The 55,327-nt window shown below is 70.6% G+C and carries 54 protein-coding genes (2 of these 54 running past the window's edge); 17 read left to right on the top strand and 37 right to left on the bottom strand.

Annotated features, from left to right (window positions below; all coding sequences use genetic code 11):
• The 9 genes from ABFX81_RS27860 to ABFX81_RS27820 form a co-directional block, all read right to left on the bottom strand.
• Positions 1-812, bottom strand: the 5' portion of a protein-coding gene (locus tag ABFX81_RS27860; RefSeq protein ID WP_346138832.1) for a carbohydrate ABC transporter permease. It extends 208 nt beyond the left edge of the window; the window shows 812 of its 1,020 coding nt (coding positions 1-812); the start codon lies at positions 810-812; the stop codon falls past the left edge of the window.
• Position 813: 1 nt separating this feature from the next.
• Positions 814-2,106 carry an ABC transporter substrate-binding protein gene (locus ABFX81_RS27855; RefSeq protein ID WP_346138831.1) on the bottom strand — a complete coding sequence of 431 codons (1,293 nt, stop codon included), beginning with the start codon at positions 2,104-2,106 and terminating at the stop codon, positions 814-816.
• Positions 2,107-2,346: 240 nt separating this feature from the next.
• Entirely contained in the window at positions 2,347-3,384 is a 1,038-nt protein-coding gene (locus tag ABFX81_RS27850) for a LacI family DNA-binding transcriptional regulator (protein WP_346138830.1), read from the bottom strand.
• Between the two features lie 57 nt (positions 3,385-3,441).
• Complete coding sequence (locus tag ABFX81_RS27845) at positions 3,442-3,846, bottom strand: VOC family protein (RefSeq protein ID WP_086855319.1); 405 nt, start codon at positions 3,844-3,846, stop codon at positions 3,442-3,444.
• Between the two features lie 85 nt (positions 3,847-3,931).
• Positions 3,932-4,978 carry a 1-aminocyclopropane-1-carboxylate deaminase gene (locus ABFX81_RS27840; protein WP_086855318.1) on the bottom strand — a complete coding sequence of 349 codons (1,047 nt, stop codon included), beginning with the start codon at positions 4,976-4,978 and terminating at the stop codon, positions 3,932-3,934.
• Positions 4,979-5,013: 35 nt separating this feature from the next.
• Positions 5,014-5,655 carry an FCD domain-containing protein gene (locus tag ABFX81_RS27835; RefSeq protein WP_086855317.1) on the bottom strand — a complete coding sequence of 214 codons (642 nt, stop codon included), beginning with the start codon at positions 5,653-5,655 and terminating at the stop codon, positions 5,014-5,016.
• A 90-nt stretch (positions 5,656-5,745) separates the two neighbouring features.
• Positions 5,746-7,329: a TROVE domain-containing protein gene (locus ABFX81_RS27830; RefSeq protein ID WP_086855316.1), complete on the bottom strand. Its 1,584-nt coding sequence runs from the start codon at positions 7,327-7,329 to the stop codon at positions 5,746-5,748.
• Between the two features lie 347 nt (positions 7,330-7,676).
• Entirely contained in the window at positions 7,677-9,119 is a 1,443-nt protein-coding gene (locus ABFX81_RS27825) for an alkaline phosphatase PhoX (RefSeq protein ID WP_086855315.1), read from the bottom strand.
• Positions 9,120-9,278: 159 nt separating this feature from the next.
• The gene (locus tag ABFX81_RS27820; protein WP_086855314.1) at positions 9,279-10,697 is read right to left on the bottom strand and encodes a hypothetical protein; all 1,419 of its coding nucleotides are present in this window, start codon (positions 10,695-10,697) and stop codon (positions 9,279-9,281) included.
• Between the two features lie 305 nt (positions 10,698-11,002).
• On the opposite strand from ABFX81_RS27820, the gene ABFX81_RS27815 reads away from it, so the two are divergent.
• Complete coding sequence (locus ABFX81_RS27815; protein ID WP_086855313.1) at positions 11,003-12,832, top strand: endonuclease/exonuclease/phosphatase family protein; 1,830 nt, start codon at positions 11,003-11,005, stop codon at positions 12,830-12,832.
• 57 nt (positions 12,833-12,889) lie between these two features.
• Here the strand turns inward: ABFX81_RS27815 and ABFX81_RS27810 are convergent, their stop codons facing one another.
• The 5 genes from ABFX81_RS27810 to ABFX81_RS27790 form a co-directional block, all read right to left on the bottom strand.
• A complete protein-coding gene (locus ABFX81_RS27810) occupies positions 12,890-13,576 on the bottom strand; it encodes an antibiotic biosynthesis monooxygenase (RefSeq protein WP_086855312.1) in 687 nt (228 codons plus the stop codon).
• Between the two features lie 362 nt (positions 13,577-13,938).
• On the bottom strand, positions 13,939-14,334 hold the full coding sequence (locus ABFX81_RS27805) for a DUF3618 domain-containing protein (protein ID WP_086855311.1): 396 nt from the start codon (positions 14,332-14,334) through the stop codon (positions 13,939-13,941).
• A complete protein-coding gene (locus ABFX81_RS27800; protein ID WP_346138829.1) occupies positions 14,331-14,750 on the bottom strand; it encodes a phage holin family protein in 420 nt (139 codons plus the stop codon). The genes ABFX81_RS27805 and ABFX81_RS27800 overlap by 4 nt, the downstream gene beginning before the upstream one ends.
• An 86-nt stretch (positions 14,751-14,836) precedes the next feature.
• Complete coding sequence (locus ABFX81_RS27795; protein ID WP_346138828.1) at positions 14,837-15,541, bottom strand: hypothetical protein; 705 nt, start codon at positions 15,539-15,541, stop codon at positions 14,837-14,839.
• Entirely contained in the window at positions 15,538-15,687 is a 150-nt protein-coding gene (locus tag ABFX81_RS27790; protein WP_346138827.1) for a hypothetical protein, read from the bottom strand. The genes ABFX81_RS27795 and ABFX81_RS27790 overlap by 4 nt, the downstream gene beginning before the upstream one ends.
• 159 nt (positions 15,688-15,846) lie before the next feature.
• On the opposite strand from ABFX81_RS27790, the gene dapA reads away from it, so the two are divergent.
• Positions 15,847-16,731 (top strand): 4-hydroxy-tetrahydrodipicolinate synthase, encoded by an 885-nt coding sequence (gene dapA / locus ABFX81_RS27785; RefSeq protein ID WP_346138826.1) that lies wholly within the window; start codon positions 15,847-15,849, stop codon positions 16,729-16,731.
• Between the two features lie 78 nt (positions 16,732-16,809).
• On the opposite strand, the gene ABFX81_RS27780 is transcribed toward dapA, so the two are convergent.
• The 4 genes from ABFX81_RS27780 to ABFX81_RS27765 form a co-directional block, all read right to left on the bottom strand.
• Complete coding sequence (locus ABFX81_RS27780; protein WP_086854361.1) at positions 16,810-17,040, bottom strand: hypothetical protein; 231 nt, start codon at positions 17,038-17,040, stop codon at positions 16,810-16,812.
• A 214-nt stretch (positions 17,041-17,254) separates the two neighbouring features.
• Complete coding sequence (gene dapD, locus ABFX81_RS27775) at positions 17,255-18,244, bottom strand: 2,3,4,5-tetrahydropyridine-2,6-dicarboxylate N-succinyltransferase (protein WP_150480176.1); 990 nt, start codon at positions 18,242-18,244, stop codon at positions 17,255-17,257.
• A gap of 209 nt (positions 18,245-18,453) precedes the next feature.
• Positions 18,454-19,002 (bottom strand): TetR/AcrR family transcriptional regulator, encoded by a 549-nt coding sequence (locus ABFX81_RS27770; protein ID WP_346138825.1) that lies wholly within the window; start codon positions 19,000-19,002, stop codon positions 18,454-18,456.
• Complete coding sequence (locus ABFX81_RS27765) at positions 19,002-19,322, bottom strand: SMR family transporter (protein WP_086854515.1); 321 nt, start codon at positions 19,320-19,322, stop codon at positions 19,002-19,004. The genes ABFX81_RS27770 and ABFX81_RS27765 overlap by 1 nt, the downstream gene beginning before the upstream one ends.
• A 172-nt stretch (positions 19,323-19,494) precedes the next feature.
• On the opposite strand from ABFX81_RS27765, the gene ABFX81_RS27760 reads away from it, so the two are divergent.
• Positions 19,495-20,334, top strand: coding sequence for an AbfB domain-containing protein (locus tag ABFX81_RS27760; RefSeq protein ID WP_346138824.1), 840 nt, complete (start codon positions 19,495-19,497; stop codon positions 20,332-20,334).
• Between the two features lie 56 nt (positions 20,335-20,390).
• Here ABFX81_RS27760 and ABFX81_RS27755 read toward each other — a convergent pair whose 3' ends face one another.
• The 8 genes from ABFX81_RS27755 to ABFX81_RS27720 are packed head-to-tail and all read right to left on the bottom strand — an operon-like array spanning position 20,391 to position 26,984.
• A complete protein-coding gene (locus ABFX81_RS27755; RefSeq protein WP_031143572.1) occupies positions 20,391-20,723 on the bottom strand; it encodes a metal-sulfur cluster assembly factor in 333 nt (110 codons plus the stop codon).
• Positions 20,720-21,190, bottom strand: a complete 471-nt coding sequence (sufU, locus tag ABFX81_RS27750; protein ID WP_059419772.1) for a Fe-S cluster assembly sulfur transfer protein SufU — start codon at positions 21,188-21,190, stop codon at positions 20,720-20,722. Before sufU ends, ABFX81_RS27755 begins: the two co-directional genes overlap by 4 nt.
• A gap of 15 nt (positions 21,191-21,205) precedes the next feature.
• On the bottom strand, positions 21,206-22,462 hold the full coding sequence (locus ABFX81_RS27745; RefSeq protein WP_086846033.1) for a SufS family cysteine desulfurase: 1,257 nt from the start codon (positions 22,460-22,462) through the stop codon (positions 21,206-21,208).
• Positions 22,459-23,223, bottom strand: coding sequence for a Fe-S cluster assembly ATPase SufC (gene sufC, locus ABFX81_RS27740; RefSeq protein WP_020273987.1), 765 nt, complete (start codon positions 23,221-23,223; stop codon positions 22,459-22,461). The genes ABFX81_RS27745 and sufC overlap by 4 nt, the downstream gene beginning before the upstream one ends.
• 7 nt (positions 23,224-23,230) lie before the next feature.
• Positions 23,231-23,548, bottom strand: coding sequence for a non-heme iron oxygenase ferredoxin subunit (locus tag ABFX81_RS27735; RefSeq protein ID WP_086846035.1), 318 nt, complete (start codon positions 23,546-23,548; stop codon positions 23,231-23,233).
• Positions 23,545-24,765, bottom strand: a complete 1,221-nt coding sequence (gene sufD, locus ABFX81_RS27730; RefSeq protein WP_086846037.1) for a Fe-S cluster assembly protein SufD — start codon at positions 24,763-24,765, stop codon at positions 23,545-23,547. The genes ABFX81_RS27735 and sufD overlap by 4 nt, the downstream gene beginning before the upstream one ends.
• A gap of 57 nt (positions 24,766-24,822) precedes the next feature.
• Positions 24,823-26,244 carry a Fe-S cluster assembly protein SufB gene (gene sufB / locus ABFX81_RS27725; RefSeq protein WP_020273984.1) on the bottom strand — a complete coding sequence of 474 codons (1,422 nt, stop codon included), beginning with the start codon at positions 26,242-26,244 and terminating at the stop codon, positions 24,823-24,825.
• A complete protein-coding gene (locus ABFX81_RS27720; protein WP_086846040.1) occupies positions 26,241-26,984 on the bottom strand; it encodes an ArsR family transcriptional regulator in 744 nt (247 codons plus the stop codon). The genes sufB and ABFX81_RS27720 overlap by 4 nt, the downstream gene beginning before the upstream one ends.
• Positions 26,985-27,145: 161 nt before the next feature.
• On the opposite strand from ABFX81_RS27720, the gene ABFX81_RS27715 reads away from it, so the two are divergent.
• The 4 genes from ABFX81_RS27715 to ABFX81_RS27700 are packed head-to-tail and all read left to right on the top strand — an operon-like array spanning position 27,146 to position 30,734.
• Entirely contained in the window at positions 27,146-27,958 is an 813-nt protein-coding gene (locus ABFX81_RS27715) for an AAC(3) family N-acetyltransferase (protein WP_086846042.1), read from the top strand.
• Positions 27,959-27,989: 31 nt separating this feature from the next.
• Complete coding sequence (locus ABFX81_RS27710) at positions 27,990-28,913, top strand: ATP-binding cassette domain-containing protein (RefSeq protein WP_086846043.1); 924 nt, start codon at positions 27,990-27,992, stop codon at positions 28,911-28,913.
• A 50-nt stretch (positions 28,914-28,963) separates the two neighbouring features.
• Positions 28,964-29,680, top strand: a complete 717-nt coding sequence (locus tag ABFX81_RS27705; protein ID WP_086846077.1) for an ABC transporter permease — start codon at positions 28,964-28,966, stop codon at positions 29,678-29,680.
• Positions 29,681-29,684: 4 nt separating this feature from the next.
• Positions 29,685-30,734 (top strand): COX15/CtaA family protein, encoded by a 1,050-nt coding sequence (locus ABFX81_RS27700; RefSeq protein ID WP_381033222.1) that lies wholly within the window; start codon positions 29,685-29,687, stop codon positions 30,732-30,734.
• A gap of 17 nt (positions 30,735-30,751) precedes the next feature.
• Here ABFX81_RS27700 and ABFX81_RS27695 read toward each other — a convergent pair whose 3' ends face one another.
• The 3 genes from ABFX81_RS27695 to ABFX81_RS27685 form a co-directional block, all read right to left on the bottom strand.
• Positions 30,752-31,858, bottom strand: a complete 1,107-nt coding sequence (locus ABFX81_RS27695) for an amidohydrolase family protein (protein ID WP_086846047.1) — start codon at positions 31,856-31,858, stop codon at positions 30,752-30,754.
• 151 nt (positions 31,859-32,009) lie between these two features.
• Complete coding sequence (locus ABFX81_RS27690; RefSeq protein ID WP_086846050.1) at positions 32,010-32,342, bottom strand: hypothetical protein; 333 nt, start codon at positions 32,340-32,342, stop codon at positions 32,010-32,012.
• Positions 32,343-32,411: 69 nt separating this feature from the next.
• Positions 32,412-33,329, bottom strand: coding sequence for a heme o synthase (locus ABFX81_RS27685; protein WP_346138862.1), 918 nt, complete (start codon positions 33,327-33,329; stop codon positions 32,412-32,414).
• 383 nt (positions 33,330-33,712) lie between these two features.
• Here ABFX81_RS27685 and tkt point away from each other — a divergent pair, with 383 nt between their 5' ends.
• Genes tkt through pgl form a run of 5 tightly spaced genes read left to right on the top strand, consistent with a single transcriptional unit; the run spans position 33,713 to position 40,375 of the window.
• Complete coding sequence (tkt, locus tag ABFX81_RS27680; RefSeq protein ID WP_086846054.1) at positions 33,713-35,800, top strand: transketolase; 2,088 nt, start codon at positions 33,713-33,715, stop codon at positions 35,798-35,800.
• A gap of 34 nt (positions 35,801-35,834) precedes the next feature.
• A complete protein-coding gene (gene tal / locus ABFX81_RS27675) occupies positions 35,835-36,953 on the top strand; it encodes a transaldolase (RefSeq protein WP_086846056.1) in 1,119 nt (372 codons plus the stop codon).
• 4 nt (positions 36,954-36,957) lie between these two features.
• Entirely contained in the window at positions 36,958-38,481 is a 1,524-nt protein-coding gene (gene zwf / locus ABFX81_RS27670) for a glucose-6-phosphate dehydrogenase (protein WP_086846058.1), read from the top strand.
• Positions 38,478-39,593: a glucose-6-phosphate dehydrogenase assembly protein OpcA gene (opcA, locus tag ABFX81_RS27665; protein ID WP_086846060.1), complete on the top strand. Its 1,116-nt coding sequence runs from the start codon at positions 38,478-38,480 to the stop codon at positions 39,591-39,593. Before zwf ends, opcA begins: the two co-directional genes overlap by 4 nt.
• Complete coding sequence (gene pgl, locus ABFX81_RS27660) at positions 39,590-40,375, top strand: 6-phosphogluconolactonase (protein ID WP_086846062.1); 786 nt, start codon at positions 39,590-39,592, stop codon at positions 40,373-40,375. Before opcA ends, pgl begins: the two co-directional genes overlap by 4 nt.
• 63 nt (positions 40,376-40,438) lie before the next feature.
• On the opposite strand, the gene ABFX81_RS27655 is transcribed toward pgl, so the two are convergent.
• Positions 40,439-40,870, bottom strand: coding sequence for a DUF3320 domain-containing protein (locus ABFX81_RS27655; RefSeq protein ID WP_346138823.1), 432 nt, complete (start codon positions 40,868-40,870; stop codon positions 40,439-40,441).
• Between the two features lie 558 nt (positions 40,871-41,428).
• Between ABFX81_RS27655 and ABFX81_RS27650 the strand changes: the two genes are divergently transcribed.
• The gene (locus ABFX81_RS27650; protein ID WP_346138861.1) at positions 41,429-42,886 is read left to right on the top strand and encodes a non-reducing end alpha-L-arabinofuranosidase family hydrolase; all 1,458 of its coding nucleotides are present in this window, start codon (positions 41,429-41,431) and stop codon (positions 42,884-42,886) included.
• A 245-nt stretch (positions 42,887-43,131) separates the two neighbouring features.
• On the opposite strand, the gene ABFX81_RS27645 is transcribed toward ABFX81_RS27650, so the two are convergent.
• Positions 43,132-43,464 (bottom strand): type II toxin-antitoxin system PemK/MazF family toxin, encoded by a 333-nt coding sequence (locus ABFX81_RS27645; RefSeq protein ID WP_086846068.1) that lies wholly within the window; start codon positions 43,462-43,464, stop codon positions 43,132-43,134.
• Positions 43,465-43,620: 156 nt separating this feature from the next.
• Here ABFX81_RS27645 and ABFX81_RS27640 point away from each other — a divergent pair, with 156 nt between their 5' ends.
• Positions 43,621-43,965 carry a hypothetical protein gene (locus ABFX81_RS27640; protein WP_346138822.1) on the top strand — a complete coding sequence of 115 codons (345 nt, stop codon included), beginning with the start codon at positions 43,621-43,623 and terminating at the stop codon, positions 43,963-43,965.
• Here the strand turns inward: ABFX81_RS27640 and ABFX81_RS27635 are convergent, their stop codons facing one another.
• The 5 genes from ABFX81_RS27635 to ABFX81_RS27615 all read right to left on the bottom strand — a co-directional run bounded on the left by ABFX81_RS27635 (position 43,966) and on the right by ABFX81_RS27615 (position 50,621).
• Entirely contained in the window at positions 43,966-44,805 is an 840-nt protein-coding gene (locus ABFX81_RS27635) for an ABC transporter permease subunit (RefSeq protein WP_086846071.1), read from the bottom strand.
• Complete coding sequence (locus tag ABFX81_RS27630) at positions 44,802-46,169, bottom strand: ABC transporter permease subunit (RefSeq protein WP_086846073.1); 1,368 nt, start codon at positions 46,167-46,169, stop codon at positions 44,802-44,804. The genes ABFX81_RS27635 and ABFX81_RS27630 overlap by 4 nt, the downstream gene beginning before the upstream one ends.
• Positions 46,170-46,175: 6 nt before the next feature.
• Positions 46,176-47,501 carry an ABC transporter substrate-binding protein gene (locus tag ABFX81_RS27625; RefSeq protein WP_346138821.1) on the bottom strand — a complete coding sequence of 442 codons (1,326 nt, stop codon included), beginning with the start codon at positions 47,499-47,501 and terminating at the stop codon, positions 46,176-46,178.
• Between the two features lie 49 nt (positions 47,502-47,550).
• A complete protein-coding gene (locus tag ABFX81_RS27620) occupies positions 47,551-49,209 on the bottom strand; it encodes a glycoside hydrolase family 13 protein (RefSeq protein ID WP_346138820.1) in 1,659 nt (552 codons plus the stop codon).
• Positions 49,210-49,349: 140 nt separating this feature from the next.
• Entirely contained in the window at positions 49,350-50,621 is a 1,272-nt protein-coding gene (locus tag ABFX81_RS27615; RefSeq protein ID WP_086850268.1) for an extracellular solute-binding protein, read from the bottom strand.
• A 121-nt stretch (positions 50,622-50,742) separates the two neighbouring features.
• On the opposite strand from ABFX81_RS27615, the gene ABFX81_RS27610 reads away from it, so the two are divergent.
• Genes ABFX81_RS27610 through ABFX81_RS27600 form a run of 3 tightly spaced genes read left to right on the top strand, consistent with a single transcriptional unit; the run spans position 50,743 to position 54,653 of the window.
• Positions 50,743-51,258, top strand: coding sequence for a PadR family transcriptional regulator (locus tag ABFX81_RS27610; protein WP_086561728.1), 516 nt, complete (start codon positions 50,743-50,745; stop codon positions 51,256-51,258).
• Positions 51,255-52,010: an ABC transporter ATP-binding protein gene (locus tag ABFX81_RS27605; RefSeq protein ID WP_099054619.1), complete on the top strand. Its 756-nt coding sequence runs from the start codon at positions 51,255-51,257 to the stop codon at positions 52,008-52,010. Before ABFX81_RS27610 ends, ABFX81_RS27605 begins: the two co-directional genes overlap by 4 nt.
• A gap of 51 nt (positions 52,011-52,061) precedes the next feature.
• Positions 52,062-54,653 carry an FtsX-like permease family protein gene (locus ABFX81_RS27600; protein ID WP_086850270.1) on the top strand — a complete coding sequence of 864 codons (2,592 nt, stop codon included), beginning with the start codon at positions 52,062-52,064 and terminating at the stop codon, positions 54,651-54,653.
• Between the two features lie 20 nt (positions 54,654-54,673).
• Here ABFX81_RS27600 and ABFX81_RS27595 read toward each other — a convergent pair whose 3' ends face one another.
• On the bottom strand, positions 54,674-55,327 hold the 3' portion of the coding sequence (locus ABFX81_RS27595) for a hypothetical protein (protein WP_086850271.1). Its footprint extends 267 nt past the window's final position; 654 of the gene's 921 nt are visible here — the last part of the coding sequence; the start codon falls outside the window, past its right edge — the gene reads right to left on this strand; the stop codon is at positions 54,674-54,676.

Genomic DNA, 55,327 nt, shown 5'->3' with positions numbered 1-55,327 from the left:
TGGCCCGGTCCGCCCGTGGTTCCGACGTCGGTCGACTGGAAGAGCACCTGGGACTCGGTGAAGATCTGCAGCCCGTTGATGGTGGAGGTGACGGCGGCGAAGAGCACCACCGGCCGCAGTTGCGGCAGGACGACCCGGAAGAGGGTCTGCCTGCTGTTCGCGCCGTCGACGCGGGCGGCCTCGAAGTGCTCGGTGGGGATGGCCTGGAGGCCCGCGAGGAAGATCAGCGCGTTGTAGCCGACCCACCGCCAGATGATCATGATGGAGACGGACGACTTGATGCCCCACTCCGAGGACAACCAGCCGACCCCGTCCAGCCCGATCGCCCGCAGCGCCGAGTTGGCGAGGCCCGCCTGGGCGAAGACCGACCCGAACACGACGGTCATGGCGACCATCGAGGTGACGTTGGGGACGAAGTACGCCACCCGGTAGGCGCCGGCGAAGCGGACCTGCGAGTGCAGCAGGAACGCCAGCACCAGTGCCAGGAACAGCATCGGCACGGTGGACAGGAACCAGATCTCGAAGGTGTTGAGCACCGAGTGCCAGAACACCGAGTCCTGGAGCAGCCAGCCGTACTGCTTGAGCCCGACGTAGCGCATGTCGCCGATGCCGTCCCAGTCCTGGAAGGACAGGTAGACGGAGAACACGATCGGGAAGGCGCCGAAGACGGCGAAGAGCACGTAGAACGGGGAGATGGCGAGCAGCGGCGGGAAGTGACGCCTGCGGCCGCCCGGGGTGGTGGGTTGTGTACGGCCGGCCGGCCGCTTCTCGTTCGCCGCCGGCGCGCCGGCCGGGTCGAGAACCGTCGCCATGTCAGCTCACCCCCACCCGGGACAGCGTGGTCTCGGCGGTGTTCACGGCGTCCCGCCAGGCCCGGTCGGGGTTCTTGCCGAGCGCTTCCACATTGGTCAGCTCCTGGAAGAACGGGGTGTTGGCGGACTCCTCGTAGGGGCTGAAGTAGACGACGGGGGCCTTCTCCGCGGCCGGGCCGAAGACGTCGATGGGCTGCTGACCTCCGAAGAAGGGGTCGGGCTCGTGCATCGCCGGGTCGGCGTAGGCGGCCGGGGTGGTGGGGAACAGGGCCATCTCCTGGTAGCTCTCGAGCTGGTTCGCCGGGCTGAGCAGCCACTTCAGGAAGGCGAAGCCCGCCTCGGGGTCCCGGCAGTAGCGGGTCAGGCTCATGTACGAGCCGCCGTAGTTGGCCGGGCCGTCCGGCATGGTGGTCAGCCGCCAGGAACCGGAGGTCTTCGGGGCGGTGTCCTTCAGGCCGTTGATGGCCCACACCGCCGTGGTCATCGTGGCGATCCGGCCTCCGCTCATGGCCGCGTTGAAGTCGGGTGTGCCGTCCGTGATCCTGGCGCTGAGCCCTTGGCGGAGGATCTCCACGGACAGGTCCCAGGCCCGCCGGACGTGCTCCTGGTCGCCGATGAAGCGGTTGCCGGCGTCCACGAACTGCCGGGAGCTCTGGAGCAGGACCTGCTGGAAGACGTTGCCGATGTTGCTCACCAGGTACGGCTCGCCGGGCCCCTTCGCCCGCAGGGTCCGCCCGGCGGCGATGAACTTCTCCCAGGTGGGGATCTCCTCGGCGACGTCCTCCGGTTCGTGGGCCAGTCCGGCCTCCCGGAAGAGGTCCCGGCGGTAGTAGAGCGCGGTGGGGCCGGCGTCCAGGGGGAAGCCGATCATCCTGCCCGTCGGGGTGAAGCAGGCCTTCCACTTCCACTCGAGGTACTGGTCGCGGACGGACTCCGCGCCGAGCTCCCGCAGGTCGAGGAACTCGTTCTCGTCGGGGAAGAACGTGGCGAGGTTGTCGTTGTTCACGACCGTCACGTCCGGCACGTAGGCCCGCGCCGCGAGGCTGGTGCGCACCTTGGAGTCGATGTCGCCGTCGGGTATCTGCGAACCCCGCACCCGCAGTCCGGGCACCCCCGGCACGCCCCGCCCGGCGGTGGCGAGCAGCTTGTCGCTGAGCGAGCCCTTCCAGTACCAGAGGCCGAGGTGGTCGGTGCCGGCGGAGGCCGATCCCCCTGCGGACCCGCAGCCGGTCAGTCCGAGCAGGCCCGCCCCCGCACCCCCGAGACAGGCCCCCAGCAGGCGTCTGCGGGACATCGTTCGCTGATCCATGGGCGCGCACTCGCATCTCGCGGGGATGGGGGGAGGCTTTCCCTGATGAGGGAAGTGAAGACAACGATGTCGGCGGGCCGCGTGGTGGTCGGGCCGACGGTCTCGCGGTGGGGGCTCCTGGGTTCGTGAACGTTCACGTGAGCGTTGCCGTCGAGTATCGACACGCTCGAAAACCGGTGTCAAGGGAGCTGCACGGAACGATCTGCCGGGCCCTGCCCTGGCGGGTCAGGCGGAGGAGCGGACCACCAGTTCGGGCACCACCCACGCGTCCGCGCCCCGCAGCGGCTCCTCACCCGCGCGCAGCCGGGCCACCTGCTCCACGGCCAGCCGTCCGAGCTGCCGCTTGTCGATGTGCAGGGTGGTCAGGGCGGGGTCCACCAGTTCGCCCAGGGAGAGACCGTCGAAGCCCAGCACCGCCAGATCGTCCGGAACGCTCCGGCCGTGGCGGCGGGCGGTGCGCATCGCCCCGACCGCGATCAGATCGTTGAAGCCGAAGACCGCGGTGATCCCGGGCCGTGCCGCCAGGAGCTGCTCCATACCGTCCTCGCCGCCGGCCACGCTGTGCTCCGGGCACACCACGACCCAGTCCTCGTCGACCGGCAGTCCGAGGCGCCGCACCTGCTCCAGGAACGCCAGCCTGCGGGGCCCGGGGCCGTGCACGCCGTCCAGCATGCCGATCCTGCGGTGCCCCGCGCGGACCAGGTGGTTCAGGCCCTGCTCGACTCCGGTGGCGGCGTCGATGCCCACGGCCGCGAACTGGGTCTGCTGCGGGCCGCGTTCCAGAAGCACCAGCGGCACGCCGCCGAGGTGCCGGGTGAGGACGTCGTCCGGGTCCTTGAAGTAGCCCACGACCGCGTCCGCCTGGTGGGAGAGCACGTCGAGCGCCTGCCGCTCCCTGGCCTCGTCGATCCGGGAGTCCCACACGACCACCTGCCAGCCGCGCTGCTCGGCCGCCTCCAGCACCCCGGCGGCGACTTCGGGGAAGAACGGGTTGCGCAGGTCGGGGATGACCAGGCCCGCCGTCACCGCGCCCTTCTGGACGAGTCCGCGCGCGAACCGGCTGGGCCGGTAGTCCAGGAGCCTGGCCGCCTCCAGGACCCGCTCCTTGGTGGCCGGGTCGATCTCACCCTTGTCGTTGACCGCCCGGGAGACCGTCTGCCGTGACACCCCGGCCAGTCGTGCGACGTCGTGGATCGTGGCCCGGCGCCGGGCACCGTCGGGCCGCTCGGCACCCGGCTCCGCGCGCTGATTGTCGGTCCACACGCTGAGCACTTTATCCGGCTCCGGGCCCGGCCCGGCAGGGGCGGCCGCGCGGGCCCCTCAGCCGTCGAGCTCGGTGAAGAGCGTCAGCTGGAGGTCGCCAGGGGCCTCGAGCCGGGAGTTCAGGGAGTTCCAGGGGGTGCGCGTGGGCTCGGCGACCACCTCGGCTCCGGCGGCGGCCAGCCTGGCCGTGGTGGCGACGGAGTCGTCCACCTGGAAGGCGACCCGGACGTGCCCGGCCACCCGCCGCCCCACCTCGACCTCGTCGATGAAGGCGGCGTGGTTCGGGTCGGTCAGCTCCAGGGTGGCCCGCCCGGCCTCCAGGATCGTGACCCGCCCGTCCTCCGACGCGAACGCGCCCTGCTCGGTCAGGCCGAGCACGTCCCGGTAGAAGTGCAGCGCGGCGTCGTAGTCGTCCGCGGTCACAACGAGGCGGAGTTCTCGTACGGCTGGTTCGTCGGGCACAGGGACTCCTTCGAGGTTCGGTTAACCCCCGACAACCCACGCGCCGGCCGGTTGATTCCTGGGGCCGGACAACGGCCGGGCGTCGTCAGAACAGCGCGCTGTACGCGTTCAGCGCCGGCTGTCCGCCCAGGTGGGCATAGAGGACCGTGGAGTCGCGGCCGATCTCGCCCCGCGAGACCAGGTCGATCATCCCGGCCATGGACTTCCCCTCGTAGACGGGGTCGGTGATCATCCCCTCCGTCCGGGCCGCGAGCCGCATCGCCGCCAGGGTGGACTCGTCGGGGATGCCGTACGTGCCCGCGTGGTACCGCTCGTCGAGTTCGACGTCGGACTCGGTCAACTCGCGCTTGAGCTCGATGAGCTGCCCGGTGTCGTGCGCGATCCGGGCGATCTGGCCACGGGTCGCGGCGGGTTTCGCCGAGGCGTCGACGCCGAGCACGCGCCGGGGCCGCCCGCCCGCCTCCTCCAGCGCGGCGAACCCGGCGACCATGCCGGCCTGGGTGGAGCCGGTCACCGAGCACACGACCACGGTGTCGAAGAAGACGCCCAGCTCACGCTCCTGCTCGGCGACCTCGTACGCCCACCCCGCGAAGCCCAGGCCGCCGAGCGGATGGTCGGAGGCGCCGGCCGGGATGGCGTACGGCTTGCCGCCCGCCTCCTCGACCTCCCTGAGCGCCTGCTCCCAGCTCTCCTTGAACCCGATCCCGAACCCGGCCCTCACCAGCCGTACGTCGGCCCCGGCGAGGCGGCTGAGCAGGATGTTGCCGACCTTGTCGTACACGGCGTCCGGCCACTCGACCCAACTCTCCTGCACCAGAACGCACTTGAGCCCGGCCCGGGCGGCCACCGCCGCGACCTGCCGGGTGTGGTTGGACTGCACCCCGCCGATCGACACGAGCGTGTCGCAGCCCTTCGCGAGCGCGTCGGCGACCAGGTACTCCAGCTTGCGGGTCTTGTTGCCGCCGTAGGCGACACCGGAGTTGCAGTCCTCGCGCTTGGCCCAGAGGGCGGCGCCACCGAGGTGCGCGGTCAGCCGCTCCAGGGGGTGCACGGGTGACGGCCCGAAGAGGAGGGGGTAGCGCGCGTACGAGGCAAGGGGCGAGGAAGGGGAAGGAGACGGGGAAAGGGACATGGTTCCTCCCGGGGTCGGGATGGGATCGGTCGGTCTCAGTCGGCGAGCTCTTCGAGCCCTCGCCAGATCTCAGCCGTGACGCGGACCGCCTCGGCCACGTCACCGGCCGCGCAGGCCTCGATCAGCCGCTCGTGCAGTCCGGCCGAGCGGCAGCTGCCGCCCTCGCCGAAGCGCTGTCGCTCCAGGCGGCGGATGAGCGGGGTGTAGCGGGCGACGGTCGCGGCGGCCGCGCGGTTGCCGCTCACCCGGACGAGGACCTCGTGCAGCGCGTCGTCGGCGCGCAGGGCCCCGTCCACGTCTCCGGTGCCGACGGCGGCGGCGAACCGCTGGTTGGCGGTGCGCATCGCCTCGATGTCCGCGGCACCCAGCCGGGGCACGGCGACCCGCGTCACGAGCTCGTGCATGGCGCCGACCACGGCGGCGGCGTCCCTGACGTCGGAGGCCACGAGCGGGGTCACCCGGGTGTAGCTCTGCGGCTTGCTCTCCAGCAGCCCCTCGTCCACGAGCCGGGAGAACGCCTCGCGTACGGGCGCCCGGGACAGCCCCAGCCGCTCCGCGAGCTCGGCGTCCCGCACCACCGCGCCGGGTTCGATCTCCCCGGCCACGATGGCGTCCCGGATCGCCTCGTACGCACGGTCCCTGAGCAGGGTCCGGGGCACGGGCCGGATGGCCTCCATGACTGAAATGTTAGATGTCAGCCTCGCCCCGGACAAGGGCCCGGACAAGATCGTGGCCCGCACTCCCCTCGCGGTGCGGGCCACGGTCCCTCAGGCCGCCCAGGGCCAGTCGGCGTCCCGGGAGGCCTCGATCAGCGGAACCATCCGGAAAGCCGTGTCGGTGAGGCCTCCGAAGGTGTGCCGGTTCGCGGTGCCCGACGGGCCGTGGCCCGCCCGGTATCCGGCGAGGTTCCAGGTGTAGACCGGCACGCCGGCCGGGACCTGCTCGGTCGGGTCACCCCGGTGGTGGTGCGTGTACTGCTCGTCGGTGACGATCAGCACCCGGTCGTGCTTCCGGTAGTGCCGGCGCACCGCCTCGGTGGTGTCGGTGCCGCCCAGGTCGCCGAAGCGGTCGAGGATCTTCAGCACCGACTCGCCCTTGCGGAACTTCACTCGGGCGCTCGTCGAGCCGAACTCGACCAGGTCCGCGCGCTCCGCACGCAGCGCGAGCGCCGTGCCGAAGATCGCGGCGGCGTCGGCGCGGTTGAGCTCCGAGCGGTCGGACAGCCGCGACCAGAACATCGAGCCCGAGCGGTCCACGAGCACCAGCGTCCGGCCGGGCAGCGCGGGCACGTTGGCCAGCGAGTGGCCGAGCGCCCGCTCCAGGGCGTACGACCAGCGCAGCGACGGCGCGTGCTGGTAGGCGGCGAGGTACCGGAAGGGGAACTGCCGCGAGCGCGCGACCTCCGCCGGGTCGCTGATCCGTGCGGCGACCCGCTCGGCGACCTCGTCGGACACCCCGGCCTCGTCGAAGTTCCGCAGGTTGCGCACGAGCGCCATGGTGCCCATGGACGGGATCACGGCCTCCCAGGCCGCCTTGTCCATCGGCCCCTGGAGCCAGCCCGCCAGCGTCTCCCACGTCATCCCGGCCGCGGCCAGCCGCTCGGCACCGCCCTCGGCGGTCACGACCGCGCGCCGCTCGGCCACCGGCAGCGCCATCAGCTCGCGGTGGGCGGTGAGGACGCGGTCCGACGCGGGCGGCACCGCGGTGTCGGGGTGGTGCCGCCGGTCGAGGGCGTACCGGAACAGCTCGCCCTGCCAGGGCTTGTCCGGGTCCGGGGCGGCGTGCACGAGGTTGAGGATGTCGCCGAAGCGGTAGCCCTTGGAGGCGGTGTCGTACTTCAGCAGCGCCTTGCCGTGGTAGAGCCGGCGTACGGCGTCGGCGATGCCGCGCTTGACCGGCTTGGGCACGTTGCGGCCGTACATCGCCGTCCAGTAGGCGAGCAGTTCGCCGGGCTCGTCGGGCCGCTGGAGCACGGAGGCGACGACCTGCCGGTTGGCCGGGCCGCCGGTCGCGCCGGCGTCCAGGCGGGCCTTGACGTACTCGGCGGCGCCGACGACGGAGGCCGTACGCAGGTTGCCCTCGCCGCGCAGCCAGCCGAGCAGGCCGGCCGTCCACGCCGGGTCGGTGACGGCGAGTTCGCGCACGAGCTTCGCGAAGCGGTCGTCGCGGTCGGCGCCGGTCTCGTAGAAGGTCTGCTGTGAAACGAAGTTGGACACGGCCAGCAGGAAGAGCTCGGAGCGTGCGTCACGCTCGCGGCCCCGGCCGCCCTCGTACGTGCGCAGCACACGCCCGGTGGACGTCACACGGGAGACGGGACGTGCGCGGGCTGCCTTGGAATTGAATCGCGCCATGGTGAATTCCCCCGAATTCGTTCGTGTTTCGGGAGAGACGCTGCATGGAGGAAAAGAGGTGGGTGCCCGAGGACAGAAGTCGGCGACGGACTAATTCAGATGCTCTACTCACTTGAGCTACAGCGACCCGAAGTCGCTGACGGGACTCGAACCCGCAACCCTCTGATCCCAGGAAGTAACCGTTGCCTTCGCACCGGGCACCCACCACATGCTGCGCCTCCCGAGATCAAGTCGGCGGCGGCGTCGGATTCTTTGGAAGAGAAGTAGCCGCTGCCATCGCACCGGGAGGTGCGTGACGTTGTGATCTCACTGTAGGAGGCGCAGTACGGGACCTGCGAGCGAATTAATTACCGCTTCTGCCGCTGCCAGGGGCCGGTGATGGCGAGCAGGATGCCCGGGTCCTGGATGTTGGCGTAAAGGGTCTTGCCGTCGGGCGAGAAGGTGACACCGGCGAACTCGCTGTACTCCGGCTCCTCTTCGGTGCCGACGTTCAGGTCGTTGCGGGCGATCGGGTAGGTGCGGCCGCTCTCGGTGGCGCCGAAGAGGTGCGAGACGCCCTCGCCGTCCTCGGCCAGGACGATGCCGCCGTACGGGGAGACGGTGATGTTGTCGGGACCGTCGAACGCGCCGTCCTCGGACGGGTCGGGGTTCACACCGAGCAGCACCTTCAGTGTCAGTGTCCGGCGCTTGGGGTCGTAGAACCAGACCTGGCCGTCGTGCTGGACGGGGCTCTCCTCACGGGCGTACGAGGAGACGATGTAGGCGCCCCCGTCGCCCCACCACATGCCCTCCAGCTTGCGGGCGCGGGTGACCTCGTCGGCGGCGAACTGCTTGCGCACGGGGGTCGTACGGGCGTCGCGGTCGGGCACGTCCACCCAGTCGACGCCGTAGACGGTGCCGATCTTCGTGGCGCGGGACAGGTCGTCGACGAACTTCCCACCGGAGTCGAAGCACTTGGGCGCCTGGAGGACACCGGCGTCGTCGGCGAGCTCGCGGAACTTTCCGGGGCCGTACGCGAAGCCCTTGGGCGGGGTCCAGCGGTAGAAGAGGCCGTTGGGCTCGTCGTCGTCCTCGGTGAGGTAGGCGTGGCCGCGCTTGGGGTCGATGACGACGGCCTCGTGGTCGTAGCGGCCGAAGAACTTCAGCGGCTTGGGGCCGCGGTTGGCGCGCCGGTCGCTCGGGTCGACCTCGAACACGTAGCCGTGGTCCTTGGTCATGCCGTTGACGCCGGCCCTGTCGGAGTTCTCCTCGCAGGTGAGCCAGGTGCCCCACGGCGTACTGCCACCGGCGCAGTTGGTGGAGGTGCCCGCGATGCCGACCCACTCCGCGACCCGTCCGTCGGGGCGTATCTCGACGACCGTGCAGCCACCGGCGGCGGCCGGGTCGTAGACGAGGCCCTCGGTGAGAGGCACCGGGTACTTCCAGTTGGCGCGCGGGCCCTTCAGCTCGTGGTTGTTGACGAGCAGGGTGGTGCCGCGGGGGCCGTCGAAGGTGGCGGTGCCGTCGTGGTTGGACGGCGTGAACTCGCCGGACTCCAGCTTCGTCCTGCCGCTGTAGGTGATGATCCGGTACGTGAAGCCGGCGGGCAGGGCGAGGATGCCCTTGGGGTCGGGGACGAGCGGCCCGTAGCCGACCGAGTGCCGGGCGTCCGCCGCGCCCTCCGCACCGTCGGTGTCGTAGGACGCGAGGGCGTTGGGCGCGGTGGCGAGTGCGCCGACGCTGCCCGCCAGCGCGACACCGGCACCGGTGATCGCGGAGGTTCTGGCGAAGTCCCTGCGGGTGAGCGACATGGGTGTCTCCTGTGACGGGGGGTTGCCGTGGAGGGTGGCGGACCTCATTCGGCAACACCGTCCCGCTCATCCATGAACGCCGGTTGAACAACACCCCAGGGGCGCGGGGAACTGCGCGACAAGCCACAACGCACCCGCACCCGCACCCGCAATACGAACTCAGCCCCCCTGCTGCGACCGCGCCTTGAACGCAGCCTTCCGCGCCTCCTTCGCCACCTTCTTGTCCGGATGCAACCGCCCCATCGCCTCCAGCACATCAGCCGTAGCGGGATGCTCGACCCGCCAGACAGCCTCGAAGAACCCGCCGTGCTGCCGCGCGAGCCCCTCGACCAACGCCCGCAGCTCCTCGGAGTTCCCCTCGGCAGCCAGCTGCGCGGCCACCGTGTCGATGGTCAGCCAATACACCATCGCCTCCGACGGCGCAGGCACATCCGCCGCACCATGCTCGGTGAGCCAGACACGGGCGAGACCGCCCAACTCGGCATCGTCGAGCACCTCCCGCAAGGCGGGCTCGGCCGAAGCTCCGACCAGCGACAAGGCCTGCTGACACCGCAACCGCCGCAACGGCGCCCCGGCATCCGCGCCCCGCGCCGCCGCCAGCAGCTCGCGTGCCGCGGCGAGCGCTTCCCGGCGCTGAAGCCACTGCTCGGTCTCGGCCTGCGCAGCACCCGGCGGGAACGCCGCCGTGCCGTCGAGCAGCGCGTCGGCCCCCTTGTCCGCGAGGTCCCCGACGGCCGGTGCCTCGAACCCGGCCTCCAGCAGCCGGGCACGCAGGCCGTAGAGCCCGAGCGGGGTGAGCCGGACCATGCCGTACCGGGAGACGTCTGTGTCGTCGACGGGCGCCGCGGGCTCCTCGTCGGCCTCGGCCATGAGCGCCTCGTCCACGGGCCGGTACGCCACGAGCCCCACCGGCTCCAGCATCCGGAACTGGTCGTCCAGCCGCATCATCGCCTCGGAGACCTGCTCCAGGACGTCGTTGGTCGGCTCGCCCATGTCGCTGGGCACGATCACCGACGCGGCCAGCGCCGGCAGCGGCACCGGAGCGTCGGCGGGTGTGTCCTCGCCGGCGGTCAGCAGGTAGAGGTTGCCGAGCACGCCGTCGAGGAACTCGGCCTCGGCCTCCGGGTCCCAGTCGAGGGCGGAGAGGTCGACCTCGCCGTCCTCGGCCACGAGACCGTCCAGGTCGGGCACGCTCGCGTCGGCGAGCACCGTCTCCAGGGCCGCGAGCCACACCGCCAGCACGTCCTGCGGCGAACCGCCGGTGAGCAGCGCCAGGTCCTCGCCCGCCGTGACGGTGCCCTCCTCCTCGTCGAGGATCTCGACGAGACCGGTGTCCACCGCCACCCGCCACGCCTCACTGGCGTCGGCGGCGGCGTCGTCCCCGCTCAGTCCGAGCGCCTCGGCGGCCGCGGGCACCTGTTCGTCGACGAGCCCGCCCCCGGCGTCGACCCGGGTCTCCGGCCCGGCCCAGCGGGCCAGCCGGGCGGCCCGGGACAGCAACGGCGTGGACAGCGCGTCGCGCGCCAGCTCCGCTTCGGGGTGCAGCCGCACCGGCGGCAGGGGGGAGCTGTCTGACATCGGCTGTTTCTCCTAGCGGCGCCTCATACGACTCAGCCGCTCAGCCTAGACGGATTTACACCCATGCCGCCTGCTTCATGTCCCCGTCAGGGGCTGTACATGGCCGAAACCTTGACAAGTGACCTGAGCAGGCTGGAGATTGACGCGCGTAGAAGTCGGCGGACACTTGTTCACCGGGTCGCCCCACCGGACCCGCCCGTCCACCGTCCGCTACGCGCGTCAACCGCCCGCCCCACAGGTAGCGGCAGACAGTCCACGCACCACCCTCGTCCCGGCGCCCTGTCACGTCCCCGGAGGGAACCCCGTTGCCGAGCAAGTCGTCCGCGCGCCTCGCCGCGCTCACCGTTGCCGCCGTGTGCTCCGCGGCATCCACGATCGTCCTCACCACTCCCGCACACGCGGACTCGGTCCGCATCCATGACGTCCAGGGCAACACCCGGATATCGCCGTTCGCCGGCCAGCAGGTCACGGACGTGACCGGAATCGTCACCGGCATCCGGACCTACGGCTCGTCCCGCGGCTTCTGGATCCAGGACCCGGACCCGGACGCCGACCCGGCGACCAGTGAAGGCGTCTTCGTCTTCACCAGCTCGACGCCGAAGGGGGTCGCCGTCGGCGACTCCGTCACGGTCAGCGGCACCGTCTCGGAGTACGTCCCCGGCGGCACCGCCTCCGGCAACCAGTCCCTGACGGAGATCACCAAGCCGACGACCACGGTCGTCTCCAGCGGCAACCGGCTCCCCGCCGCCACGACGGTCGACGCGAGGTCGGTCCCCGCCGCCTACGCGCCGGCCGGTGACGCCGCGGCGAACGGCTCGATCAACGCCCTCCCCCTCAAGCCCGCGAAGTACGCCCTGGACCACTACGAGGCGCTGGAGGGCATGACCGTCCGCGTCACCGACACCCGCGTCGTGGGCGCCACCGACCCGTACACCGCACTCTGGGTGACGGTGAAGCCGCACGAGAACCGCACCCGCAACGGCGGCACGGTCTACGGCTCCTACGACGCCCAGAACACCGGCCGCCTCCAGATCCAGTCCCTCGGCGCGACGGCGGACTTCCCGAAGGCGAACGTCGGTGACACGCTCACCGGCACGACGGCGGGCCCGCTGGACTACAACCAGTTCGGCGGCTACACCCTGGTCGCGAGCGAACTCGGCACGCTCAAGTCCGCGGGCCTGAAGCGCGAGACGACGAGCAAGCAGCGCTCCTCGGAACTCGCGGTCGCCACCTACAACGTCGAGAACCTCGACCCGACCGACAACACCTTCGCCGAGCACGCGTCCGCGATCGTGAACAACCTCAAGTCGCCGGACATCGTGTCCCTGGAGGAGATCCAGGACAACAACGGCGCGACGAACGACGGTACGGTCGCCGCCGACCAGACCATGACCAAGCTGATCGACGCGATCGTCGCGGCCGGCGGCCCCACGTACGACTGGCGCTCGATCGACCCGGCCGACAAGGCCGACGGCGGTGAGCCCGGCGGCAACATCCGCCAGGCGTTCCTGTTCAACCCGGAGCGGGTCTCCTTCACGGACCGCGCGGGCGGCGACGCCACGACGGCGACCGGAGTGACGAAGATCCGCGGCAAGGCGCACCTGACGCTCAGCCCCGGCCGGATCGCCCCCGCCGACGAGGCCTGGAAGAACAGCCGCAAGCCGCTGGCCGGCGAGTTCGTCTTCCGCGGCCGCACGGTCTTCGTGATCGCCAACCACTTCAACTCCAAGGGCGGCGACCAGGGCCTGACCTCCCAGTACCAGCCGCCGGCCCGCAGCTCCGAGACCCAGCGGCACCAGCAGGCCACGCTGGTGAACGCCTTCGTCAAGGACATCCTGGACACCCAGAAGAACGCGGACGTCATCGCCCTGGGCGACATCAACGACTTCGAGTTCTCCGGCACCACCAGGCTCCTGGAGGGCCGGGGCGAACTCTGGTCGGCGATCAAGTCGCTGCCCAGGAGCGAGCGTTACTCGTACGTCTACCAGGGCAACAGCCAGGTCCTCGACCAGATCCTGATCAGCCCGTCGATCCGCCGCGACTGCGACTTCGAGTACGACAGCGTGCACGTCAACGCGGAGTTCAACGACCAGATCAGCGACCACGACCCGCAGGTCCTGCGCTTCCGGCCGTAACCCGTCGGCCGTGGGGCCGGCCGGCCAGAGCGGCCGGCCGGCCCCACGGCACCGCACTCACCCGGGCACGAGCCCCAGGGCATGCCGGTACCGGCTCCCGCTCGACCCCTTCACCCCCGGGTAGGTCCGCACCCGCTCCCACGTGTCGGTCCCGGGGGCCGCCAAGGCCTCGTCATAGGCCTGGTCGCTCTCCCACTCGGCGTAGTTCAGTACGTGCCCGCCATCGGCGCTCAGATGGAAATGAGCGGAGATCAGCCCGGCGTGCCCTTCGGGATCGTCACCCAGGGCCTTGAGCACGAGATCGACCCACTCCTCCCGCCGCTCCCCGGCCCCTTCCTCGAAGTCGACCCGTACGGTGACGATCAGCCCCGGCTCCCGTACGTCACCGACGGCCCGCTCGCGGCCGCCGTACCGCCGGTACCGCGCGATCCCCACCCTCTCGATCCCCGGCACGGCGGTGTCGATCTCGTCGACCCGCTCCTGCCGATGAACTTTGACGAAGGCCTCGTACGCCTGCTCGCTGCTCCACTGCGAGTGGTGCATCAGCGTGGACCCGTCGTGCCCCACGTAGACGTGGTACCCCAGCAGATCACCGGTGGGCCACGGCCGCCGCTCCCACGTGCGCCCGATCGCCTCCACGGTCTGCCGTTGCCGCTCGGGTGTGCCGACCCGCCAGGTACTGAAGAAGGGGGCACCGATCCGGGGATCGGTGAGGTCGGGGTGCTGCTCGGTTCGACGGCTCATTGAACACTCCAGTCGTATGCGCCGGTTGCCCTGCTGCACCCCACCTTTCAACCTCGACCAAGCTTGAGGTCAAGGGAGAGGTGTCGCAGGGCCCGGCGCTTCCAGGTGCTCAACGTCTGCGCTGGGGCGGGTTGGTGCGCAGCCCGGCGGAGCGGGGTGCCGCTGCGCCCACCCGTGCCGCCCTCGGCGGCGCGTCTGCCCGCAGCGGTTGGCGCGTCAACGGATGCCTCTTGACGGACAGTCAGCCGGCGTCCGACTCCATCGCGCCGTCCCGAGGGCGGACACCCCCGGGCCGGCCCCGACCCACCACCACCGCGCAGGCGCGAACGGCCCGCCTGCCGCATGCCGCCGGCGCACCCCGCTCAGCGATACCAGCGCTGCCAGCGATGCCCGCGAGTCACCTGCTGCCGCCGCCGTACCACCTCGACAGCGACGACCGCGGCCCCCGCAGCCGCCCCGACGACCAGCACCGGCTTCGGATGCCGCATCCCGGCCTGGACGACACCGCGCACCGGCCGCGGCCCCGCATGCGTCGCCTTGTCGTGCACCGTGTGCCCGGCCTGCGCGGCGCTGCTCCGCAACTGCACCGTCATCGCCCCGGCCTTGTCCCGCAGATCGGCGGCCCGAGCCCGCGCACGCCCCTTCACGTCCGCCTTCCCCGCCAACTCCTCCACGGTGTTGCCGAGTTCACTACGGGTCCGCTCGATCTGCTGGCGCAGTTCATCGGGCCCCTTGGCCCCGCCCGTCGCTTCTGTCATCGATGTGCCCTTTCCCTGATCTCCTCGACGTCGGCCCTGACACTGCCGAGCGCCTCCTCAGGCGTGGGAGGAGTGGCCCGGCGCAGCTGGCTCCGGCCGGCGGCGGCCAGCACGGCCGCGATCACGAACAGCACCCCGGTCACGATGAGCGCCGCGGCCCAGACGGACAGCACCAGCGAGAGGGCTGCGACACCCGTCCCGGCCAGCGCGAGCAGCCCGGCATAGGCGACGGCACCCGCCGCACCGAGCAGCCCACCGCCACGCCCCGCACGCCGGCCCTTCTCGGCCAGCTCTTCCTTCGCAAGAGCCACTTCCTGCCGGACGAGCCGGGAGAGCTGCTCCGAGGCCTGTGAGACGAGCTCGCCCACGGAGTGGCGCTCGTCGTGCACGGCCCGATGATCGATGGTCCCGGTCACGGTGTTCCGCCTCCTCTCGAAGTAGGAAGCCCCGAGTACCCGGCCCACCCCCCGCTACCCCTGCCTGCCGCCCCTTCCCCGCCCGGCTACCCCGCCGCCGCCCCACTCCCACCGTGACCACCACGCTCGCCACGCTCACCGAGCCGCGCCAACTGAGCCTGGAACACGTCCAGCCGTGCCTGCAACAGAGCGGCCTCCGCGACAAGTTCGGGCACCCCCGTCCCCTGGGCCGCCGCCGGCCCCGCCGGCGCGCTACCACCCCCGGCCACGACCCGCAACCCGTCCCCCGCCAGCCGCGCGAACCCGGCCGGCGACAGGGACGGCCGCCCCCGCAGACACTCCCCACAGCAGGGCACCAACGCCCGCCACCCCGGCCGCCCCCATCCGGCCTCGCCCAGCGCGGCGGCCCCGGCACCGCACGCACAAGCCCCCAGGGTCATGACGCGCACCCGTTGCCGGGCATACCGGAACCCACGCTCGAAGCGGATGTAGGCGCCGAGAACGGAGACCTCCAACAGCACGGCCGCGCGGTGCTCGGCCGTGCAGAGCAACGCCTCCGCCGCCCGCCGGTCATGCACGCAGTGGAACCCGCAGTCGCAGCGCCGGTGCGGCGCCCGGTGCCGCAGCCCGTACACACACGCCGCCTCCGCCACCACTCCGTACGGCAGCGCGCCGCCCAGCGACACACCGGTGAACCCGGCCCGGGTGCCGTCCTGGGACAGCACAGGGTGGGCGATCTTGTATCCGGTTGGCGGCTCCGTCGGACGCTCCGCCGGAAGCCGCAGCCTCATCGGGCGACCGGGACCTCATCCAGCGCGGGCTCCTCGACATCCCGGAGGCCGTGGAGTCCCTGGAGCTCGGGGAGTTCGATCTCCTCGTCCCGGGCCTGCGGCTGCTCCTCCGCGATCCCGGTGGCCAGTGCCTTGCCCAGCTTCATGACGCCTCCATGAAATGCCGTCGCCGACCGTCCTGGCCATGGTGACCCACAAGGCCCTGGTTTGGACATAGGGCGCGAGAGAACAGGAAAGCATTCCTTACAAGTACCGGGCAGAAGAATTAACTGGAGCTACACAGTCACGCTGCCGACACTACTCACATGACGACCCCCTTCGGCCGCGCCCTGTGCGCCATGATCACCCCGTTCACGGCATCCGGAGCACTGGACCTCGACGGTGCCCAACGCCTCGCCGCGCACCTGGTGGCCCAGGGCTGCGACGGCCTCGTCCTGTCCGGCACGACGGGCGAGTCACCGACCACCACGGACGCCGAGAAGTCGGCCCTGATCGCAGCCGTCCGCGAGGCCGTGGGCGCTCAGGCGTCGATCGTCGCGGGCATCGGAACGCCCGACACCCGTCACACCGTGGACCTGGCACGGGAGGCCGAAAAGGCAGGCGCGGACGGCCTGTTAGTGGTGGCCCCCTACTACAGCAGGCCCCCGCAGGACGCGATCGAGGCCCACTTCCGCGAGATCGCCGACACCGGTGAACTCCCGCTCATGCTCTACGACATCCCGTTCCGCACCGGCGTCCGCATCGAACCGGAGACGATCCTCCGCCTCTCCGCACACCCCAGGATCGTCGCGGTCAAGGACTGCTCCCACGACTTCCTGGCCGCACAGAAGGTGCTGGCCCGCACGGACCTGGCGTACTACGCGGGCAGCGACGAGCACAACCTCGCGCTGTACGCGGTGGGCGGGGCCGGTTACGTCAGCACGGTGTCGAACGTGATCCCGGACCGGCTGCGAGCCGTCCTGGACGCCTTCGACGCGGGCGACACGGCACAGGCGGCCCGCCTCCAGCAGCAGGCCACCCCCCTCATCGAGGCGCTCATGTCGGCAGGCCTCCCCGGTACCGTCACGACGAAGGCGCTCCTCACTGCCCTGGATCTCCCGGCGGGCCCGGTCCGCGCTCCCCTGCGGCCCGCGGACGACAGGACGACCGACGAACTCCTGTCGCTCCACAAGGCCCTGACCACCACCTGACCAAACGCAGAAAAAACGGCCCGGGCCCCGTACCGCACACACTCGCGGTACGGCACCCGGGCCCGTCGATGTGCCGGCTCAGTTCCAGGCGTACCCGTCGCCGAACAGCAGCGTGTGCTCCAGCACGTCCTCCGCCGGGTCGTCGACCTGGCCCACGTTGACGTTGACCAGCCCCACCCGGTGGCCGTTGTGCGAGCCCGTGTTGGTCTCGTCGGCGTGCGCGGCCCCCGCCGGAAGCCAGCACACCACCAGCGCCGTGACCGCCCCGGCCAGACAGCGCGCCACGGCCCGCCCCCGCTCGTTCTTCATGCCCCGGTCCTCGTTTCATCGGTTCGGCTTCTGATCGGACCCGGCGTCCGCCCGTTCATCGGACCCCTGCGCCCACCCGTTCATCTGCAAAAACCACCACGAGGTCACGCCCGGTAACTCGTACGGGGCCCGTCCGGAGAGCCGATGACGCACGAAGCGCCCTTCCCGGCCGTCCTCGGACCTGGGAAGGGCGCTCGGTGACGACCGAGGCCGGTCAGTTGTGGCTGTGCAAGATCTCGTTCAGCCCGCCCCACACCGCGTTGTTCGGCCGGGCCTCGACGGTGCCGGTGACCGAGTTGCGGCGGAAGAGGATGTTGGAGGCGCCGGACAGCTCGCGGGCCTTCACGATCTGACCGTCGGGCATGGTGACGCGGGTGCCGGCGGTGACGTAGAGGCCGGCCTCGACGACGCACTCGTCGCCGAGGGCGATACCGACGCCCGCCTCGGCGCCGATCAGACAGCGCTCGCCGATGGAGATGATGACGTTGCCGCCGCCGGACAGCGTGCCCATGGTCGAGGCGCCGCCGCCGATGTCCGAGCCGTCGCCGATCACGACGCCCGCGGAGATACGGCCCTCGACCATCGACGTGCCGAGCGTGCCCGCGTTGAAGTTGACGAAGCCCTCGTGCATGACGGTGGTGCCCTCGGCGAGGTGGGCGCCGAGGCGGACCCGGTCGGCGTCGGCGATGCGGACGCCCTTGGGGGCCACGTAGTCGGTCATGCGGGGGAACTTGTCGACGGAGGTGACCTGGAGGTGCAGGCCCTCGGCGCGGGCGTTCAGCCGGACCTTCTCCAGGTCGTCGACGGCGACCGGGCCGAGCGAGGTCCAGGCGACGTTGGCGAGGAAGCCGAAGATGCCCTCCATGCTCTGGCCGTGCGGCTTGACCAGGCGGTGGGAGAGCAGGTGCAGGCGCAGGTAGACGTCGTGCGCGTCGATCGGCTTCTCGTCGAGCGAGGCGATGACCGTGCGGACCGCGACCACCTCGACGCCCCGGCGGGCGTCCGGGCCGATCGCCGCGGTCGCGCCGCCGCCGAGCAGCTCGGCGGCCTGCTCGGCGGAGAGCCGCTCCGTGCCGGACGGGCCGGGCTCGGCGGCCAGTTCAGGAGCGGGGAACCAGGTGTCGAGGACGGTGCCGTCGGCGGCGACCGTGGCGAGGCCGGCGGCCACGGCGCCGGTGGTGCGAGGAGCAGTCGTGTCGGTCATGAGGGCAACCTAACCGGCGGACGGCGGTCGATGCGAACCGGTGCGGGGACGTCTCACGTGCCGGGCGGTACGTCCCGCCGCTGGTCGGCGACGCGCGGCGACGACCCCGCCATCGGGGTCACTCCCGCAGCCCGACGGCCGCCCACGCCGTCGGTGGCACTTCCGCGCTGCCTCCCCGCGACGACCCGCCCACCGGTACCACTCCCGTATTACTCCCGCGCCCCCGCCACGACCCGCCCCAGCACCTCCCGGGCATACGCCTCGTCGTACGGCACCCCGGTCAGCAGCACCTGGAGACAGATGCCGTCGACGACCGCCACCAGTGCCCGCGCGGTCACCGGATCCGTACGCCCGGACAGCAGCTCGGCGAGCCCCTCGGCCCACTCGGCGGCGACGGGCCGCAGCGCGGGCCGGCGCAGGGCGGCGAGGTAGAGCTCGTACTCCAGCTCGACGCCCGTGCGGTCGCCCGCGAGCCACTCCCCCACCCACGCGGCGAGTTCGGCGGCCAGATCGGTGCGGGGATCCTCCAGCGCGCCGCGCCCGGCGACGATCTTGGCGAAGCCCTCGTTGGCCTGCCGCAGGGCGGCGACCAGCAGTTCGTCGAGGGTCTTGAAGTGGTACGTCGTCGAGCCGAGCGGCACATCCGCCTCGGCGGCGGCGGTGCGGTGGCTCAGCCCGGCGATGCCCTTCCCCCCGACGACCCGGATCGCCGCGTCGATGATCCGCTGCCGCCGCTCGGGGTCGTAGCGGCGGGGCATCAGTGGGCACCTCCCAGGTTCAGGACCACGACCCCGATGATGATCAGCGCGATCCCGGCGGCCTTGGCGACGCTCATGTCCTCCCCCAGGAAGACGATCCCGATCGTGGCGATGGCCGCGGTGCCGACGCCGGCCCAGATCGCGTAGGCCGTTCCCACGGAGACGGTCTTCAGCGTCTGCGCGAGCAGCGCGAAGGAGACGAGATAGCCGAGGAACGTGAGCAGCGAGGGACCGAGTCGGCTGAAACCGTCGCTGTACCTCATGGCGGTGGTCGCGCCCACCTCGGCGGTGATGGCCGCGGCCAGCAGCAGATAACCCATATGTACGAGCGTACACAACACCTGTACACCCGTACACAACGAGAGAGAAGATACCGCTTTCAACAAACGCCTCACAGACGTCCCACTGGTCCACTACGGTGTCACCCCGATCACACACCGGGCGACCACAACTGCACCGCCGTCAAGGGAGCCCGCCGGAGGAAACAAGAGCATGCCGAAAGACAAGTCCCGGCCCCCACTGGACCGCCCGTGGGAGAGCGGCTGGGCCCCGGACACCACCCGGGCACCAGGAACCCGACGCCTCTGGCTGGCAGGCGCCCTCGCCGTGGCGACGGTCACCGCGTGCGTCACGGCCGTCACCGTGCTGGAGAAAGAGTCCGGCGAGCCGGTCCGAAAGGCGGCGGAACCGACCACCCTCAGCAGTTCGGCCCCGGGCGGTCTGATCTCCTTCGCGACCCCCTCCAAGGGCGCCGGCGAAACGCGGGGCACGGACGGTGGCCGCCCGTCCCCCACGCCCACGCCCACCACGAGCGCGCCCACCAGCGCCGACCCGAGTCCGGAGCCGCGGAAGAAGACCCCCGAGCCGACGCCGCCCCAGGGCACGTCGAAGCCCCCGAAGCCCCCGGCTTCGCACGGGATATCCATACGCTCGGTCAACTACCCCGACCGCTACTGGCGTGTCCGCGACGGCTACGTGCGCCTGGATCAGATCGGCTCCGGCCCCGAGCAGCGCGAGGACGCCACCTTCGAGCGCGTCTCCGGCCTCGCCGACTCCTCCTGCTACTCCTTCACCACGGCGGACGGCCGCTACCTCCGCCACCGCAGCTTCGTCCTGGTCGAGGACACCGACGACGGCTCGGCCCTGTTCCGCAAGGACGCCACTTTCTGCCCGCGCCCCTCGGCCGCGTCGGGCGCGGTCATGCTGGAGTCCGTGAACTATCCGGGCCGCTTCCTGCGCCACCGCAACTTCCAGCTCCGCGTCGAGCCGTACCAGCACGACGGCCTGTACCGCGCGGACTCCGCGTTCCGGATGGTGGCCGGGCTGGACTGAGCACGCGAAAGGGCGGCACCCCGGGAGGGTGCCGCCCTTTCGTCAGTCAGCGGATCTCAGACGTTGAACCCGAGCGCCCGAAGCTGCTCCCGCCCATCGTCCGTGATCTTGTCCGGGCCCCACGGCGGCATCCAGACCCAGTTGATGCGCAGCTCGTTGACGAGGCCGTCCGTGGCGGACTTGGCCTGGTCCTCGATGACATCCGTCAGCGGACAGGCCGCCGAGGTAAGGGTCATGTCGAGCGTCGCGATGTTCGCTTCGTCGATGTGGATGCCGTAGATCAGGCCGAGGTTGACGACATCGATGCCCAGCTCCGGGTCGACGACGTCGTACAGCGCCTCACGGACCTCTTCCTCCGAGGCCGGCTTCATCTCAACGGTCTCGCTCATGCCGTCGTCTCCTTCTCGGCGTCGGCGCCGCCCAGTACCTGGGCCGTCGCGTCCTTCCAGGCCATCCAGCTCAGCAGGGCGCACTTGACCCGGGCCGGGTACTTGGACACCCCGGCGAACGCGACCGCGTCCTCCAGGATCTCCTCCATCGCGTCGTCGGGTTCGAGCTTCCCCTTGGACTGCATCAGCTCCAGGAAGGTCTCCTGGATCTTCCGCGCGTCGGAGAAGTCCTTGCCGACGAGGAGTTCGTTCAGTACGGAGGCCGAGGCCTGGCTGATCGAGCAGCCCTGGCCCTCGTACGAGACGTCCTCGATCTTCGTTCCGTCGTACTTCACGCGCAGTGTGATCTCGTCACCGCACGTCGGGTTGACGTGGTGCACCTCGGCGTCGCCATCCCGCAAGCCCCGCCCGTGCGGGTTCTTGTAGTGGTCCAGGATGACTTCCTGGTACATGGAGTCCAGTTTCACCGTTCAGCACGCCCTTCAGCCGAAGAAGTTCCGTACGTGCTCCAGGCCGTCGACCAGCGCGTCGATCTCGGTCGGCGTGGAGTACAGATAGAACGACGCTCGCGTGGTCGCAGGAATTCCGTACCGCAGGCAGACCGGCCGCGCGCAGTGGTGGCCGACCCGGACCGCGATGCCCTGTTCGTCGAGGACCTGGCCCACGTCGTGCGGGTGGATGTCGCCGAGGGTGAAGGAGATCGCCGCGCCGCGCTCCTCGGCCGTCGTCGGGCCGATGATGCGCAGGTCGGGGACCTCCAGCAGCCGCTTCACGGCGTACTCGGTCAGCGCGTGCTCGTGGGCGAGGATCTTGTCCATGCCGATCGAGTTGAGGTAGTCGATCGCCGCGCCGAGACCGACCGCCTGGGCGACCGGCGGGGTGCCAGCCTCGAACTTGTGGGGCGCCGGGGCGTAGGTCGAGGAGTGCATCGACACTGTCTCGATCATCTCGCCGCCGCCGAGGAACGGAGGCAGGTCCTCCAGGAGCTCCTGGCGGCCCCACAGGACGCCGATGCCCGTCGGACCGCACATCTTGTGACCGGTGAAGGCCACGAAGTCTGCCTGGAGGGCCTGCACGTCCAGCGGCATGTGCGGTGCGGCCTGCGAGGCGTCGATGCAGACGAGCGCGCCGACCTCCTGGGCGCGGCGCACTATCGCCTCGACCGGGTTCTGGGTGCCCAGGATGTTGGAGACCAGCACGAAGGAGACGATCTTCGTCTTCTCGTTGATGACCTCGTCGATGTTGGACAGGTCCAGGCGGCCGTCGTCGGTCAGGCCGAACCACTTCAGCTTCGCGCCCGTGCGCTGCGCGAGCAGCTGCCACGGCACGATGTTGGAGTGGTGTTCCATCTCCGTGATCACGATCTCGGTGTCGGAGTCCACGCGGTAGGGCTCGTCGGCCCAGCCGAGCATGTTCGCCACGAGGTTGAGCGACTCCGAGGCGTTCTTGGTGAAGATCACCTCGTCGCGCGAGGGCGCGTTGATGAACTCCGCGACCTTGTCGCGCGCGCCCTCGTACAGCGCCGTGGCCTCCTCGGCGAGGACGTGCACGCCACGATGGACATTGGCGTTGTAGCGCTCGTAGTACTCGTTGAGGGCGTCCAGCACCTGGCGCGGTTTCTGGCTGGTCGCCGCGTTGTCCAGGTACACGAGCTTCTTACCGTCGTGGACCTGGCGGTCCAGGATGGGGAAGTCCTTGCGGAGCGCCTCTGTGTCGAGGAGGCCCGGCAGCTGTGTCACGCGGATGCGCCACCCTTCGTGTATGCCTCGTAGCCCTCTTCCTCCAGCTTGTCGGCGAGCTCGGCACCGCCGGACTCGACGATCCGGCCGCCGGAGAAGACGTGCACGTGGTCGGGCTTGATGTAGCGGAGGATGCGCGTGTAGTGCGTGATCAGCAGGGTGCCGACCTCGCCCGTGTCACGGACGCGGTTCACACCCTCCGACACGACGCGCAGGGCGTCGACGTCCAGGCCGGAGTCGGTCTCGTCGAGGACCGCGATCTTCGGCTTGAGCAGCTCCAGCTGGAGGATCTCGTGGCGCTTCTTCTCACCGCCGGAGAAGCCCTCGTTGACGTTGCGCTCGGCGAAGGACGGGTCGATGTTGAGGCGCTCCATGGCCTCCTTGACCTCCTTCACCCAGGTACGCAGCTTGGGGGCCTCGCCGCGGATGGCGGTGGCGGAGGTGCGCAGGAAGTTCGACACGGAGACACCCGGAACCTCGACCGGGTACTGCATCGCGAGGAACAGACCGGCGCGGGCGCGCTCGTCGACGGACATCTCCAGGACGTCCTCGCCGTCGAGGGTGACGGTGCCGCCGGTGATCGTGTACTTCGGGTGTCCCGCGAGGGAGTAGGCGAGGGTCGACTTGCCCGAGCCGTTGGGGCCCATGATGGCGTGCGTCTCGCCCTGCTTCACGGTGAGGTCGACACCCTTGAGGATTTCCTTCGTGCCGTTCTCGACCTCGACGGTGACGTGCAGGTCTCGGATTTCAAGCGTAGCCATGGGTGCCTCAGGACTCCTGGGTGAGGGAGACGAGCACGTCGTCCCCTTCGATCTTTACGGGGTATACGGGGACGGGGCGCGTCGCGGGAAGGGCGTCGGGCTTGCCGGAGCGGAGGTCGAAGCGCGAGCCGTGCAGCCAGCACTCGATGTGGCAGTCGTCGACCTCGCCCTCCGCCAGGGAGACGTTCGCGTGCGAGCAGATGTCGTGGATCGCGAACACCTCGCCCTCGGTCTGCACGATGGACACGGGCGTGCCGTCGAGTTCCACCCGCTTCGGGGTGTCCTCCTCCAGCTCGCCGAGTCCACAGGCGCGTACGAAGGTCATCCGACCGCGGCCTCCAGCTCCTCCTCGATCTTGGCGATCAGGCGCTCCTCGATGTCCGGGAGGCCGATCTGCTGGACCAGCTCGGCGAAGAAGCCGCGGACCACCAGGCGGCGGGCCTCGTGCTCCGGGATGCCGCGGGCCATGAGGTAGAAGAGCTGCTCGTCGTCGAAGCGGCCGGTGGCCGAGGCGTGGCCGGCGCCGACGATCTCGCCGGTCTCGATCTCGAGGTTCGGTACGGAGTCCACGCGCGCCCCGTCCGTGAGGACCAGGTTGCGGTTCATCTCGTACGTGTCGGTGCCCTCGGCCTTGGCCTCGATGAGCACGTCGCCGATCCACACCGCGTGGGCGCCGTCGCCCTGGAGCGCGCCCTTGTAGACGACGTTCGACTTGCAGTGCGGGACGTTGTGGTCGACCAGGAGGCGGTGCTCCTGGTGCTGGCCCCGGTCCGTGAAGTACAGGCCGAACAGCTCGGCCTCGCCACCGGGGCCGGCGTACTGCACGCGCGGGTGGAGCCGGACGACGTCGCCGCCGAAGGTGACGACGACCGACTTGAAGGAGGCGTCGCGGCCGACGAGCGCGTTGTGCTGGGCGACGTGGACGGCCTTGTCGTCCCAGTCCTGGACGCAGACGACGGTCAGCTTGGCGCCGTCGCCCAGGAGGTAGTCGACGTTGGCGGCGAGCACCGCGTCACCGGTGTGGTCGATGACGACGACGGCCTCGGCGAAGGCGCCCAGCTCGATCACCTGGTGGCCGAAGGCGGTGCCGCCCTCGCCGTGCACCGCGATGCGGATCGGCTCGGTGAGGACGGTCTCCTTCGGCACGGTCACGACCGAGGCCTTCTCGAAGGCCGAGTAGGCCTGGGCGGCGACGCGGTCCACCGGGGTGCCGGCCTTGCCGAGCCGCGCGTCGTCGCGGCCGACGGCCTCGACGGTGACGCCCTCGGGTGCCCGGACGTCGACCTTCACGCCGTTGCCGGTGGCGACGGCGGTGCCGTCGTGCAGGCCGCGCAGGCGCTCCAGCGGGGTGAACCGCCACTCCTCCTCACGGCCGTGCGGGACGGGGAAGTCCGCCACGTCGAAGGAGGGGGGCGCGCTCATGCGGGTGGCGACGGTCGACTCGGCCGCCACCGCGATCGAGCCGGTGGTGGTAGAACCCACCGGTGGGGGTCCCCCCGCCCGAGCGGATTCGAGGGTGGGGGAGTTCTGAGCCTCAGCCATGGCTGTCGTAGTGCTCGCTTTCCGTTACGTAAGGGCTTGATGGGACTGCGGTGGGCGTCAGCCGACCGCGCCTTCCATCTGCAGCTCGATCAGCCGGTTGAGCTCCAGCGCGTACTCCATGGGGAGCTCCTTGGCGATGGGCTCGACGAAGCCGCGCACGATCATCGCCATCGCCTCGAACTCACTCAGACCGCGGCTCATCAGGTAGAAGAGCTGGTCCTCGGAGACCTTGGAGACGGTGGCCTCGTGGCCCATGGACACGTCGTCCTCGCGGACGTCCACGTAGGGGTAGGTGTCCGAGCGGGAGATCGTGTCGACCAGCAGCGCGTCACAGAGCACGTTCGACTTGGAGCCCGCGGCACCCTCGCCGATCTCGATCAGACCACGGTAGGACGTACGGCCGCCACCGCGCGCGACGGACTTCGACACGATGTTGGACGAGGTGTTCGGCGCCATGTGGACCATCTTGGCGCCCGCGTCCTGGTGCTGGCCCTCGCCGGCGAAGGCGATGGACAGCGTCTCGCCCTTGGCGTGCTCGCCCATCAGGTAGACGGCCGGGTACTTCATCGTCACCTTGGAGCCGATGTTGCCGTCGACCCACTCCATGGTCGCGCCCTCGTAGGCCACGGCACGCTTGGTGACCAGGTTGTAGACGTTGTTCGACCAGTTCTGGATGGTCGTGTAGCGGCAGCGGGCGTTCTTCTTGACGATGATCTCGACGACCGCGGAGTGCAGCGAGTCCGACTTGTAGATCGGGGCGGTGCAGCCCTCGACGTAGTGCACGTAGGCACCCTCGTCGACGATGATCAGCGTCCGCTCGAACTGGCCCATGTTCTCCGTGTTGATACGGAAGTAGGCCTGGAGCGGGATCTCCACGTGGACGCCCGGCGGCACGTAGATGAAGGAGCCGCCCGACCACACGGCGGAGTTCAGCGACGCGAACTTGTTGTCGCCGACGGGGATGACGGTCCCGAAGTACTCCTTGAAGAGCTCCGGGTGCTCCTTCAGGGCCGTGTCGGTGTCGAGGAAGATGACGCCCTGCTCCTCCAGGTCCTCACGGATCTGGTGGTAGACGACCTCCGACTCGTACTGCGCGGCGACACCGGCGACGAGGCGGTTCTTCTCGGCCTCGGGGATGCCCAGCTTGTCGTACGTGTTCTTGATGTCCTCGGGCAGGTCCTCCCAGGAGGCCGCCTGCTTCTCCGTGGAGCGCACGAAGTACTTGATGTTGTCGAAGTCGATCCCCGACAGGTCCGAGCCCCAGTTCGGCATGGGCTTCTTCTCGAAGAGGCGCAGGCCCTTGAGGCGGAGCTTGGTCATCCACTCCGGCTCGTTCTTCTTGGCGGAGATGTCGCGGACGACGTCCTCGTTGATGCCGCGCTTGGCAGAGGCGCCGGCCGTGTCGGAGTCGGCCCAGCCGTATTCGTACTTGCCCAGGCCCTCGAGCTCAGGGTGGGCAGTCTCCGTGGGGAGAGTCATGCGGGGTTCCTCCCGGCCGTGCTTGCAGATGCGTTGTGGGAAATCTTGGGGATGAACGTCGTGCAGACGCCGTCGCCGTGCGCGATGGTGGCGAGCCGCTGTACGTGTGTACCGAGCAACTCGGCGAAAAATTCCGTCTCCGCCTCGCACAACTGCGGGAACTGCTCGGCGACGTGGGCGACCGGGCAGTGGTGCTGACAGAGCTGCTCACCCTTCTGGGGGTGGGGCGCGCTGCGCGCCGTAGCAGCGTACCCGTCCGCGCTCAGCGCCTTGGCCAGCGCTTCCGTCCGCTGCTCGGGCGCGGCGGCCTCGACCGCCTCGCGGTACGCGCCCGCCTGCGCGGCGATCCTGGCGCGGGCGAAGGCGGCGATCGCCTCGTTCCCGCCCTCGCGGTCGGCGATCCAGCGCAGCGCGTCCGCCGCCAGCTTGTCGTACGACTGGTCGAAGGCGTCCCGGCCGCAGTCGGTCAGGGCGAACGCCTTGGCCGGCCGGCCGCGGGTGCGTGCGCCGTAGACCCGCTGCTCGCGCGCCTCGACGACACCGTCGCCCGCGAGGGCGTCGAGGTGCCGGCGCACGGCCGCCTGGGTGAGACCCAGACGCTCGGCGAGTTCGGCGACGGTCGACGGCCCGTGGTCCAGGATGGACCGCGCGACTCGGTTGCGGGTGGACCGCTCCCCGGTCGCGAGCTCCTCCTGAGGGGTCCCCGTGGGGTTCTCCCGAGCCTCGCCGACGTTTTTCACAACGCCATTGTTGCGTAATTCATCGGGCCCGGGCAAGCGACGTCCGGCCACCCGGGGGGTGCCCTGCGTCACTTAGGTAAAGCTAACCTGACCTGCGGAAACGATCTCTGATCGATCAAACCGGTGGCATGCCGATGCCGCTTCGGGGACACTCCCGAACCATGTCCGCACCCCCTCCGACCGGCCCTCTTGTCACCCGGGACACCCTGCGCACGCAGCTGTCCGAGCTGGGTGTGCGCCCAGGTGAGACCCTCCTCGCGCACTCCTCGCTCAGCTCCCTCGGCTGGGTCAACGGCGGGGCCGTCGCGGTCGTGCAGGGACTGCTCGACGCGCTCGGCCCGGAGGGCACGCTGGTGGTTCCGACGCAGACCGGCCACCTCTCCGACCCGGCCCTGTGGGGCAACCCGCCCCTGCCCCCGGAATGGTGGGCGGCCATCCGCGCCACGATGCCCGCCTACGACCCCCGGATCACCCCTGCGCGCGGGGTCGGCGTCGTCCCGGAGACCGTGCGCACCTGGCCCGGCGCGCTGCGCAGCGCCCATCCCCAGACCTCGTTCGCGGCCGTCGGCCCGCGCGCGGCGGAGGTGGTCGAGGGCCACGCACCCGACTGCCGGCTCGGCGAGCGCAGCCCGCTCGCGAAGCTGGAGGCCATGGGCGCCCGGGTCCTGCTGCTCGGCGCCGGCTACGCCTCCTGCACCAGCTTCCACCTCGCCGAGTACCGGATACCGTCCCCGCGCGTCGCCGTGGGCCGGCCGGGCCCCGAGGGCTGGGAGACCGTGACCGAGGTGTCGATCAGCTCCGACCGTTTCGACGAGCTGGGCTACGACTTCGAGCGGGACCGTCCCGTCGTACGCGGAAAGGTCGGGGCGGCCGAGGCGCGGCTGTTCCCGGTGGCGGACGCGGTGGCCTACGCCGAACAGTGGCTGGCCGTCCACCGCCCCCGGGACGAGGAGTACCTGCACCCGCCGGTCTGAGCCGGGCCGCACGAACCTAGACTCTGGACCCATGCGAAGTGAGCCCGTGGTCCAGGTCCAGGCCCTGGTGAAGCGGTACGGCACGAAGACCGCGGTGGACGGGCTGGACCTGGTGGCCCGGGAGGGCGTGACCGCCGTGCTCGGCCCCAACGGGGCGGGCAAGACGACCACGGTCGAGACCTGCGAGGGGTACCGGAAGCCGGACTCCGGCACGGTGCGCGTCCTGGGCCTCGACCCGGTCGGACAGTCCCGGGACCTGCGGCCCCGCATCGGCGTGATGCTCCAGTCCGGCGGCGTCTACTCGGGCTCCCGCGCCGACGAGATGCTCCGTCACGTGGCCAAGCTGCACGCCCACCCCCTCGACGTGGACGCGCTCATCGAACGCCTCGGGCTCGGCTCCTGCGGCCGTACGACGTACCGGCGGCTGTCGGGCGGGCAGCAGCAGCGGCTCGCCCTCGCGATGGCCGTGGTCGGACGCCCGGAGCTGGTGTTCCTGGACGAGCCGACCGCCGGGCTCGACCCGCAGGCCCGCCGCGCCACCTGGGACCTGATCCGGGACCTGCGCGACGACGGTGTCTCCGTGATCCTCACCACCCACTACATGGACGAGGCCGAGCAGCTCGCCGACGACGTGGCGATCATCGACGCGGGCCGGGTCATCGCCCAGGGCTCCCCGGAGGAGCTGTGCCGCGGCGGCGCCGAGAACACGCTCCGCTTCTCCGGCCGCCCCGGGCTGGACGTCGGCTCGCTGCTGAAGGCCCTGCCCGCCGACTGCTCGGCCGCCGAGCTGACGCCGGGTTCGTACCGCGTCGTCGGCAAGATCGACCCGCAACTGCTCGCGACGGTCACCTCCTGGTGCGCCCAGCACGGCGTGATGCCGGAGAGGATCTCGGTGGAGCGGCACACCCTGGAGGACGTCTTCTTGGAGCTCACCGGCAAGGAGCTGCGCTCGTGACCGCCACCGGCACCTATGCGCCGAAGCCGGGGGCCGCGCCCCTCCCCCGCATGATCGCGGCCCAGGCCGCGCTCGAGACGAAGATGCTGCTGCGCAACGGCGAGCAGCTGCTGCTGACCGTCGTCATCCCGACCCTGCTCCTGGTGCTCTTCAGCACCGTGGACATCGTCGACACGGGCGCCGGCGAGGCCGTCGACTTCCTCGCCCCCGGCATCCTCGCGCTCGCGGTGATGTCGACGGCGTTCACCGGGCAGGCGATCGCGACCGGATTCGAGCGCCGCTACGGCGTCCTGAAGCGGCTCGCCTCCTCGCCTCTGCCGCGCTGGGGCCTGATGACGGCGAAGACGCTGTCCGTGCTGGTCACCGAGGTGCTCCAGGTGATCCTGCTGACGGTGATCGCGTTCGCCCTCGGCTGGTCGCCGCAGGGCAGTCCGTTCGCCGTCCTGCTGCTCCTGGTCCTCGGTACGGCGGCCTTCTCGGGCCTCGGTCTGCTGATGGCCGGGACGCTGAAGGCCGAGGCGACCCTCGCCGCCGCCAACCTGGTGTTCCTGCTGCTGCTCGTCGGCGGCGGGGTGATCGTGCCGCTCGACAAGTTCCCCTCCGCCGCGCAGGACCTGCTCGGCCTGCTGCCCATCTCGGCCCTGTCCGAGGGCCTGCGGGACGTGCTCCAGCACGGGGCCGGGATGCCCTGGGCCGACCTGGGGATCCTGAGCGTCTGGGCGGTCGTCGGGCTGGCGGCGGCCGGACGGTTCTTCCGCTGGGAGTGAGGCCATGACGGACCCTCGTGAAAGCGTGCACAAGCGGCGTCCTACGATGGGTCGCGTGCCAAAAGTGACCCCCGCCGACGCCAGGGCGGCCCTGCGCAACCCCCTCGCCTTCATCGCCGAACGCTGGACCCCGGAACCCCGGACGGTCCAGCGCGCGGCCCTCTCCGCGATCGTGATGTCGGTGCTCATCGTGGTCACCGGCGGAGCCGTACGGCTGACCGGCTCGGGCCTCGGCTGCCCGACCTGGCCCAAGTGCACCGCCGACTCGCTCACCGCGACCAGCGCGATGGGCGTCCACGGCGCCATCGAGTTCGGCAACCGCATGCTGACGTACGTGCTGTGCGCCGCCGTCGGCTGGGCGATCATCGCCGCGCGCTCCCAGAAGCCGTACCGGCGCGGCCTGACCCGGCTGGGCTGGGCGCAGTTCTGGATCGTGATGAGCAACGCGGTGCTCGGCGGCATCGTGGTGCTGGTCGGGCTCAACCCGTACACGGTCGCGGCGCACTTCGTGGCCACGTCCGCGCTCATCGCGGTGGCCACGGTGATGTGGCAGCGCACCCGTGAGGGCGACACGCCGCCGCGCCCGCTGGTCGGCAAGGCCGTGCGGCAGCTGGTGTGGTTCCTGGTCGCCGCCGCCGTGCTGCTCATCCTGGTCGGCACGGTGGTCACGGGCGCGGGCCCGCACGCCGGCGACTCCAGCGAGGTCGAGCGGATGCCGGTCGACTGGGAGACGGTGAGCAAGCTGCACGCCGTGCTGGCGTGGATCGTGGTGACGCTGACGTTCGCCCTGTGGTTCGTCCTCAAGGCGGTCGACGCGCCGCGCGGCCCGCTGAACCGCACCCGCGAACTGTTCCTGATCCTGCTCGCGCAGGGCGTCATCGGCTACGTCCAGTACTTCACGGACCTGCCCGAGGTCCTGGTCGGCCTGCACATGTTCGGCTCGGCCGTGATGTGGATCTGGGTGCTGCGGGTGGTGCTGTCGCTGCGCGAACGGCCGGAGGTCGTGGCCGACGTGCCCGGCCCCGCGCCCGAGGCGACCCTGACCAAGGCCTAGAAGCCGCCCTGCCGGGTTCAGTCGAGCCCGTACACCCGGCGCGCGTTCCCCGACGCCAGCATCCCCGCCACCCGCTGCGCGTCGGCCAGGCACCACGCGCCCTCGGCGACCCAGGTGCCGAGCACCCGGCCGAGCGCCTCGCGGAACAGCCGGGCGCCCACCACGTGCAGCTCGGGCAGCCCCTGGGCACCGGTGGAGAAGAGGATCTTGCCGAAGGGGGCGAGCTCCAGGATCTCCGCGAGGACGGTCGCGGCGCGGGCGCCGGTGCGGACCAGGGCGGCCCCTGAGTCGACGTAGACGTGCGGGAAGACACCGGCCAGGTGGGCGGCGTGCCGGTGGTACGGGTAGCCGTTCAGCAGGACGAGGTCCGTGCCCAGACCGGCCGTAGCGCGGACGAAGCCCGTCAGCAGCACCGGATCCGTACGGTCGATCCGCAGGCCCGGCGCGCCGAGCCCCGCGTGCAGCTGGAGCGGCAGCCCCGAGGCGACCGCGCTCCACAGCAGATGCCGCAGCAGCACGGGGTCGCTCAGCTCCCCGCCGACACCGCGCCCCGCGAGCCAGCGGCCGACGGCCCCCCGCACCTCCCCCGGCCCGGGCGGCTCCGGCGCGAGCGCGAGGCCGTGCCGTACGCCCGCGACCGACGTGAAGGCGACGGCGTTCGCGGCGGCGGCGTGCACGGACTCGGCGAGGTTGGCGAGGAAGGACTCGACGGTCCCGGAGGTGTCGGCGACCTGTTCGGCGAGCAGCTCCAGCCGTACGATCTCGCGGGCCTCGGCGGCTCCGGCGGAGGCCAGTTCGCCGGGTTCGGTCAGATCACCGGGCAGGCCCGTGTCGACCAGGTAGGTCGTGATGCCGCTGCCGCGCAGGAGCCGGCGGGCGGACTCCAGGACACCCAGTTCGCGGCGGCGGGCCAGGTAGCGGGCGGGCGTGCAGTGCGGTTCGAGGCCGAGCAGGGGTGGGCACCAGCGCCGCACGGCGAAGCCGGTCTGGGTGTCGAAGAGGGTGGTGCCGGGGGCGGGTGGGCCCTCCGTGCGGGAGAGGTGGGCCTCGAAGGTGCCGAGGCCCAGCTCCGTGCGGAGTACTCCGTGGCAGTACTGGTCCACTAGGGACGGCGTTTCGATCATCCGGGCTCCCCGGTGTGGACCCTGTTGTTCCTGAGGGTCTTAACGGGTGAACCGGGGTTGAGGTCGCGGGGCCGTCGTGGGAGGACCGGTGTGTTCGGCGGGTGCGGGACGGCTGTGGCTGGTCGCGCAGTTCCCCGCGCCCCTAAAAGGGTCAGTTGTTCTTAGGCCCGCCGACTTGGATCCCCGCCATGCGCGACCACTCGTATCGGCCCGTCTTCACCTTGGCGGCGAACTCGCCGTCGAAGGACTCGTGGGTCGTGATGCCGGACTTCTCCACGGCCTTCTCGGCGATCTCGTGGGACGGGGCCACCAGGTCGCCCCAGTTGCCGTCCTCGCCGACCAGGACGATGCGGGCGCCGCGGTCGCCGAGGTAGGCGACCTGGCCCTCGGCGCCGCCGTGGGCCTTGGAGAAGGAGCTGATCTGCTTGGCCAGCCGGGCCGCCTTGCGCTCGGCCTTCGGGTCTGCCTGCTGCGTCTCTGCCATGACCAGGATGCTACTCACCAGTAGATCGACTGGCGAGAGCAGGGCCGTGTGACGTACGTCAGCGCTGTGTCAGCGCAGGAAGGGGTCGACCGCGACGGCCACGAACAGCAGCGAGACGTACGTGATCGACCAGTGGAACAGGCGCATCTCCTTCAGCTTCGCGCCCGTCACCTCCGCCTTCGCGCGGTTCTGCAGGCCGTGCGCCTCCCAGAGCCAGAAGCCGCCCGCCAGCAGGGCGACCGACGTGTAGAACCAGCCGGTGTAGCCGAGCGGGGTCAGTAGGAGCGAGACGGCGACCATGACCCAGCTGTAGATCACGATCTGCTTGGCGACGACCTTGTTGGAGGCCACCACCGGCAGCATCGGCACGCCCACGCGCGCGTAGTCCTCCTTGACCTTCATGGACAGCGGCCAGTAGTGCGGCGGTGTCCAGAAGAACATGACGAGGAACAGGATGATCGGCGCCCACGACATGGAGTTCGTGACCGAGGACCAGCCGATCAGCACGGGCAGGCAGCCGGCGATGCCGCCCCACACGATGTTCTGCGAGGTACGGCGCTTGAGGATCATCGTGTAGACGACGACGTAGAAGAGGAGCGCGCCGAGGGCGAGCCAGGCGCTCAGCCAGTTCACGGTGAGACCGAACAGCAGCGTCGAGGCGATGGCCAGGGTGATGCCGAAGGCGAGGCACTCGCGCGGGCTGACCATGCCGGTGACCAGCGGCCGCTGCGAGGTGCGGTCCATCAGCGCGTCGATGTCGCGGTCGATGTACATGTTGAGCGCGTTGGCGCCGCCCGCGGACATGTAACCGCCGACGCAGGTCAGCAGCACCAGCGTCAGGTCGGGCACGCCCTGCTGCGCCAGGAACATCACCGGGACGGTGGTGATCAGCAGCAGCTCGATGATTCGCGGCTTGGTGAGAGCCACGAACGCCTTGACACGGGCCCCGAACGGCCGGTGGGCCGGGCTCTGGTCCGTCCCGATCATCCCCGCTGGACGGGATTCAACGGCCGTCACGCACACCCCTACAGAGACATCCCAGCAAGCCTCACCCGTGTGAAGTCCCGGTAAAGGCTCGCGCGTACCACGCCACTTTAGACGTTGCCCAGAGTCGGACATTCGCGGGGGTCGACTCGTGTTGGGGGGCGGCTTCGGAAGGGCGTGCGGAAGCTCGATTGAGCACCCGGATGAGCGGCTCCGTATTCACCTGTCGAATGGGATACGGCCCAGTCAGGAGGCGTATCGAAACGTGTCCCGGCACTCTGGAGTGACTCGAAAGAACGCACGTCCCACGGGGGTAGGCTCGGCTGCGGCCGGTGGACGCCCCGATACACCGGCATCCGACATGTGGAGAGGAGCCCTGACCCAGGGTGAGCACCAAGCCGACCACAACAGACCTCGAGTGGACCGAGTTGGACCAGCGGGCCGTCGACACCGCGCGTGTCCTGGCCGCCGATGCCGTACAGAAGGTCGGTAACGGCCATCCGGGTACGGCGATGAGTCTCGCGCCTGCCGCCTACACCCTCTTCCAGAAGGTGATGCGGCACGACCCGGCGGACGCCGACTGGGTCGGGCGGGACCGCTTCGTGCTGTCCGCCGGCCACTCGTCCCTGACCCTCTACACCCAGCTGTACCTGGCCGGTTTCGGCCTGGAGCTGGATGACCTGAAGTCCTTCCGCACCTGGGGTTCGAAGACGCCGGGTCACCCCGAGTACGGGCACACGACCGGTGTGGAGACGACGACCGGCCCGCTCGGGCAGGGTGTCGCGAACGCGGTGGGCATGGCGATGGCCGCCCGCTACGAGCGTGGTCTGTTCGACCCGGAGGCCCCCGAGGGCGAGTCCCCCTTCGACCACTTCGTCTACTGCATCGCCGGTGACGGCTGCCTCCAGGAGGGCATCTCCGCCGAGGCCTCGTCGCTGGCGGGCCACCAGAAGCTCGGCAACCTGATCCTGCTGTGGGACGACAACCACATCTCGATCGAGGGCGACACCGAGACGGCCGTCTCCGAGGACACCGCCAAGCGGTACGAGGCCTACGGCTGGCACGTGCAGCGGGTGGAGCCTCAGGAGAACGGCGACCTGGACCCGGCCGCGATCTTCGAGGCGATCCAGAAGGCCAAGGCGGTCACGGACAGGCCGTCGTTCATCGCGATGCGCTCGATCATCGCCTGGCCGGCCCCGAACGCGCAGAACACCGAGGCCGCGCACGGCTCGGCGCTGGGCGACGACGAGGTCGCCGCGACCAAGCGGGTGCTGGGCTTCGACCCGGAGCAGAGCTTCGAGGTCGCCGACGAGGTCATCACGCACACCCGCAAGGCGCTGGAGCGGGGCCAGGCGGCCCGCGCGGTGTGGGAGAAGGCGTACCAGCAGTGGCGGGACAACAACCCCGAGCGCGCCGCCGAGTACGACCGGATCGCCAAGGGTGAGCTGCCCACCGGCTGGGAGGAGAAGATCCCGGTCTTCGAGGTCGGCAAGGGTGTGGCCACGCGTGCCGCCTCCGGCAAGGTCCTCCAGGCCCTCGGCGCGGTCGTCCCCGAGCTGTGGGGCGGCTCGGCCGACCTGGCCGGCTCCAACAACACCACGATCGACAAGACCAGCTCCTTCCTCCCGGCGGACAACCCGCTGCCGGAGGCGGACCCGTACGGCCGCACGATCCACTTCGGTATCCGCGAGCACGCGATGGCCGCCGAGATGAACGGCATCGCGCTGCACGGCAACACCCGGATCTACGGCGGCACGTTCCTGGTCTTCTCCGACTACATGCGCAACGCGGTGCGGCTGTCGGCGCTGATGCACCTGCCGGTGACGTACGTGTGGACGCACGACTCCATCGGCCTGGGCGAGGACGGCCCGACCCACCAGCCGGTCGAGCACCTGGCCGCGCTGCGCGCCATCCCGGGCCTGAACATCGTGCGCCCGGCGGACGCCAACGAGACGGCCATCGCCTGGCGCGAGATCCTGGGGCGCTGGACGAAGGAGTTCGGCAAGGGCCAGCCGCACGGTCTGGCGCTGACCCGTCAGGGTGTGCCGACCTACGAGCCCAACGACGATGCCGCCAAGGGCGGTTACGTCCTGTTCGAGGCCGACGGCGGCGAGCCCGAGGTCATCCTCATCGCCACCGGCTCCGAGGTGCACGTCGCCGTCGAGGCGCGCGAGCAGCTCCAGGGCGCCGGCGTGCGCACGCGCGTGGTGTCCATGCCGTCCGTGGAGTGGTTCGAGCAGCAGGACAAGGGGTACCGGGACAGCGTCCTGCCGCCGTCCGTCCGGGCCCGTGTCGCGGTGGAGGCCGGTATCGGTCTCACCTGGCACAAGTACGTGGGCGACGCCGGCCGCATCGTTTCCCTGGAGCACTTCGGTGCTTCGGCCGACGGCAAGGTCCTCTTCCGCGAGTTCGGCTTCACTCCCGAGAACGTGGCCGCCGCCGCGCGGGAATCGATCGCCGCAGCTCAGCGCTGACGCTTATATACGACACGTAGGAGATGGAATTTCCATGACAGACGCACTCAAGCGCCTCTCCGAGGAAGGCGTGGCGATCTGGCTGGACGACCTGTCGCGCAAGCGGATCACGTCCGGCAACCTCGCCGAGCTGATCGACCAGCAGCACGTCGTGGGCGTCACCACCAACCCGTCGATCTTCCAGAAGGCGATCTCGCAGGGCGACGGCTACGACACGCAGCTGACCGATCTCGCCGCCCGCAAGGTCACCGTCGAAGAGGCCATCCGCATGATCACGACGGCGGACGTCCGCGACGCCGCCGACATCCTGCGCCCGGTCTTCGACGCCACCGGTGGCCAGGACGGCCGGGTCTCGATCGAGGTCGACCCGCGCCTGGCGCACAACACGCGGGCGACGGTCGCCGAGGCCAAGCAGCTCGCCTGGCTGGTGGACCGGCCCAACACGCTCATCAAGATCCCGGCGACCGAGGCGGGCATCCCGGCCATCGCCGAGACCATCGGCCTGGGCATCAGCGTCAACGTCACGCTGATCTTCTCGCTGGAGCGCTACCGCCTGGTCATGGACGCGTTCCTGACCGGCCTGGAGAAGGCCAAGGAGCGCGGCCTGGACCTGTCCCAGATCCACTCCGTGGCGTCGTTCTTCGTCTCCCGCGTGGACACCGAGATCGACAAGCGGATCGACGCGCTGGGCACCGACGAGGCCAAGGCGGCGCGCGGCAAGGCCGGCGTCGCCAACGCCCGTCTGGCCTACCAGGCGTACGAGGAGGTCTTCTCCTCGGACCGCTGGAACGCCCTGGAGAAGGCGGGCGCCAACAAGCAGCGTCCGCTGTGGGCGTCCACCGGTGTCAAGGACAAGGCGTACAAGCCCACCCTGTACGTCGACGAACTGGTGGCCCCGAACACGGTGAACACCATGCCGGAGGCGACCCTGTTCGCCACCGAGCAGCAGGGTGAGATCCGTGGCAACGCCATCGCCGGCACGTACGAGCAGGCCCGCGCCGACCTGGACGCGGTCGAGAGGCTCGGGATCAAGTACGACGACGTGGTCCAGCTGCTGGAGGAGGAGGGCGTCGAGAAGTTCGAGGCGTCCTGGACCGACCTGCTGAAGTCGACCGAGGCCGAGCTTCAGCGCCTCGCCCCCTCGGAGGGCTGAACAGGTGTCGAGCAGCAACCCGCTGCGTGACCCCGCGGACCGACGGCTCCCGCGTATCGCGGGGCCGTCGGGCCTGGTCATCTTCGGCGTCACGGGCGACCTGTCCCGGAAGAAGCTCATGCCCGCCGTGTACGACCTCGCCAACCGGGGTCTGCTGCCGCCGGGCTTCTCGCTGGTGGGCTTCGCCCGCCGCGAGTGGGCGCACGAGGACTTCGCACAGGAGGTCCACGACGCGGTCAAGGAGCACGCCCGCACGCCCTTCCGCGAGGAGGTCTGGCAGCAGCTCATCCAGGGAATGCGCTTCGTGCAGGGCACGTTCGACGACGACGACGCGTTCGAGCGGCTGCGCTCCACGATCGAGGAGCTGGACAAGGCACAGGGCACGGGCGGCAACTTCGCCTTCTACCTGTCCGTGCCGCCGAAGTCCTTCCCGGTGGTCATCCAGCAGCTGAAGAAGCACGGGCTGGCCGACCAGAAGGGCGGCTCCTGGCGGCGCGCGGTCATCGAGAAGCCCTTCGGGCACGACCTGAAGTCGGCCGAGGAGCTCAACAAGGTCGTCCACGAGGTCTTCGCCCCGGACCAGGTCTTCCGCATCGACCACTACCTGGGCAAGGAGACCGTCCAGAACATCCTGGCGCTGCGCTTCGCCAACACGATGTTCGAGCCGATCTGGAACCGGTCCCTCGTGGACCACGTGCAGATCACGATGGCCGAGGACATCGGCATCGGCGGCCGGGCCGGGTACTACGACGGCATCGGCGCCGCCCGTGACGTCATCCAGAACCACCTGCTCCAGCTCCTGGCGCTCACCGCCATGGAGGAGCCGGCCTCCTTCGACGCGGACGCGCTGGCCGCCGAGAAGACCAAGGTGCTCGGCGCGGTGAAGCTGCCCAAGGACATGGGCCGGGACACCGTGCGCGGCCAGTACGCGGCGGGGTGGCAGGGCGGCACGAAGGTGCGCGGCTATCTGGAGGAGGACGGCATCAACGCCTCCTCGAAGACCGACACCTACGCCGCCATCAAGCTGGAGATCGACAACCGCCGCTGGGCGGGCGTCCCCTTCTACCTGCGCACCGGCAAGCGCCTGGGCCGCCGCGTCACGGAGATCGCGGTCGTCTTCCAGCGGGCCCCGCACTCCCCCTTCGACTCGACGGCCACCGAGGAGCTGGGTTCCAACGCGATCGTCATCCGCGTCCAGCCGGACGAGGGCGTCACGGTCCGCTTCGGCTCGAAGGTGCCGGGCACGTCGATGGAGATCCGGGACGTGTCGATGGACTTCGCGTACGGCGAGTCCTTCACGGAGTCCAGTCCGGAGGCGTACGAGCGTCTCATCCTGGACGTTCTCCTCGGGGACTCGAACCTCTTCCCGCGTACCGAGGAGGTCGAGCTGTCCTGGAAGATCCTCGACCCGATCGAGGAGTACTGGGACAACAACGGCAAACCCGCCCAGTACCCGGCCGGTACCTGGGGGCCCGTCGAGGCGGACGAAATGCTCGAGCGACACGGACGGAGCTGGCGCCGGCCATGAAGATAGACCTCACGGACACCACGGCCAGCAAGATCAACAAGGCGCTGGTGCAGGGCCGCCGGGCGATCGGCACCCCGGCGGTCGGGATGGTGCTCACGCTGGTCATCGTGACGGACGAGGAGAACGCCTACGACGCGCTGAAGGCCGCGAGCGACGCCTCGCACGAGCATCCCTCGCGCACCCTCGTGGTCATCAGGCGCGTCTCCCGCTCGCCCCGCGACCGTACGCAGTCCCGCCTGGACGCGGAGGTCCGGGTCGGCGCCGACGCCGGCACCGGGGAGACGGTCGTGCTCCGGCTGTACGGCGAGGTCGCCGACCACGCCCAGTCGGTGGTGCTGCCGCTGCTGCTGCCGGACGCCCCGGTGGTGGTGTGGTGGCCGGTGAGCGCGCCGCTCGACCCGGCGAAGGACCCCCTGGGTGCCCTCGCCCAGCGCCGCGTCACCGACACCTACGCCTCCGAGCAGCCGGTACGGGACCTGGCCACCCGCTCCGGGACCTACACCCCCGGCGACACGGACCTGTCCTGGACCCGCATCACGCCCTGGCGTTCCATGCTGGCGGCCGCCCTCGACCAGGTCACCTGCGAGGTCCGTGCCGTCGAGGTGGAGGGCGAGGAGTTCAACCCGAGCTGCGAGCTGCTGGCGATGTGGCTCGCGGACCGGCTGGACGTCCCGGTGAAGCGCTCGCTGTCCGGCGGCCCCGGTCTGACGGCGGTCCGCATGGACACCACCTGCGGCGCGATCACCCTGGACCGTGCCGACGGGTCCCTCGCGACCCTCTCCATCGAGGGCCAGCCGGCCCGCGGAGTGGCGCTCAAGCGCCGGGAGACGGCCGAGCTGATCGCGGAGGAGCTGCGGCGGCTCGACCCGGACGACACGTACGCGTCGGCGCTGCGGTACGGGGTGGACCGGCTGAAGGCGTCCTGGCCGGCTCCGGCGAAGGAAGAGCCGGTGGCCAAAGGGGAGCCCAAAAGTGACGACCGGGGGCGGCTCGCCCTCCCCGCTCCCGTCGAAAGGGCTGCGAAAGCTCCCGCTGCGGAAGCGACGGCGCAGGCACCGGTGAAGCAGGAACCGCCCAGGTTGGAACCGGTAAGGAAGGCACCGACGAAGTGAGTACGGCACCGCAGCTGGTCGTCCACCGCGACAAGGAGCTGATGGCCCAGGCCGCGGCGGCCCGGCTGATCACCAGGATCGTGGACGCGCAGGCCTCCCGGGGCTCGGCGTCCGTGGTCCTGACGGGCGGCCGCAACGGCAACGGCCTGCTGGCCGCCCTGGCCGCGGCGCCCGCCCGGGACGCGATCGACTGGAGCCGGCTCGACCTCTGGTGGGGTGACGAGCGGTTCCTGCCCGAGGGCGACCCGGAGCGCAACGTCACGCAGGCGCGTCAGGCACTGCTGGACTCGGTGCCGCTCGATCCGAAGCGGGTGCACGCGATGCCCGCGTCGGACGGCCCCTACGGCACCGACGTGGACGCGGCGGCGGCCGCGTACGCGGAGGAACTGGCGCGGGCGGCGGGCCCGGAGAACCACGGGCCCGTGCCGACGTTCGACGTGCTCATGCTGGGGGTCGGGCCGGACACGCACGTGGCGTCGCTGTTCCCCGAGCTGCCGGCGGTGCGCGAACTCGACCGTTCGGTCGTCGGTGTCCACGGCGCGCCGAAGCCGCCGCCGACCCGGGTGACACTGACGTTGCCGGCGATTCGTGCGGCGCGGGAGGTGTGGCTCCTGGCCGCGGGCGAGGACAAGGCCCAGGCCGCGGCGATCGCGCTCTCGGGCGCGGGGGAGATCCAGGCGCCGGCGGCCGGGGCGTACGGCCGCAGCCGGACGCTGTGGCTGCTGGACGCGGCAGCGGCTTCCCAACTGCCGCGTTCCCTGTATCCGCCGGCTTCGGCGTGAGCTGTGCGGCGGAGGCTCTGGGCCTCCGCCCCACTCTTCGTCTCCTCGACTGAGGGCCCGTCTTCAGCGAGCCGCTCTGATGCGCTCCGGCCCGCCTTCCAGCCGCCGCTGCCTGTGCAGTTCCTCGATGCCGGCAGCCAGGCAGTCGCGGATGTCCTTGCCCGTGCGGCGCCAGCCGAAGAACTCACAGGCCTGTTTGATCAGCTCGTCGCGCGACATGCCGGGGCACTCGGCGGCCAGCTCGGCCAACGCCACGTACCGCTCGGCCGGGGCGATGTGCACGACCTTGCGCACCGTCTCGCCGTCCCCCGGATGCCGCGCCTTCAACGGGTTGAGCCCTTCCGCGTGGAAGAAGGCATCGTCCGAGACGACCGATCCCGAGTCGGCCAGGGCACGTGCCACCTCCCGGACGTCGTCCCGAATGCGGTTGCCCGCCCGGGCCACCCCCCAGGCCTCTCGGGCCCGCTGCACCAGCAGGTCCTCGTGGAGGTCCACGCCGCGGCTGCTCTCGTCCGCCTCTACGCCCCTCCCCCTGACCCGCATCGCTCTTGCCCGGTCACAGCCCTGGACGCCCGCTCAACCCCCTCGGCCGACACCTTGAGACACCACGGTCTGCCCGCCCCCGCTGCACGGTGAACCTGCCGTCGGGACGCTTGTCCGGCCAGCCGCAGTCGGTGAGCTTGGTCTTCGCCCGCAGCGGCTCCAGCTTGCTGTGCGCCGAGGGCGTCCAGGCCCAGCCGCTCGCCGACCGCCCTGACCTGGCTACGGCGACGTAATGATCACCAAGCCCGCGCCCGCACCGCTACCTGCCCCTCAGTCAAAGACCCGTACCACCAAGGGACTTGAAGTCGCCTGGTTTCAGCCTGCGAACGTTCCTGCCCGCGGATTTCGCGAGAGGCATTGACGCTGATCACCGGAACCCTATTATCCAGTTGCTCGACACTTCGACCCGCGTTCGCTATATCGAACACTCTAGGGCCGCACCACACCGGCAACCGGACAGCCTCTGGCGGGCCGAACCGGAGTCGCTTGCTCAAGGATGACGAGGTCCTTATGCACAGACGTAGTTTCAGTCTCAGTCGCCCATCCGCAGTGCTCGCTGCCGTGGTCGCGGCCCTGGCCGCGTTGGCGGCGCTGCTCGTCGCCAGTCCGGCTCAGGCGGCCACCACCAGCGACGTGCGCGGTGTTGATTCCGGCCGGTGCCTCGATGTGGCGGGCTTCAGCCAGACCGACGGCACGAACGTGCACATCTGGGACTGCCACGGTGGAATCAACCAGCAGTGGACGTTGACGGACAGCAACCAGCTGACCGTGTACGGCAACAAGTGCCTGGATGTCCGGGGCGGCGCCACGACGTCCGGGACCCCGGTGCAGATCTGGACGTGCAACGGCAGTGACAACCAGCAGTGGCGGGTGAACTCCGACGGCACGATCGTCGGCGTGCGGTCCGGGCTGTGCCTGGAGGTCTCGGGCTGGGGTAAGGCCAACGGCACGGGGGTGCAGATCTGGTCGTGCCACGGCGGCACCAACCAGAAGTGGACCGGCCTTTCAAGGACGGGCAACGCGTGTGCTCTTCCGTCGACGTACCGCTGGACATCGACCGGCCCGCTGGCGGAGCCGAAGGCGGGGTGGGCCTCGCTCAAGGACTTCACCAGCGTCGTCCACAACGGCAAGCACATCGTCTATGCCACGACGCACAACACTCTCGCCGGTAACGATGGGCGCTGGGGATTGATGACCTTCAGCCCCTTCACGAACTGGTCCGACATGGCCACCGCCACCCAGAACACGATTCCCTTCGATGGCATCGCGCCGACGCTGTTCTACTTCGCCCCGAAGAACCTCTGGGTGCTCGCCTACAACGGGGGTTGGCCGTACAGCTTCTCCTACCGCACCTCGAGCGACCCCACCAACCCCAACGGCTGGGGCCCGCAGCAGGAACTCTTCACGACCACCCTCCCGGACGTTGAAGGCCGGAAGGTCGGCCCCCTCGACGTGACCCTCATCGGCGACGATACGAACATGTACATGTTCTTCGTCGACGATGAGGGCGGCGTCTACCGCGCCAGCATGCCCATCGGCAACTTCCCGGGCACCTTCGGTTCGTTCACGAAGATCATGAGCGACACGGCGCTCAACCTGTTCGAGGCGGTCGAGGTCTACAAGGTTCAGGGTCAGAACCAGTACCTCATGATCGTCGAGGCCCAGAATTACACAGGGTATGGTCGCTACTTCCGCTCGTTCACGGCCACCAGCCTCGGCGGCACGTGGACACCGCAGCCGCAGGCCGAGACCGTGACCAGCCCCTTCGCCGGCAGTGCCAACAGCGGCGCGACGGCCTGGACCAGGGACATCAGCCACGGCGACGTGGTTCGCACCAACCCCGACCAGACCAAGACCATTGATCTCTGCAATCTGCAGTTCCTCTACCAGGGGCGCGACCCCCGCACCGACGGCATGGACTACGGCCTCCTGCCGTACCGGCCGGGGGTACTGACGCTGCAGCGCTAGCCGGTGGCGTGACGCAGGTCCTGGTGTTCCTGACGTTCGCGGGCAACGACGTACGCCGAACCGGGTGAGCGTCACGGTGAGCGATCAGGAACGGGTGGAGTTGGAGCGGCGGGCTCGGTGCAAGGCCGAGCCCGCCGCCACGTGGAGAACCCGGATGGCGGTGGCCTCGCCCTGGTCGACCACGAGACGCGGAACGTGTCTCGACGAGACCGGCCGCGCCATCGGCGGCGTCCATCCCTCTCTGCCTACCTGAGTCCACCGAGACGAAGAGCATCCTCGATCTCGCTGAGCTTCGCGGACGGCAGGACGCCCGCCTGCCCGATCAGGTCTTCCCTGGCCAGGGTGACCAGCCAAGTGCAAGGGATGAGGTCGGGACGTGGAAGTGCGACTCTCAGGACGCCTTCGAGAGGCAGTCCTTCGGGGGCACCTACAGCCACCTCAACGGCCACGCCGCTGAGATCGGTGCCCGCGGGAGCGACGACCTGCATCGCCAAGAAACCGGACGCCTCTTCTCCCGACAGCAGTACGACTGCCCGCTGCTCGTTGAAATCTGCCCACCAGACTTCGCCACGTCGCATATGTCCTCCTGATACGGGACGGCGCGCCTGCGTCGCCCCTTCGACCGCCGCCTACTCCAGGCACCGATCGTAATGTTGGCTGGTCAGGGCCGACGATAAGACGGCTGCGGCCACCGATGATCATCGTGAGCTGTGTGGACGAACGAAGATCATGCGATGGCCGCAGCTGTGGCCAAGGCCGCGCGTCGCGCGGATGCCTCACTGACTGGCGACCTGGTGGCGCTGCTGGACGTTCCGGAAGGCCGTCGGATCCCGGAGCTTGTCCGGCATCTGGAGGCGTCGGCGGTCGATGACGCGCTGGACCTGTTCGCGCTGCTGACGCGGGTGAAGCTGATCAGCGCGGCGAAGCGGGCCACGGACAAAGACTGGCTGGCGGCGAAACCGCGGCTGGCGCGCCACCGTCCCGTCGGCGGGGGCCTGCGGCCCCTGCAAGACCCGGGCCCCTGGAGGTATCTACCTACCAGTTCCGATCTTCCCGTACAGCACAGATCACCACGCTGATCACTTGACCGACCCCGCCATCACGCCCTGCACAAAGTGCCTCTGGAACGCGAAGAACACGACGACAGGCACGACCAGGGACACGAACGCCCCGGGCGCCAGGACATCGATGTTGCTGCCGAACTGCCGTATCTGCGACTGGAGTTCCACCGTCAGGGGCTGCGAGGAACTGTCCGCGAACAGCAGCGCCACCAGCATGTCGTTCCAGACCCACAGGAACTGGAAGATGGCCAGGGAGGCGATCGCCGGCCGCCCCACCGGCAGCACGAGCCGCGTGAAGATACGCCACTCACTGCCCCCGTCCATCCGCGCGGCCTCCAGCATCTCCTTCGGGATATCGGCGAAGTAGTTCCGCAGCAGAAACACCGCGAACGGCAGGCCGTAGGCCACGTGGAACAGCACGACACCGGGGATCGTGCCGAACAGCCCCAGCTGCCCGAAGAGTTTCGCGACCGGCAGCAGCCCGATCTGCACGGGCACCACCAGCAGCGCGACCACGACGAGGAAGATCGTCTCCCGCCCGGGGAAGTCCAGCCACGCGAAGGCGTATCCCGCGAGCGCGGCGATCACCACGACGAGCAGCGTCGTCGGCACCGATATCAGCACCGTGTTCCAGAACGCCTGCGTGATGCCCGCGTTCTGCAACAGCGACGAGTAGTTGTCGAAGGACAGCTGCCCGGGACTGGTGAACACCGTCCACCAGCCGCCCTTCGCCGTGTCCTCGGCGGACCGCAGCGAGGACAGGAACAGCCCGGCCAGCGGCGTCATCCACACCAGGCCGACCACCACGAGGAAGGCCTGGACGACCCCGTTGCCCAACCCGCGCCGAACCGCGTTCATCGCTGCCCCCTTCGGAAACGGCGGACGTTGAACACCATGGCCGGAACCACCAGCAGCAGGAGCAGCACACCGAGCGCGCTGCCGAGCCCCTGGTTGTTGCCGCCGCCGAACGACACCAGCCACATCTGCGTCGCGAGCACGGTCGCGTCCTCCTGCACCGGACCGGGCGCGATGATGTAGACGAGGTCGAAGACCTTCATCACGTTGATGACGAGGGTGATGAAGACGACCGTCAGCACCGGTGCCAGCAGCGGCACCGTGATCCGCCGGAAGATCTGCCACTCGTTCGCGCCGTCCATCCGCGCCGCCTCCAGCGCGTCCCGCGGCAGCGTCGACAGGCCCGCCCCGATCAGCACCATGGCGAAGCCGGTCCAGATCCACAGGTAGGCCCCGATGATCGCCGGTGTGACGAGCGCCGGTCCGAGCCAGGAGACCCCCTCGTAGGGCGGGGCGAAGTTGGACGACGGCAGCTTCACCGCGTAGGAGCCCGGTTGGAGTCCCTCGAAGCGGAAGGAGCCGTCGGACGCGGTGGTCGCCGTGGCGACGGACTTGCCGTCGCGCACCGCCTCGACCGTCATCTGAGGCAGTCCGCTCTCCCGCCGGTCGACCTTGCCCTGCTCCCCTCCCCCGCCGGGCGTGAAGTCCAGGTAGACCACGCCGCGCAGTTCGTCGGGGGCGGCCTTCTTCCCCGCCGCCGTGTACGCGGCTTCGGTCCCACCGGGCAGGTCGTCGGGCAGCACCCCGACGAGGCCCAGCGCCACCGCGTCGCCCGGGGACACGCTCGTACTCGTGCGGTACGAACCGTCCTTGTCCTTCGTCAGGCCCTGTCCGTCACGCGCCCGGGCCGTCGGGTACGAGGACTCCGCCTTGAAGGCGTCGTGGACGGAGACGACCGCGGCGTTCAGGACGCCCTTGTCCGGGTCCTCGTCGTAGGCGAGCCGGAAGATGATGCCGGCGGCGAGGAAGGAGACCGCCATCGGCATGAAGAGGAGCAGCTTGAAGGCGGTGGCCCAGCGGACCTTCTCCACCAGGACGGCCAGGATCAGCCCGAGGCCGGTCAGCAGGGCCGGGGCCACGACGACCCAGATGGCCGTGTTGCGGACGGCCGTGAGGGTCGCCGGGTCGCGGAACATCTCGGTGTAGTTGTCGCCGCCGACGAAGGTCGTGCCGGAGGCGTCGAAGAGGCTGCGGCCGACGCTGAACAGCACGGGGTAGACGACGAGCGCGCCGAGCAGCAGCAGTGCGGGGAGCACGAACAGCAGGGCGACGATCTTGCCGCGCCGCCGCAGACGCCGGGTGCGGTCGGCGATCGTGACGGGCGGTGGCGGTGGGGGGTTCGTCTCTTTGACGAGAGTCGCTGTCATGGCGGATCAGTCCTGGTACGCCTTGGCCGCCGCGGCCTCCAGCTTCGCCGCGGTGCCCTTCGGGTCGGACGGGTCGCGCAGGAAGTCCTGGAGCAGCTTCCACTCGCCGGTGCCCTTGGTGCCGCCGAAGGACGCCGGGGCCTGGTCGGACATGTCGAAGCGGACCGAGTCCCCGGCGTCGACGAGGGACTTGGCGGTGGCGCGGGTGACGTCGTCGCCGTAGGAGGCGAGGTCGAGCTTCTTGTTCGGGGAGAGGAAGCCGCCCGCCTCCGCCCACACGGCCGAGGCCTCCGGGGTCGCCAGGAACTCCAGGAGGGCCTGGGCGGCCTTCTGGTTCTTGCCGTCCTTGAGGACGACGGCCGCGTCACCGCCGCTGACGACCGGCGCCTCGCCACCGGCGACCGCCGGGAACGGGAAGAAGTTGGCGTCCTCGCCGACCTTCTTGCCGAACTGGTCCTTGGCGACACCGGCGACGAAGTCGCCCTCGTAGACCATGCCGGCCTCGGGTTCCGGCCCGAAGACCTTCTCCACCGAGCCGGGGAAGTCGGTGTTCAGGGCGCCCTTCTGGCCGCCGGCGATGAGCTGCTTGTCCTTGAAGAGCTTGCCGAGCGTGGTGAGCGCGTCGACGACGGACGCGTCGGTCCACTTCAGCTTGTGCGCGGCGAGGGCGTCGTACTTCTCGGGTCCGGCCTGGGAGAGGTAGACGTTCTCGAACCAGTCGGTGAGGGTCCAGCCGTCCTGCCCGGCGACGGAGAACGCGGCGAGACCGGAGTCGGACACGGTCTGCCCGGCCTTCAGCATCTCGTCGTAGGTCTTCGGGGGCTTGACCCCGGCCTGGGCGAGGGCGTCGGGGCTGTACCAGACGGTCGACTTGTGGGCGGCCTTGAAGTACAGGCCGTAGAGGGTGCCGTCGACGCTGCCGTACTCCTTCCACACGGGGGCGTAGTCTGCGTCCACGGACTGCTCGGTCTTCTTCGACAGCGGCTTGAGCCAGCCCTTCTGGGCGAACTGCTTGAGCACGCCGACCTGCGGGACCATCACGACGTCGGGGGCGTTGCCGCCCTCGATCTTGCTGCCGACGACGGTGGAGACGTTGTCGCCGGTGGACACGAACTGCGTCTTGGCGCCGGTCTTCTCGGTGAAGGCGTCCAGCACCTTCTGGAAGTTCTTCTGCTCGGTGCCGGACCAGACACCGGCCACGGTGATGCTCTGGCCGTCGAGCGCCTTGTCGCCGCCGCCGGCCGCGACGGGGCCGCCGCCGCAGGCGGTCGCGCCGAGCGCCAGGACGAGGGCGGTGCAGCCGGTGAGCAGGGTGGTACGTCGTCGCATCATCGTTGATGTCCCTTCGGGGAATTGACTTGCGGGGTTGACTTGCGGGCGTTCAGGAACGGATCCACCAGGCGGCCGTCGAGCCGGAGAGCACTCCGGGCGCGCAGGGGCCGCTGGCGAGCAGGGGGGTGCCGGAGACCGGCGCGGGGGTGGGGGCCGTACCGAAGTTGACGGCGCACACCAGGTCGTCACCGCGGGTGAAGGCCAGGACGCCGGGCGGGGAGTCCAGCCAGCGCAGTGTGCCCTCACCCAACTGGGGTAGAGCGGCGCGCAGTTGGAGGCCGTCGCGGTACAGGTGCCAGAAGGAGCGGGTGTCGGCGAGGGCCCGGTCGGTGGCGTACTCGGCGAAGTACTCCGGCTGGGGCAGCCACGGCTTGGCGCTCTCCTCACCGGAGGTGAAGCCGAACGGCGAGGCCTGCCCCGACCAGGGCAGCGGCACCCGGCAGCCGTCGCGGATGCGGGCCCGGCTGCCGGTGCGGCGGAAGATCGGGTCGGTGAGCACGTCGTCGGGCAGGTCCACGACCTCGGGCAGGCCGAGCTCCTCGCCCTGGTAGATGTAAGCGGCTCCCGGCAGGGCCAGCATCAGCAGCGCGGCGGCACGGGCGCGGGCGGCTCCGAGTCCGCTGCCCTCGGTGGCGGGTTCGCCGTAGCGGGTGACGGTGCGGACCTGGTCGTGGTTGTTGAGGACCCAGGTGACCGTCGAGCCGGTGCCGGCGATGTCCTGCATGGCCTCGGAGATGACCTTCTGGAAGGCGTCCGGGTCCCAGGGGGCGCTGAGCAGGTCGAAGAAGAATGCCTGGTGCAGTTCGTCCGGGCGGACGTACTGGGCGTGCTCTCGGGCGGTCGGGACGGAGACCTCGCCGACGAGGAGGCGTTCGCAGCCGTCGCGCTCGGTGTACTCCTCGCATATGGAGCGCCAGCGGCGCCACACGTCGTGGACCTCGGGCTGGTTCCAGGCGAGCGGGTTGACCGAGTCGCGGGTGCGGGCGTCGGCCTCCGGGTCGTCCGAGTCGGGCAGCTCCGGGTGCTTGAAGAGCCCGGCCGCGACGTCGATGCGGAAGCCGTCGATGCCCCGGTCCAGCCAGAAGCGGAGGATCCGGTCGAACTCGGCGGCGATCTCCGGGTTGCGCCAGTTCCAGTCGGGCTGCTCGGGCGCGAACATGTGCAGGTACCACTGGCCGGGCCGTCCGTCCGGCTCGGTCACCCGGCTCCAGGCGGGGCCGCCGAACATGGAGTGCCAGTTGTTCGGCGGCTCGGCACCGTCCGGGCCGCGGCCGTCGGCGAAGTGGAAGCGGGCGCGGGCCGCGCTGCCGGGCGGGGCCGCGAGCGCCTCGCGGAACCAGGGATGCTCGCTGGAGCAGTGGTTCGGGACGATGTCGAGCAGCACCTTGATGCCGAGCCGCCGCGCGGCGCCCACCAGCAGGTCGAACTCGTCGAGGTCGCCGAAGAGCGGGTCGACGTCGCAGTAGTCGGCCACGTCGTAGCCGTGGTCGTGCTGCGGCGAGGGATAGAAGGGGCTCAGCCAGATCCCGTCGACGCCGAGCTTCTTCAGATAGGGCAGCCCGGCCCGGACTCCGGCGAGATCGCCGACGCCGTCGCCGGTGCTGTCCAGGAAGCTGCGGACGTACACCTGATAGATCACTGCGTCACGCCACCAGTGGTGCCTGTTCAACCCATCGACCTGTCTCTGAGGAGGGCAGCGGTTATGCATGCATGTTAAGTAGGCGTGTCGAGAGGGTGTCAATGAAAAGGCAGAAGCTACCGAGGAGTTGATATGGCGGAATCAGGTACCTATCGGACATATCCCGGCCAGATGAGACGTCCGCGTTACCTAACAAGTAAGTAGAAGTACTACCGGCGCGAGATGAGGGCGAGCTCCCGCGCCAGTCGGCGCACCGCCGCCGTGGGCGTCTCGTGCCCGGCCATCGCGTCGTGCACGACGGCCTGCACCACCAGACTGACCTGGTCGTACCGCGGGCTCTTGGGGCGCGGCTCGGCCGTACGCACGCTCTCGCGCAGGGTCGGCAGGTAGGGGAACCGGCGGATGAGCGCGGGATCCTCGTAGAGATCGGCCCGGACGGGCGGCAGCGCGCCGCGCGTGAGGACCTGGCGCTGGACGCGCTCGCTGGTGAGGTAGGCGATCAGATGGGCGGCCGAGTCGGGGTGCCGCGCGTGCGCGCTGACGGCCAGGTTGGAGCCGCCGAGGACACTCGTCCCCGGCCCGTCCGGTCCCGGCAGGGGCACGGCGCCGACCTTCCCGGCGACCTCGGAGCCCGGGGCGGAGGCGCCGACGTAGGCGTACGGCCAGTTCCGCAGGAAGAGCAGCCGGCCGTCCTGGAAGGCCTGCTTGGACTCCTCCTCCTTGTACGTCAGCGCTTCCTTCGGGATCCAGCCCTCGCGCACCCCGCGCGCCAGGAAGCCGATGCCCTCGCGGGCCGCCGCCGAGTCGACGGTGACGCGCTCGCCCTCGTCGCCGAGGATCGAGCCGCCCGCCGAGTAGACGGCCTCGGCCGCGTTGACGGTGAGGCCCTCGTACGGCAGGAACTGCCCGGCGTAGCCGTCGAGGCCGTACTTCGGGGCGATGGTCTTCGCGTACCGCTCCAGCTCCGCCCAGGTGCGCGGCGGGTCCACGCCCTCCTTCGCAAGGATGTCCTTGCGGTACAGGAGCAGGCCGGCGTTGGTGACGTACGGGACGGCGTAGAGCTGTCCGTCGTAGGTCGCCGTGTCCACGACCGGCGGGAGGAAGGTCTTCAGGGGGAAGCGGTCGCGGGGCAGCGGCCGGATCCAGCCCGCCGCGGCGAACTCCGAGGTCCAGTTGACGTCGATGTTGAGCACGTCGAACCGGCTGCGGTCGCCGTCACGCAGGTCCGTGGCCATCTGGGCCTGGGTCTCGTCGGCGGAGTCCGGCAGCTCGACGAGGGTCACTTTTTCGCCGGGGTGGGTGCGGTTCCAGCCCTCCAGCAGAGGGCCGAGGTAGCCGGTAAGGTCTCCGGCGGTGGCGAGGGTGAGCGGTCCACGGCCGCCGCCGGCAGGCTCGCCCGCCTGCGCTCCGGCGGCAACGTAACCGGTCAGGACCACGACGAGAACGAGAAGGCCCCTACCCGCGGCATGGATCCACCGCATAGGTTCCTCCCTGTACACCGGCGACGGGCACCTTCGCCCGGAACAGAGGCCATGTATACCTGTTAGGTATGGGCGATACTAGGGCCTGGAGCACATTGGACCGGACAGGAGGACTGCACGCGTGCGCCTGCCCCTCCTGGCCCTCCTCGCCCGCGGACCCGCCCACGGCTACGAGCTCAAGCAGGACCTTGAGCAACTGCTGGGCTCCGCGTACCCTCAGCCGAATGTCGGCCAGATCTATGTGACCCTCGGCCGCCTCGAGAAGTCGGGACTGATCGAGGGCGAGGACGTGGCGCAGTCCAGCCGGCCCAACAAAAAGGTCTACCACCTCACCGACGCCGGGCGGGAGGCGCTGCGCGCCTGGTTCGAGGAGCCCGAGGACGAGCCGCGGGTGCGGGACGAGTTCTTCATGAAGCTGGCGCTCGCTCCGCAGAGCGGTCTCGCCGACCAGATCTCCCTGATCAACCAGCAGCGGCGCCAGTATCTGAACACCATGCGGCAGCTGTCGAAGCTGGCCGCCGCCGAAGACCGCGACAACCGCATCGCCCACCTGTTGATCGAGGGCGCGATGCTGCACCTGCAAGCCGATCTCGACTGGCTGGAGCGGTGCCAGGAAGAGCTGGAGGAACTGGAGTGAGCGACGACCGTCCCGCTCCTGTGCTGCGCGCCGAGGGGCTGGTGAAGACGCACCACGGCGAGGGCGCGCCCGCCCATGCCGTGCGCGGGGTCGACCTGTGCGTACGGCCCGGCGAGTTCGTGGCGATCACCGGCCCGTCCGGTGCCGGGAAGTCGACACTGCTGCATCTGCTCGGCGGCCTCCAGCGGCCGGACGCGGGCAGGATCTGGCTCGACGGCGAGTCCACCGACACCTACAGCGAGGCCCGCTGGGCGGTGGAGCGCCGGAAGCGGATCGGGATCGTCTTCCAGTTCTTCAACCTCGTGTCCAACCTGTCCGTCGCCGACAACGTGGAGCTGCCCGCCCTGCTCGCCGGGACCTCGCCGAAGCGGGCCCGGGCCGAGCGGGAGCAGCTGCTGGCCGAGCTGGGCCTGACGGGCAAGGAGCGCAGCATGCCGGGCGAGCTGTCCGGCGGCGAGCAGCAGCGCGTCGCCCTGGCCCGGGCGCTGGTCAACCATCCCCCGCTGCTGCTGGCCGACGAGCCCGCGGGCAGTCTCGACAGCAAGGGCACCCGCGAGGTGATGCGGCTGCTGACCCGCTTCCACCAGCGCGGCCAGACGATCCTGCTGGTCACCCATGACGCGCGGCTGGCGAGCGCCGCGGACCGGGTGATCAGCTTCTTCGACGGCAGGATCGCCGACGACGCGGAACTCGACGGCGGCACACCACCGCGCCGGGCCGGCATATCCGGTGTGCTGGAACTCAGGGACTGACATGCGGGTGTACGACGGCTGCCCGGTGTCCGGGCCGAGGGGCTGAGGCCCGTGCGAGCCACCCTGCGCTGGGCGCACTCCGATCTGCGCACGCACCGCGGCGAGGCGCTGTTCCTCGTCCTCGCCACCGCGGGCATCGTCGCCTCCCTGCTGCTCGCCACGGCCCTGTTCGGGTACGCCACCAACCCCTGGCAGCGCGTGTTCACGCAGTCGCACGGCGCGCACGTGTGGCTGCACACCGACACCGCCGCCGACACCGGGAAGCTGGCCGAGCTGGACGGCGTCGACTCCGTCGCCGGCCCGTACCCCGCCGCCGCCACCACCGTCGCCTCGCGCGGCAGCCGCGCCGCCGTGGAGCTGCGCGCCACTCCGCAGCCGCCGTCCGTCGGCCGCCCGCCGGTCGTCTCGGGCCACTGGCTGGACCCCGCGACCCCGAACGGTGTGGTCCTGGAGAGCCGCCTCGCCCGCGCACTGCTGGCCGAGCCCGGCGACACCCTCACCGTGCCCGGCACCGCCCGCGAACTGACCGTCGTGGGTCTCGCCGACAGCGCCGAGCCGCGCTACCGGCCCGGTGAGCAGCCGGGCCTGGTGTGGGCGCTGCCGTCGGCCGTGCCGGATCCCGGCGGCCAGGTGATCGGACTGCGGCTGACGGATCCCGGCGACACGTCCTACGTCGTCCAGCGCGCCGTGACCGTACTGGGCGCCGGGGCGATCGGCGAGGTGTCCACCTGGCAGCAGGCCCGGGCCGAGGCGCAGGGCGACAACCGGCTCCTCGGTCAGGTGCTGGGCCTGTTCGGGCTGGGCGCGCTGGTCGCCGCCGGGTTCGCCGTGCACGGGGCCATCGCCACCCGCATCCGCGGCCACCTGCGGGACCTCTCCGTGCTGAAGGCGATCGGCTTCACCCCCGGCCAGGTGGTCCGCATCTTCCTGCTCCAGCACCTCGCCTACGCCCTCCTGGGTGCCGTGGCCGCCGCCGCGCTGGCCGAGGCCCTGGGCAGCCGGATCCCGGGGCGGCTCGGGGACGCGGTCGGGGTGTGGCAGGGGCTGCCCGGGCACACCGTGGCGCTGTTCGTGATCCCGCTGGGCGCGGTGCTGTTCATCGGCGCGACCACCGGGCTGGCCGCCTGGCGGGCGGGACGGGTGCCGCCGGTGCCGGTGCAGCGGCCGACGGCGGCGCTCGGCGGTCGGCTGACCGGAGCGAACACGGGCCGGGCGTTCGGACCGGGCTCCGCGGTGGCTACGCCTGGCACGCAGCCGACCGGGACAGCGGCCCAAGCCCTCCAGCCGGCTGCCGCACCGCCTGTCAGGCGTCTGACCGACGGCCTGCGCCGGGTTCTCGGTCTGCGGCCCGCACCGGCCGCACCTGACCGGCAGCCGACCGGGACAACGAGCCAAGCCCCGCGACCCCAGCCCGCAGCGGCTCCGCCTGGCGGGCGGCCGACCGGCGGGCTGCGCCGGGTCCTCGGGCTGCGGCCCGCGGCTCCCCGGACCGGGCAGCTCTCCGACCTGGCCCGCCGCGCCCTCGGGGCGCGGGTTCCGCCCGCGCTGGTGCTGGGCTGGCACAAGGCGTTCACCCGCCGCCCCCGGTCCCTCGCCACCGTGGCCCGTCTCACGCTGCCGCTGCTGCTGATCGTCGTGGCGATGAGCGCGTGGACCACCATCGACCGCTTCCACAGCACGCCCGAGCAGGTCGGCCTGCCGACCGCCCTCAGCGTCCGCGCCGACGCCGGCCTGAACGAACGGCAGACCCGCGCTCTCCTGGAACGCGACCCGGGGGTGGCCGCCGCCTACCCCGGCGTCGAGACGGCCGCCCTGGTCCCGGGCCAGACGGCGACCATCGCCCTGCGCGGCCTCGGCACCGACCAGGACCCCTACCCGTACACCCTCGCCGAGGGCCGCCCCGCCAGGGGCGCCGACGAGGCCGTGGCCGGGCAGGGCCTGCTCGACCTGCTGGACGTGCGCGTCGGCGACTGGGTGCGGATGACCGTCGGCGACCAGCCGCAGATCCTGCACATCGTGGGCCGCAGCATCGAGCCGGACAACGCCGGCCGGGTCATCTCCACGTCCCTCGACACCCTCCGCGCCAACGACCCGGGCCTCCGCCCGACCCTCTACGAGCTGCGCCTGGACCCCGGTGCCGACCCGCGGGAGGTCGCCGACCGGCTGGCCACGGCCGGACGCGGCCACCTGGACGTGCACACCGTGACCAACCCCGCCGACGGGCTCTCCCCGCTGCGCGCGGTCGTCGCCGGGCTGATCGCCGTCCTCGCCCTCATCGGGCTGATCGAGCTGCTGACGGCGATCGGCGGCACCGTCCGCGAGAGCGAACGGGACCTGCTCGCGCTGAAGGCCATCGGCCTGTCCCCCCGGCAGATCACGGCCGTCACGGTCACCGCCACCGGTTGTACGGCCCTGGCGGCCGTGCTCGCCGCCACCGCCCTGGGCCTGCCGCTCGCCCACTGGCTGATCGACGCCCAGGGCCGGTCGAGCGGCATCGGCGCCGGGATCGCCCGGAGCCCGTCCGCCCCGCTGATGCTGCTGCTCGGGACGGCGGCGGTACTCTGCGCGGCCGCACTGGCCGCCCTGCCCGCGGCCCGCGCGGCCCGCCGCCGGCTCGCGGACACACTGAGCGCGGTCGCCTGACGTCCTGACCGCTCCGGGGGTCAGCCCCCGTAGGGGTGCTGCGGGTTGTACGGCGGCTGCGAGTGCGGGGCGTACGGGTGCTGCGCGCCCGCCGCGTAGGGACGGCCGTAGGGGTTGCCCTGCGGCGGCAGGTACGGCGATCCCGCCGGGGGCATCCCCGGGGACATCGGCGGGACCGGCCCGGGTGCGGGCGCCGGTGCGAGAGTCGCCGGATGGGCCTTCAGCCGGATCCCGTACCGCCGCTTGAGCCGCCCCATCTCCAGCAGCGCGATGGCGGTGACCGTCACCGGAGCGCCCAGGATGAAGACGATCCCCAGGGTGAGGCTCAGCCCGTGCAGATCACCGGTGACGAGGTCCGGGAGGGCCACCAGCCAGCTGGTCACCATGGCGAGCAGCGGCGGCAGACAGCGGTGCGTGGCGGCCGTGCCGAAGAAGTTGCCGGAGACCCGCACCGCCCCGTAGGCCGTGAAGATGAGCATCCACATCATCGTCAGGCCGACCCCGATGATCACGGCGGCGTTCGCCGACCCGTTCACCGTCTGCACCAGACCCAGCAGGGCGGCCACGCACCCGACGAACAGCAGGAGCAGCAGCAGGGAGTTGAGCAGCGGCACCCGCAACTGCCGCACCGTGCCGCCGCGCCGCCAGACCCAGAGCATCGCTCCGACCGTCAA

This window comes from Streptomyces coeruleofuscus (genome assembly GCF_039532725.1).
In the GTDB taxonomy this organism is placed as follows: domain Bacteria; phylum Actinomycetota; class Actinomycetes; order Streptomycetales; family Streptomycetaceae; genus Streptomyces; species Streptomyces coeruleofuscus.
Note: the sequence above shows the minus strand (reverse complement) of the source record. Positions and strands in the feature narration are given on the sequence as shown.

Excerpts from the sequence above, each read along its gene's own strand:
- ABFX81_RS27855 (WP_346138831.1), bottom strand. The coding sequence starts at position 2,106 with ATGTCCCGCAGACGCCTGCTGGGGGCCTGTCTCGGGGGTGCGGGGGCG.
- ABFX81_RS27840 (WP_086855318.1), bottom strand. The coding sequence starts at position 4,978 with ATGTCCCTTTCCCCGTCTCCTTCCCCTTCCTCGCCCCTTGCCTCGTAC.
- ABFX81_RS27835 (WP_086855317.1), bottom strand. The coding sequence starts at position 5,655 with ATGGAGGCCATCCGGCCCGTGCCCCGGACCCTGCTCAGGGACCGTGCG.
- ABFX81_RS27830 (WP_086855316.1), bottom strand. The coding sequence starts at position 7,329 with ATGGCGCGATTCAATTCCAAGGCAGCCCGCGCACGTCCCGTCTCCCGT.
- ABFX81_RS27825 (WP_086855315.1), bottom strand. The coding sequence starts at position 9,119 with ATGTCGCTCACCCGCAGGGACTTCGCCAGAACCTCCGCGATCACCGGT.
- ABFX81_RS27820 (WP_086855314.1), bottom strand. The coding sequence starts at position 10,697 with ATGTCAGACAGCTCCCCCCTGCCGCCGGTGCGGCTGCACCCCGAAGCG.
- ABFX81_RS27810 (WP_086855312.1), bottom strand. The coding sequence starts at position 13,576 with ATGAGCCGTCGAACCGAGCAGCACCCCGACCTCACCGATCCCCGGATC.
- ABFX81_RS27805 (WP_086855311.1), bottom strand. The coding sequence starts at position 14,334 with ATGACAGAAGCGACGGGCGGGGCCAAGGGGCCCGATGAACTGCGCCAG.
- ABFX81_RS27795 (WP_346138828.1), bottom strand. The coding sequence starts at position 15,541 with ATGAGGCTGCGGCTTCCGGCGGAGCGTCCGACGGAGCCGCCAACCGGA.
- ABFX81_RS27790 (WP_346138827.1), bottom strand. The coding sequence starts at position 15,687 with ATGAAGCTGGGCAAGGCACTGGCCACCGGGATCGCGGAGGAGCAGCCG.
- dapA (WP_346138826.1), top strand. The coding sequence starts at position 15,847 with ATGACGACCCCCTTCGGCCGCGCCCTGTGCGCCATGATCACCCCGTTC.
- ABFX81_RS27780 (WP_086854361.1), bottom strand. The coding sequence starts at position 17,040 with ATGAAGAACGAGCGGGGGCGGGCCGTGGCGCGCTGTCTGGCCGGGGCG.
- dapD (WP_150480176.1), bottom strand. The coding sequence starts at position 18,244 with ATGACCGACACGACTGCTCCTCGCACCACCGGCGCCGTGGCCGCCGGC.
- ABFX81_RS27770 (WP_346138825.1), bottom strand. The coding sequence starts at position 19,002 with ATGCCCCGCCGCTACGACCCCGAGCGGCGGCAGCGGATCATCGACGCG.
- ABFX81_RS27765 (WP_086854515.1), bottom strand. The coding sequence starts at position 19,322 with ATGGGTTATCTGCTGCTGGCCGCGGCCATCACCGCCGAGGTGGGCGCG.
- ABFX81_RS27760 (WP_346138824.1), top strand. The coding sequence starts at position 19,495 with ATGCCGAAAGACAAGTCCCGGCCCCCACTGGACCGCCCGTGGGAGAGC.
- ABFX81_RS27755 (WP_031143572.1), bottom strand. The coding sequence starts at position 20,723 with ATGAGCGAGACCGTTGAGATGAAGCCGGCCTCGGAGGAAGAGGTCCGT.
- sufC (WP_020273987.1), bottom strand. The coding sequence starts at position 23,223 with ATGGCTACGCTTGAAATCCGAGACCTGCACGTCACCGTCGAGGTCGAG.
- ABFX81_RS27735 (WP_086846035.1), bottom strand. The coding sequence starts at position 23,548 with ATGACCTTCGTACGCGCCTGTGGACTCGGCGAGCTGGAGGAGGACACC.
- sufD (WP_086846037.1), bottom strand. The coding sequence starts at position 24,765 with ATGGCTGAGGCTCAGAACTCCCCCACCCTCGAATCCGCTCGGGCGGGG.
- sufB (WP_020273984.1), bottom strand. The coding sequence starts at position 26,244 with ATGACTCTCCCCACGGAGACTGCCCACCCTGAGCTCGAGGGCCTGGGC.
- ABFX81_RS27715 (WP_086846042.1), top strand. The coding sequence starts at position 27,146 with ATGTCCGCACCCCCTCCGACCGGCCCTCTTGTCACCCGGGACACCCTG.
- ABFX81_RS27710 (WP_086846043.1), top strand. The coding sequence starts at position 27,990 with ATGCGAAGTGAGCCCGTGGTCCAGGTCCAGGCCCTGGTGAAGCGGTAC.
- ABFX81_RS27705 (WP_086846077.1), top strand. The coding sequence starts at position 28,964 with ATGATCGCGGCCCAGGCCGCGCTCGAGACGAAGATGCTGCTGCGCAAC.
- ABFX81_RS27700 (WP_381033222.1), top strand. The coding sequence starts at position 29,685 with ATGACGGACCCTCGTGAAAGCGTGCACAAGCGGCGTCCTACGATGGGT.
- ABFX81_RS27695 (WP_086846047.1), bottom strand. The coding sequence starts at position 31,858 with ATGATCGAAACGCCGTCCCTAGTGGACCAGTACTGCCACGGAGTACTC.
- ABFX81_RS27690 (WP_086846050.1), bottom strand. The coding sequence starts at position 32,342 with ATGGCAGAGACGCAGCAGGCAGACCCGAAGGCCGAGCGCAAGGCGGCC.
- ABFX81_RS27685 (WP_346138862.1), bottom strand. The coding sequence starts at position 33,329 with ATGATCGGGACGGACCAGAGCCCGGCCCACCGGCCGTTCGGGGCCCGT.
- tal (WP_086846056.1), top strand. The coding sequence starts at position 35,835 with ATGACAGACGCACTCAAGCGCCTCTCCGAGGAAGGCGTGGCGATCTGG.
- opcA (WP_086846060.1), top strand. The coding sequence starts at position 38,478 with ATGAAGATAGACCTCACGGACACCACGGCCAGCAAGATCAACAAGGCG.
- ABFX81_RS27650 (WP_346138861.1), top strand. The coding sequence starts at position 41,429 with ATGCACAGACGTAGTTTCAGTCTCAGTCGCCCATCCGCAGTGCTCGCT.
- ABFX81_RS27645 (WP_086846068.1), bottom strand. The coding sequence starts at position 43,464 with ATGCGACGTGGCGAAGTCTGGTGGGCAGATTTCAACGAGCAGCGGGCA.
- ABFX81_RS27640 (WP_346138822.1), top strand. The coding sequence starts at position 43,621 with ATGGCCGCAGCTGTGGCCAAGGCCGCGCGTCGCGCGGATGCCTCACTG.
- ABFX81_RS27635 (WP_086846071.1), bottom strand. The coding sequence starts at position 44,805 with ATGAACGCGGTTCGGCGCGGGTTGGGCAACGGGGTCGTCCAGGCCTTC.
- ABFX81_RS27630 (WP_086846073.1), bottom strand. The coding sequence starts at position 46,169 with ATGACAGCGACTCTCGTCAAAGAGACGAACCCCCCACCGCCACCGCCC.
- ABFX81_RS27625 (WP_346138821.1), bottom strand. The coding sequence starts at position 47,501 with ATGATGCGACGACGTACCACCCTGCTCACCGGCTGCACCGCCCTCGTC.
- ABFX81_RS27620 (WP_346138820.1), bottom strand. The coding sequence starts at position 49,209 with ATGCATAACCGCTGCCCTCCTCAGAGACAGGTCGATGGGTTGAACAGG.
- ABFX81_RS27615 (WP_086850268.1), bottom strand. The coding sequence starts at position 50,621 with ATGCGGTGGATCCATGCCGCGGGTAGGGGCCTTCTCGTTCTCGTCGTG.